The organism is Paenibacillus campinasensis (assembly GCF_002272015.1).
In the GTDB taxonomy this organism is placed as follows: Bacteria; Bacillota; Bacilli; order Paenibacillales; family Paenibacillaceae; genus Paenibacillus_AQ; species Paenibacillus_AQ campinasensis.
This window is the reverse complement of record NZ_NPBY01000059.1, coordinates 1-57,671: the sequence shown is the minus strand read 5'-3', so window position 1 is coordinate 57,671 and position 57,671 is coordinate 1. Positions and strand designations below refer to the sequence as shown.

Sequence of the window (57,671 nt, the reverse complement as noted above, 5' to 3'; positions counted from 1 at the left end):
CCCTTTATGATAAGGGCATGATAAAAAAGACCATCAGTCAAACATCACTGCACTAAAGCAGCAATATCAGTGTAACAGCCCCAATTTTCAAAGTCAAATACAAAAGCGAACAATTCCACTATCCAATTTATGATTGTTCGGAATTAGGACAAGAACAGGACACTGAATCCGTTAACTCTCAGGTAAACGACCTTGAATACTCGCAATCTTACAGCCCGCGGCACATATGAACCATCGAGAACACACAAAAAAGCCGCAAGGTTGAATCACCCTGCGGCAAATGCATCAGCATGTGTACGTTCATAGTTGACGAATTTATTGAAGTTCTTCAGGAAGACCAGCTCCACGGTGCCGACCGGACCGTTACGCTGCTTGGCGATGATGATCTCGATGATGTTCTTTTTCTCCGTTTCCTGGTTGTAATAATCATCCCGGTACAGGAACGCCACGATGTCGGCGTCCTGCTCGATCGAGCCGGATTCCCGAAGGTCACTCATCATCGGACGCTTGTCCTGACGCTGCTCCACGCCCCGGCTGAGCTGGGACAGCGCAATGACCGGCACTTCCAGTTCCCGCGCAATCTGCTTCAGTGTACGGGAAATTTCGGACACTTCCTGCTGCCGGTTCTCCCCCGGCTTGCCGCGCCCGTGAATGAGCTGCAGGTAATCGATCAGAATCATGCCAAGGCCCTTCTCTTTCTTGAGGCGGCGGCACTTCGCCCGGATGTCCGCTACCGTGACGCCCGGGGTATCGTCAATGTAAATTTCCGCTTCAGACAGGGCGGCAATGCCCATCGTCAGCTTCGACCAATCCTCGTCGCCCTTGAAATCCCCGTTCCGCATAACGCCGGCATCCAGGTTGGCCTCCGCACAGATCATCCGCTGTACGAGCTGCGGCGCAGACATCTCCAGACTGAAGATGGCAACCGTCTCCTTCGCCCGGATCGCCACATTCTGGGCGATATTCAAGGCGAAGGCCGTCTTCCCGACCGATGGACGGGCGGCTACGATGATCAAGTCACTGCGCTGGAATCCGCTGGTCATCTTGTCTAGGTCTACGAATCCCGACGGAATGCCCGTCGTGCTTCCCCGGTTCTGATGCAGCGTCTCCACCTTCTCGAACACTTCCATCAGCACATCCCGGATCGCGATAAAGCCGCTTCCCGTACGGCGGTTCGAGATTTCCAGGATGCGCCGCTCGGCTTCGCTCAACAGTGAACCGACGTCATCCCCGCCGGTATAGCCCTCGCTGACGATTTGCGTCGCTGTCCGGATCAGACGCCGCAGCATCGATTTCTCCTCGATAATCTGGGCGTAGTAGTCGACGTTCGCAGCTGTCGGTACCGCGTGGGCCAGCTTCGCCAGATAGCTGACGCCGCCCACTTCCTCCAGCTGGCCTTTATCCTGAAGCCTGGAGGTGAGAGTCACCAAATCGATCGGCTGATTCTCTTCCCCGAGCTGAACCATCACTTCGTAGATCATCTGGTGCGTCTTGTCGTAGAAGTCCTCGCTCTGCACCCGTTCCATCGCCGTGATCAGCGCTTCGCTCTGCAGCAGGATGGCGCCCAGCACCGCCTGCTCCGCCTCCAGGTTTTGCGGAGGCACCCGATCGAAATAGAGTTCTCCCCCCATGCTTATTCCTCCGTAATTTGAACCTTGAGCGTCGCTTTGACCTCAGGATGCAGTTTCACCGGCACCTGTGTTACGCCAAGCGTGCGGATCGGCTCACCCAGTTCAATTTTGCGTTTGTCGATTTTAATCTTCTGCTCAGCCAACGCTTCGGCAATCTGCTTGCTCGTAATGGCGCCGAACAATCGTCCGCCCTCGCCGGCTTTTGCTTTCAGCACAACGGTCATCTCATCCAGCTTCTTGCCGAGCTGCGCCGCTTCTTCCTTCTCTTCCGCCTTCCGCTTCTGTTCGGAGGCATTTTGCTGCTGCAAAGTCTTCATATTGCCTTCCGTCGCCGGACGAGCGATGCCGCGCGGGAACAGGAAATTCGTTGCATAGCCTTCCGAGACCTCTTTAACCTCGCCTTTCTTGCCTTGACCCTTCATATCTTTGATAAAAATGACTTTCATTCGAATAACCCCTCTTTCGCTTCAATGTCTGCCAGTACTTCCAGCAGCCTCTCCTCTGCTTCCTCCAGCGTCGTATTCAGCTGGACTGCGGCGTTCGTTAAGTGTCCGCCACCGCCCAGCCGCTCCATGATGACCTGGACATTGAGCTTTCCCATCGAGCGGGCACTGATGCCGATTCGGCCGTCAGGACGCTCGCTAATGACGAATGAAGCTTGAACATCGGTCATATTCAGCAATAAATCTGCCACCTGAGCTATAAGCAGCTGCGGAATCTTCTCCCCGCTCTTCGAGACTGCAAGTGCGATATGTTCATATACCATTCTAGCATGCTTCACGATTTCTGCCTTGGCAATGAATTCCGTCAAATCCTCCTTCATCACCCGCTGGATCATCATCGTGTCGGCACCATGCCGCCGCAGGAAACCGGCCGCCTCAAACGTGCGGGACCCGGTGTGCAGCGCATAATGCTTCGTATCAACCGTAATACCCGCCAGGATCGCCGTGGCCTCCAGCGGCGTCAGCGATACGCGGTCGTGGATATACTGCAGCACTTCGGTCACCAGCTCACAGGTTGACGACGCATAGGGCTCAAGATATATGAGCACCGCATCGTTAATAAACTCCTCGCCCCGGCGATGGTGGTCCATAACGACCACCCGGCTGGCTCGCTCCACCAGACGCGGCTCCATCGTCATCGACGCCTTATGCGTATCCACAACGACGAGCAAGGAGTGCTCGCTGAGCAGCTGCATCGCTTGTTCCGGGGAGATGAACCGGTCCATGAGCGCCTCGTCCTTGCGCACCTCGCTCATCAAACGCTGGATGGACGGGTTCAGTCCCTCCAGCACGATGAATGCCTCAACATTGTACAGCTGTGCCGCTTTCAGGACACCGATGGAAGCTCCGATCACGTCCATATCCGGCAGCTTATGCCCCATAATGATGACGCGATCGCTCTCCTGCATCAGATCGCGCAGCGCATGGGAAATGACCCGCGCCCGGACCCTGGTCCGCTTCTCCACCGCATTGGATTTGCCTCCGTAGAAGGAGAGGCGTTGCCCAGCCTTCACAGCGGCCTGATCCCCGCCCCGTCCAAGCGCCATATCGAGACTGGACTGGGCTAGCTGACCCAGCTCGGTGATATCGTCCGAGCCGAAGGCCAGCCCCACGCTCAAGGTGAGCGGCACCTTCAGCTCCGCTGTCATCTCCCGGACCTCGTCCAGAATCACGAAACGGCTGTTCTCGAGCGCATCCAGCGAACGCTTGTTCAGCATCATCAGATAGCGGTCAGACGACAGTCTGCGCAGGTATACGTTGAACTCGCGCGCCCAATCCGTAATTTCGCTGGTCACCTTGGCAATGAGTGCGGTCCGCTGCTGGTCATCCATTCCTTGCGAAGCCTCGTCCATGTTGTCCATCATAATAATCCCGAGCGCCAGCCGCTCTTCTTCGTATCGTTGACGAAGCACGGCCAGCTCGGTAATCTCGTCCAGATAGATTAGACGTTCCTCCGGAATAACTGTCGCTTCGTAATGCTTGTCCTCATGCGCGATTTCCAGCCGGAACCTCTCGGGCGCAGGCTCCTTGCCATCCTTGGCATCACGCATCGATGTGCTCAGCTGCGGAAACAGTTCGTTCAATGACTGCCCGACCAGCTTCTCGTGAGGAAACATGTTCAGCACGAACTGATTATGCCACTCCACCGTCTTGTCTTCGCTGTATAGCACAATGCCGATTGGAAGAGCGCTGATGGCTTCGCCCTCGACCCTCTGAATACGAAAGGACAGCTCGCCGATGTAATCCACCAGCTCCCGGCGGAATTTCATCTCTGCCTTCAGCATCGTGTAGCCGCCAACCACCGCCAGCAGCAATGCGATGATGCCGAGAATCGTATTATAGTAAGACAGCAGGATCACTAGCAGGAGTACCAGTGCGAACGCCCAAACGGTATGATAGCCGTGCCAGCGTTTCTGCAGAAATTTAGGCATGACTGATCACCCTATCTTTTGTTTTTACTGATCGCTTGACGAAGTGGAAACGCCAGGTCTATGATGCCGACAATGATCGCCGGTGGAAACAGGACAATCGGAATAGCCGTCAACAGCGGAATGACGGGGTGCCACTTTTTCTCATGGGCGAGGAAATAGAAGAATCCCAGCGCCTGAATCATGAAACAGATCTGCAGCAGCGGCATCGCGTTGGCTACAATCAAATGCATAAAGTTGTTGTCCGAATCTCGGATAGCCAAGCTTATGAAAAAAATAAGCAGGTAATACCAGAGCAAGGAGCGCGGCATCATCCACTCTCTAGCCGGCTTCAACCGGGGTACGGACAGCCCCATGCTGTTCAAGGTCGGACGGGCCAGCGCATGCGTAACCACCGTCATCAGGAACGCGCTGATAATCATCGCAAACGGCACCAGCTGCATCGTTCTGTCCTTTAATGCGGCGGTGTCTGCCTCTGTCCAGAACTGGCTGCCCAGACTGCTGTTCACACCCATTTCTGTCAGCGGAGCTGTGGTCATCTGTACGATCTCATCCACATACCGCGACAAACTCAACTCGAAGAAGGTTGTGCTTACCATCAGCAGGACAAGCATCTCAAGCAGCAGGACTGCGATCCCGTATTTGAGCACCTGCATCGCCGGTCTTCTTTTGCGGTACAAGTACCCGAACACAAGTCCCGGTATTAAGAAATACAGCGCCAGCAACAGGAAAAACGGTTCAATCAACATCGCAATAATCCATACTGGTGCGATGTGCACAATAAATGATCTAGTATCTAACGCCGTAAACAGAATCGCAACCGGCAGAACGAGCAAAAATGCGGTCACGATCGAAAATGGTGTTACAAGCGAAAGCAGCAGCAACAGATAGATGATGCTCCAAGCCGCTGTAGTCCAGCGAAGTTTCAATATGTTCACCTCTTACGCAAATGTTCTTCTAGCGCGGATATGTCCTGGTACCAATCCTCAAGCTGGTGACCTTCCTGCTTATGCTTTTTCAATTTCTCCAATAAGAGACTGTCTAAATCCCGATACGACATGCCCAGCCTGCGCCCTAGTATGTAGGAGCTCATCATCAGGCTTGCCAAACTGTCTGCAACCTTGGTGGTACTTCCTTCCCATAAAGCTTTGAACAACCGGGATACATTGTCAATCACTTCCGTTTTGAGCCATTCAATGACTTTGGCCCGTTTGGCTACATCCAAGTCTTTCGGCATATTTGACATCCCCATCTCTCCCCGAAAAAGCTTTATTCTCCATTATAGCACAAAAAAATCCCACTCACACAAAGCCCCCCGGCCCCGGATGCATAAGCCTCACTTCCTGCAATCCGCAAATAAATAGGACGTGCATCCCGCCATCACTCGCGGTTACACGCCCCTGCCGGTACAACTGCCGGCTTCTTACGAAGCTCCCTGCGGCTCAACCGTCTCCTTGGACACAAAACGTTCGCAATATTCAATAATCAGGCTGCGGCGGACGATGCCGATAAACCGGTTCATATCGTCCACAACCGGCACAAAGTTCTGCACCTTCGCCAGATTGATCAAATCCTCCATGTTGGCGTCGATCGACACCGGCTTAATATCCATTCGAAACGGGACATCCTTAAGCACAAACTTTGAAGCGTTCTCAAAAGTAATCTTGCCGCCGGAGTTCTTCATATGCCACAGCAGGTCCCCTTCGGTTACCGTGCCGGCATACTCCCCGTTATCATTCAGTACAGGCACAGCCGTGTACCTGTGGTATTCCATCCGCTCCAGCGTCTGCCTGAGCGTGGAATCAAGCGTTAAACAAATCACGTCTTGTTTCGGTAATAGAAAGAACGCGATATTCATTCTGTTATCCTCCTTATGACCTTTGCCAAAAGCCATTTTACCCTTATACCCATACATACGTTGCTGGAGGCAATTCCCATTCATCGGGGACACAAAATCAGCAGCCAATTCCGGACTGCTGAATCACTATTATTGGAATGACACGCGAATCCGCCGATCCGGTCCGGCCGGAGGCGGCGGAGCGCAGTCATATTTGTACATCCGCATCGCGCGGTTTCAGCAGCTGATCCGCCTTCGTATCGGGATTCATCCAGTTGTCAATCAACGCCCGGGCTTCGCGAACATCCTCCAGGTCGGGATCGTTGTAGTAAATGCCGCCAATCCGCATCCCGTCACCCATAATCGTAAAGCTGGTCATATCGACCTTGCCCCCGGTCAGCATCTGTTTGGCCAGATCAATGATAAATTTAGGCTGCATATCGGTCTGGAAGTTGTCTCCCATAATCTCGATCAATTCCGGAACCTTGCCAATCTGGTCAGGCTGTCTGAGCCGCTTGGCGGCCACATCGAGAAACACCTGCTGACGCTTGGCCCGGTTAAAATCGCTATCCTCCCGATATCTTACATAGTTCAAAGCCTCTTCCCCGTTATATATCGGTTTGTTGGCTTCTATCGTGAACTTCTCGTGATCTCTTCCCTTATTGACAATATCCTTGCCGATCGGCAGCGCCACGCCGCCCATCGCATCAACAACATCTTTCAAACCCTGGAAATTAATCGATGCGTAATAATCAATCCTCTTATCCAGGAAAGCCTCCATCGTGTCCTTGGCCATCTGGTGGCCTCCAAAGGCAAACGCATGCGTAATCTTATCCTTGCTGCCACGCCCGATAATGTCGGTGTACGTGTCGCGTGGAACCGATATGAGCAATACCTTGGATTCTTTCGGACGCACAACAGCATAGATCATCGTGTCTGAACGGGCAGGTTCATTCTCGCGCTGGTCGCTTCCCAGCAGCATGACCGAGAACGGCTTGCTCTGAAGCATCACCGGATCGGGCGCTTGACTACCTTCGAGCGGCTTATACGACCGCTGCAAGGAGTTCTCAACCTCTTCTGCCATGAACAGATCGAACGCCATCACCGCTAGCTGGGTTCGGAACATCCATGCGGTTGCACCCGCAACCAGCAGGACAGCAAGGGTAATATATATTGTTTTCCTCTTCATGAGTCAGATTCCTTCTTTATATATGAAAATATTTATTTATCCTTTTCCAAGAGCCAGGCATCGGCGGGAAGAGGGCGCTAACCTCCCTTTTACTATTAAACGGGACGCTATCTTCTGACACACTGGGTCTGGGTCATCACGCCATGTCACAGGCAGCTTCTGGCGAGCCAGGACGTCACCTAACGGTGAGTCATCGTCATCACTCCCCGGGCTCTATTGTAACCAGCGGCTTGTGAAATGTGAACCTCTCAGACGGTATTCACAACATATACCTCAGTTTCTATTACATGGAATGCTAGATTCCTATAGGCGTGAGAAAGACTCGTGAGTGACGGCCTCAGCCGCTACCGGATGCGTCATCCAGTCTCCGAGTCTTTCTTTCCAGCTTAATGTTTTGGAGAAGCCGTATTCAAACAGCTTGCGCGTTTCCTCAAACCTGGCTTCCTTCGTCGGCGTTCCCATAACGACGGCAATCAGCCGCGTCCCTTGTCTCTCCGCCGTGCCTGTAAAGCAGTAGCCAAGCTGTTCGTTGTACCCTGTTTTCAACCCGTCTGTGCCCTCATAGGAGTAGGGACCTCTCAAGGAAGGGAGCATCCAGTTCGTGTTGCTTAAGTATAAATCACGTCCCACAATCTTCAGTTGAGTCTGGCTCGAGGCAGTGAGAACATCGGGATGATGATCAATAAGATGAGCAGCCAGCAGCGCCGTATCTCTTGCTGTCATTCTAGTCCCTTCATCCTGCCCGGAACCGGCCTTCCCGCTTCCCCGGCCATCAATCGCGGATGCGCTGCTAAAGCGCGTATGGCTCGACAGTCCGATCTCCTTCGCCTTGGCGTTCATCCGCTGCACGAAAGCCTTCTCGGAGCCGGATGCATGCTGAGCCAGCGCCATAGCGGCATCATTGGCCGAGTAAACCGCTACGCTTTGAAACAGCTCGCGAACGGTTAGTACATCGCCTTCTTTAAGAGACAGCTGAACGCCTCCGATGGTGGATGCTTCCTCGCTGATGGCAACCTCGTCGTCCCAGGATATTCTTCCGGCCTTGAGATCTTCGAGAATGATCAGCTCTGTCATCAAATTGGACATGCTTGCCGGCGGCAAAGGCATCTCTCCATTGTGATTGACAAGAATCCGCCCTGTGTCAATCTCCATCAGAACGACCGCTTGCGCGTTGATGGCAGGCTTAAAACCGAGGCGTTCTGTATTTGAAAATAATACCGTACCGACAAATATCACGACTAAACCTATGCATAGGATAATAAGCCACCGTTTTTTCATCATGAAAAAGCCCTCCGTATATATAAGACGGTTGAAAACGGCGTTTGGTCTGCATTTTTTCAAAAAAAGTTAAGTGGAAATTTATGTAACGCGGTATCATTGGCCATGACAAACAGGCCTCTTCGAGTGAATCACTCGAAGAGGCCTGGCATCTAGTCTGCAAATATGAGATTTCGATGATTTGTATTAAGCGTAGTGGCAGGCAACAAAATGATTGTTGCCCACATTCCGGTACTCCGGCACCTGCTGTTTGCACAGGTCGGAAGCCAGCGGGCAGCGAGTATGGAACTTGCAGCCTGAAGGCGGGTTCGCCGGGCTCGGAATGTCCCCTGTGAGGACGATCCGTTCTCTCTTCAGCGTCGGATCCGGAACAGGCACCGCAGACAGCAGCGCTTTCGTGTACGGATGCAGCGGATTACGGAACAGCTCTTCCTTGCTCGCCATCTCCACCATCGATCCGAGGTACATAACTCCTATCCGGTCACACAGATGCTCCACCACACTAAGATCATGGGAGATGAACAGATAGGTCAGCTGTTTATCCCGCTGCAGATCGCTCAGTAGGTTAATGATTTGTGCCTGAATCGATACGTCCAGTGCGGAAACCGGCTCGTCGGCAACGATGAAATCCGGGTTCATAATCAGCGCCCGTGCAATCCCGATGCGTTGGCGCTGACCACCCGAGAACTCATGCGGGTAACGGTCATAGTGATACGCTGCAAGTCCGCAGATTTCCAGCGTTTCAATAACCCGGTCCTTCAATTCTTTTCTGCTTACTAACCGATGGTCAATAAGAGCCTCGCCAATCGCCTCACCGACCTTGATCCTTGGGTTCAGGGAGCTGAATGGGTCCTGGAAAACAATTTGCATTTTCGGACGCAACGTACGCATTTTCTCCTTAGGCAGCTCATGAATATCTTGCCCTTGGAAGATGACCTTGCCTTCCGTCTTTTCCAGCAGTCGCAGAATGGTACGCCCGATGGTGCTCTTGCCGCAGCCTGACTCACCCACAAGACCGAAGGATTCACCCTTATTGATCGTGAAGCTAACGCCATCTACCGCTCGAACATGGCCTACCGTACGCTGCAGAATGCCGCCGGTGACAGGGAAGTATTTCTTCAGGTTATTAACTTCAATCAGCGCTTGACTCATTCTACTTTCCCCTCCTCTTCATACAGCCAGCAGGCAACCTTATGGCCGTTCGGATCAGTACCAAGCGGGGGTTCTTTCTCCTTGCAAATCTGCATGCAGAATTCGCAACGATCATGGAAATGACAGTTGTCTCCAAGATCCACCGGGTTTGGAACCTGTCCCGGAATCGAATACAATCGCTCCTGCTTTTGGTTAATCACCGGCTTCGCTTTCAGCAGGCCTTTCGTATAAGGATGCTTCGGCCTTTGGAACAGCTCGATCACCGGCGCTTCCTCAATGACCTTCCCTGCATACATAACAACCACATAATCAGCCATCTCGGCCACAACACCGAGGTCATGAGTAATCAGCATGATGGCGGTGTTAAATTTCTCCTTGATATCACGCATCAAGTCGAGAATCTGGGCCTGGATAGTAACGTCCAGCGCCGTTGTCGGCTCATCCGCGATCAGAAGCTTCGGATTACAGCTAAGCGCAATCGCAATCATGATCCGCTGGCGCATACCGCCACTCAATTCATGCGGGTAAGAGTCAAAGATCTTCTCCGCACGCGGAATACCTACAAGATTGATCAGCTCAATCGCACGCTGTTTCGCTTCCTTCCGATTGACAAGCTGGTGAAGCATAATCGGTTCCACGATTTGCTCTCCAATCGTTAGAACGGGATTGAGTGAGGTCATTGGCTCCTGAAAGATCATGGCAATATCGTTGCCGCGAATCAAGCTCATATCACGCTTGCTCATCTTCAACAGATCTTTGCCTTCAAACAGGATCTCTCCTCCAACAGGAGGAACGTCAATCAAACGCATCAGCGACATCGCAGTCACGCTTTTACCGCAGCCGGACTCACCAACTACACACAGCGTTTCGCCTTCGCGAATTTTGAAACTCACATCGTCGACGGCTTTCACGGTGCCTGCTGAGGTTTGAAAATGCGTTTTTAAATTTCGAAATTCAACTAAATCTTTAGCCATATCGCATCTCCTACTTCTTCATTTTCGGGTCAAGGGCATCCCGAAGTCCGTCACCGATCAGATTAATCGCCACAACGGTAACCAGAATACATGTGCCAGGTGGAATCCATAACCATGGTCTTTTACGGAAATCAATCAGGTTGTTCGCTGCAGTAATCATATTTCCCCATGATGGCGTTGGCGGCACGACACCAATGCCGAGATAGCTCAGTGCGGATTCTGATATGATCGCACCGGCAACAAAAAGGGTTGCTGAAACAATAACAATCGGAATCGTATTGGGCAGCAGATGCCGGAAGATCTTCCGGCGGTCTCTAAGACCCAGCGCCTCGGTTGCTTGCATAAATTCCTGCTCACGGAGCGTCAATATTTGACCGCGTACGAGACGGGAGATACTACTCCACCCCAATACACCAATGATCACCATTAGAAAATAAATTCGTCTACTAGGATCAACCTTCAAATCAGACAATATGGTACCTAGAATAATCAGGATCGGAAGCGTTGGCAATGCCATGAAAATATCCGCCATACGCATGATGAGTGTGTCTACCCATCTGCGATAGAATCCGGCCAATGCGCCGAGCGTCGATCCGATGAGAACGGCAATAGCCATTGCCACAAGTCCGACTGTCAGGGAGATACGTCCTGCAAGCATCATACGCAGTAAAATATCGCGCCCCATCTTATCGGTTCCGAGCCAATACTTGGAGCTTGGCGGCAGGTTTTTATCCTGTACATTGGTATCAAGCACATTATAAGGCGAAAATAAGGGCCCAATAAAGCAAAGCATAAACATAAAAACAATGATAACCAGCCCGATGACAGCAAGGCGATTTTTGGAAAAGCGGCGAATAGCCATTCTCCACGGGGAATCCGGCTGTCTTTTCGGAGCTGTTAGATTCGTCTCTAACGGTGCAGTCTCTGCGGACAAATGAATCTCCTCCTACTTTAAGCGAATTCTTGGGTCAGCGACTCCATACAAGACATCAGACAACAAGTTGCCGACAAGTGTCAAGATAGAGATAAAGATCGTGAAGCCGAGCATAAACGGATAGTCCCGCATACTGATCGATTCCAGATACACCTGACCAACCCCTGGCCAAATGAAGATTTTCTCCAAAATGATAGCTCCGCCGAACAGTCCCGGCAATTCAAAGCCCATCAGTGTGATCGCTGGCAGCAGGGCATTACGAAGCGCATGCTTGAATATAACAGTGCGTTCCTTCAATCCTTTGGCACGCGCTGTCCGGATGTAATCCTGACGAATAACCTCCAGCATGCTGGTACGGAAATAACGAGTCAGGCTGCCTGTGCTAAGCATGGTAAGAACCGTTACTGGCAATATCATATGCCAAGCAATATCCATCAATTGTTCCCATGTACTTCCGTTCATTCCGGACGTCGTCATGCCACCCACCGGGAACCATCCCAGATCCAGTGCAAAGAACTTGATGAGCAAAAGTCCTATAAAGAAAGAAGGCAGCGACATACAGAGGAAGACAAAGAGCGTAATCAGCTTGTCTAACAAGGAGTATTGGAATTTCGCAGAGAAAACGCCGGCAAAAATCGCAATAATCCAGCTAAACATCAAAGAAAAGAACGCAATGAAAAAGGAATTCCAGACGTAATTCCCCATCACGGTTGTAACTGGCTTTTTGTGCTGAAGGGAATCTCCGAGATTACCCTTTAACATATTGCCTGCCCAGGTGAAATAACGTTCAACCGGCGGCTTATCTAAACCATAAATTTCCCGAAGCTGCGCTGCCTTCTCAGCAGACATCGTCGGGTTGTTCACTGCGGTGATGTAGTCTCCAGGCACCATTGCTGATATTGCAAATATAAGAATCGAAATTCCGATCATTGTCGGAATGATCTGCAGCAGCCTCCGGATAATGTACTGCTTCATAATATTCCTCCCGGCTTATAAGTGGATATGCCCAGCTCTTGCGAGCTGAGCATATATTTCCTGCTGTTATTGTTCAATCTCGACTTTGTACAGTTCAAGAGTGAAGTTTTTGTATGGCGTAATATCCAATCCTTTGATTCTGCTGTTGATTGCCCAGCCGTCACGTCTTTGGTAGATGAGAAGAGCCGGAACATCTTCATTCAGAATTTGGTAGGACTTAGCGTATGCCACCTTACGTTCTTCCAGGTCAAATGCTTTCAGACCTTCCTGCATAGCAGCATCGTATTCTGGATTAGAGTATCCAAGATCGTTCTGCTGACCATCTGTTTTGTATACTGTGCTATCCGGATCTGGTGTCAAGCCCCAAGCTGCGAAGAACATTTCGAAGTCGCCTCTGTCCTTCTTATCCATGATGGCGTTGAAATCCAGCATCTCAGCTTTAACCGTAATTCCGAGATCTTGGTAGTTCTTCGTCATAATAGGAATCATGGCATCAATTACAGGGTTATCTGCCGTTGCGGAGAAGTCAATTTCAAACTTCACGCCGTCCTTCTCGCGAATACCGTCAGCACCAACTACCCAACCAGCTTCATCAAGCAGCTGCTTCGCTTTTTCTTGATCAAATTCATAAGGTTCAATACCTTCGTCAGAGTAAGACCAAGACAAGTTCGACTGAGGAATATTCAATACGTTAGCATATGGACCATAGATGATTTCTACAATCTCGGAACGATTCAAGCCATACATAAGCGCTTGACGAACCTTCTTATCTTGGAATTTAGGGCTCTCATGGTTCATTGCTACATATCCATAACCGTTCGTCCGGAAGAGATTAAGGTCCATGAAGCCCATCCCCATAACCTCTGCAACACTGTCCTCATTCACACTAATCATGTCAACATCGACTTCACCGGATTGCAGCATAGCCAATCTGGTTTCTTCGGTTGTTGTTTTGTAAATCAGGTTTTTGATTTTTGGTGCGCCCAGGAAGTAATTAGGATTGGCTTCCATTACTACTTCTTGCCCTGGTTTGAAATCTTTCAAGATGTATTGACCACTGCCGATTGGTTTGTCATGCAGTTCAGTCATATAACCGAGTTCACCAAATTTATAGTCTTTGCCGTAGTAAGATTCAGGCATGAAACGTATGGTCGCCAAGTCATCCTTGGTCATAGCTGTAGCTTCTGTAACCGTAATTTCGATCGTATGATCGTCGATGATGTTAATACCGGAGATCTCATCCGCTTTGCCATCATGATAATCTTGACCGCCTACAATGTGGGTAGTGAAAATATCAGACTGACCGTCATAGCTAGGATCATGAAGAACCTTCAGCGCGAACGCAAAATCCTTAACTGTTACCGGTGAACCATCAGAGTAAGTGACACCTTTCTTCAGCTTGAAGGTATACTTCAACTTATCTTCGGATACTTCGATGCTCTCAGCCAGACGATTCGAGTAAGTGCCGTCATCGTTCAAGACGGTCCAAGCATCAAACAAAGTGTCTACAACATATCTGTCATAAGCCGTTTGCCAGTAAAGCGGGTTGAATACCCCTTTTGGCGCTGTCATACCTACAATCAGCGTGTCTGTGCGAGACAGGGCGGTTTGCGGGTTTTTAGAAGGATCCTGAGCTTCGAAATAACCTTCGCTTTCAACTCCTTCTTCAGCTGCCGGCGTTTCTGTGTTTTCGCCGTTGCCTTCAGTTTGTTCTGTTTGCTCCCCTTGACTTGGCTGTTCTGCTGTCTGACCACCGCCGGAGCATGCTGCCAGGAACGTAACCGTCATGAGCATGATCACAAGCAGTAACGACATTTTCTTTTTCATGCTAATCCTCCTTCTAAATAATGATAATGCTATAAATTATCAGGACGAATATTGAAATCATCCTTGAATAATTTCGGGAATGGGTTCATAGCTGTCGAATCTTGTTGAGAAAATAGTGAAAGACTTACAGAAAATATACCATTGGTCAATTAGTGCCAAAGTCTCTAGCAACCTGGTGCCTATAAAATTAATGTTATGATACGTGTAAAATTAGGTAACGTCAATTACTTTTTTGCAATTTTTAAAAAAAACATGTTTTTCGCGGTCCAAAAGAGGTTAATGAATTGGTTTGCTGCATCGTTAATCCTAAGTTTACTTAAAATGTATACAATATCAACCTCCATTTAACATTTTCTAACTGTACTGCAGCAATCAGCATGCAACCGATGTAAACTTATGTTACGTAAAACCCCTTAATCCGTCAATAGTAAACCTCAAATTCTAATATATGGCGATTTTAACGTTATGTTTATGTCATTTATAATTACACATATAATATTGCAAGATGCCCCTTCATTCCTAGACAACCCTAGTAAAAAGCCCACCTGTTCTTTTAACCTAGCGGAAAAATCGGAATTATTGGCCGTTGTGACCCGTGGCAGAAATTATAACCCCAATGTGCTGCGAGATTCCATCCAACATAAAAAATCCGGCCCTTAGGCCGGATCGTTCTCGTTCTCTTACCCGTCTTACCCGTTTGCATGGTTCGGAGCTTCATATGTCACGGATCCACCCCTGTCGCTCGATCATGCTTGATCGCGTACTAGACGTGTTTCACCCAGGCTTGCTTCAAGTCCATTTCCTCAATGCACTGCTGATGGTCATGCTTGTCATCCGCAATGAGCGGTGTGACCGGATATACTCGCATAGGCCCATGATAAGTGCGCAGCAACGGCTCGATCGCGTATATGCCCTTTCGCTCGGGGTCAAGCCAGTGATCAATATCATCCTTCGTCAATATCGCCGGCATCCGCGTATCAAATTCCCGAATGGTCACATTCGCTTCCGCCATCAGCAGCGTACAGGTACGCATCTCATTTCCCTGCGCGTCCCGCCAGGTCTCATACAGTCCCGCAATGCCAAAAAGCTCCTGGGCACCGATGACCGTGCGAACCGCATAGCTTTTCTTGCCTACTGTCCGCCAATAATACAATCCGTTACACGGAATGATACAGCGTCTTGTGTCTATCGCTTTCCGGTAGGTCGGGTTCTGATGCACGGTGTGCAAATTCGCATTGACCGCATCTTTTCCCCAATACGGCACCAGCCCCCAGCGGTATTCGTCGAGCGTCCGCTCCTCCTGCTCCTGCAGCACTATCGGAACCGTCTGTGTCGGACTGATGTTGTAACGGCTTTTATAATAATACTTGACCCGGCTTATTCCAAAATGTTCACTGACCTCGTCGAGCCCTGCCGACAAGGAGTAACGTCTGCACATGGGGATTCCTCCTTTTTCCTTTAGCCTTTGGAATGGGCAGGAGGATTATGCATGACCATACAAGATTTATCATCTACCATCTCATGTACGTTTGTTTCCTCTGAGTGGACATCACCGTGTACTGGTCCGCATCTGCAAGCTCCCCGACGGGGACGTATGCTTCGCGTTCTCAGTGAAGACCGCTTTGTAATAGGACCGATGTTTATGTTGAAAAGACATGTCCTTGCTGGCGGAAGCGCTCCTTGCTTCCTGCCTAATTTCTTAGCCCCGTTGGCGATGTAATGAAAGTAATTTAAGATAAATAAATTTCAGTTTTCAGGAGAGCTGTAAACTCGCCTATATATAATAGAAGGAATTTTTTCGAAGGATGGCTTGATTCAACCGTTTAAGCAGGCTTTGCACGGAGATGACCCCCATTTCCCTATATTGCATATGTATTTTCTATAATAGACACTGTCCATTATAAAAAGACATTATTTCAGGGCTTTAAAACTTTCAAGCGTTACTCCAACCTTGCAATTAATATGACATATTGCTTCTTTCAGTGTACGCGCTCAGGAGACAATGTCCTGACAGCGGACACAGTGTAACCTCTTCTTATCTTGAAACCGTTCCGCTCCAGCGCAGCTGCTCGATCTGCAATCGTAAACGCAGTCTTACACCTATCTGGAAGGAACAAAACAGTACATAAAAAAGCGGCCCCGCCTTGTTCGGCTGGACCGCTTATTCCCTCAACAGATTATTCTGTTGTGTATGGAAGCAATGCAATTTGACGGGAGCGTTTGATCGCAATCGTCAGCGCGCGTTGATACTTCGCGCTTGTGCCCGTTACACGGCGAGGCAGGATTTTACCGCGCTCGCTGATGAATTTCTTGAGCAGATCTGTATCTTTATAGTCAATGTGAGTAATTTTGTTCACAGTGAAGAAACATACTTTACGACGTTTGTTGCGGCCGCCACGGCGAGCCGGTCTTTTGTCGTTGTCTCCGCCTTCTCTTTGTTTAAAAGCCATGCTTTGTCAGTCCTTTCCGTATTAAAATGGCAAATCATCATCCGATATGTCAATCGGTTTTCCTTCGTCGGAGAAAGGATCCTGATTGTTGCGCGAATAACCGCTGCTATTGCCGCGGTTTCCACCGCCGCTTCCGCCGCCGAATGGTGATTCCTCACGAGGTGCAGCACCTCCGTTGTTGTCACGGTTGGACTCCAAGAAACGAACATTGTCCGCAATAACTTCAGTAACGTATACACGCTTACCTTCGTTGTTCTCGTAGTTCCGCACCTGAATGCGCCCTTCCACAGCTGTTAGACGGCCTTTGCGCAAGTAGTTCGCGCAAGTCTCCGCCAGCTGCCTCCAGGTCACGATTGGAATAAAATCCGCCTCACGCTCTCCGCCTTGTGCGGTGAACGGACGATCTACAGCCAGTGTGAATTGTGTGACAGCAACACCTGAAGGAGTATATCTCAGCTCGGGATCCCGAGTCAGTCGGCCAATTAAAATGACGCGGTTCAACAATCCAATCCCCTCCCTAGAACGAATCAATTACAAAGTCTGGTCGTTTCACGTATTAAGCAACGTCGTTCGTGATGAGATAACGAATAACTTCGTCAGAAATTTTCATCAGGCGCTCAAGTTCGGCTACAACTTCTGGAGTTGCACTGAAGTTAACCAGAACATAAACACCATCACGGAATTTCTTGATCTCATACGCAAGACGGCGTTTACCCATTACATCATGCTTTGTAATTTCTCCGCCGTTGGAGATGATGCCTTGGAATTTTTCGACTGCAGCTTGAACAGCTTCTTGTTCAATGTCAGGACGAATAATGTACATCACTTCATATTTGCGCATATCTTTCACCTCCTTATGGACTTCGGCCCTCAATCCCATGTTGAGAGCAAGGAGCGAGCCTAACTCGCACCAATATACTATAGCAGAACGGATGATCGGATGCAAGTGCTGGCGCTCTTTCCCTGCCATGAAGCGATTGATTTTGGAGAACGATAATTAATGCACTACAACTATATAGAAGGATGGTGACGGATATGGGAGAACAAAGCGAGTTCCATGCCGGGGATACAGCTCCCAATGACGGCGTATACATCGAATCCGGCGTACGTGACCGCGTGATGGGGATCGAGGATCCACAGCAGATCAAGCTCAAACGCGGAGACACCTTTCCCGAGAACACCAATGATGATCGGGTATGGGTCAACAAGAGGCGGGTCCAGCCAAAATAAACCTGTTCCATGACCACGCATAAAAAGCCAGCGATTGCACATGATAACATCAGGCGGTGCATGAGAGAGGTGTGGTTCCGTTGAACGTAACAGCTGAACGACGCATAGGATATCTGATTTTGCACTTCATGCAAGCGCAAGGGAACTAGCAGCAGCTTCTCCGTTAGGTAAAGCCAGGCAGTTGCCGTAGTTTGCTACTCCGTGTAGAATGCCAGAATTCCAATTCACAAGCACCGCCTAACCAGTGGAAGGACCTAGAAGGGTCCTTCCTTTTTTTTGATCTGCAGCAACCGAATATGAGCATAGAGAAGAATTCCTGCCCTCTCCTGCTCAGGTACAGAGGTCGAGACCTTCGCGGAGGAAGACGCTCCAACCCCAAATTATGTGCTCTACAATATCAAAAAATACCCTTCACTTGATCGTGAAGAGTATCTAATCTCTAAGATGTTAGCTGCTGATTATCATTCAAAAGCACGCTAACTATGTATGAGGTTGTACATAAACCGCTTCAGCGAATATGTTAACGGGAATGCGGAAAGGGTGGGATTCGAACCCACGCACGCCTTGCGACGCCTAGCTGATTTCGAGTCAGCCCCCTTGGACCTCTTGGGTACCTTTCCACAGCAAGATTTATTATACCATGAGGACTTGATTAGGTCAATAGGCTTGTCTCGAATTGTGGTGTAAACTTATCCTGATTTTGTGCTAATTTTAAATTTATACTTTCCTTTATGCATAGTCCTATTATGCGTCAGGCGTAGCTCTCACTGCTCCCCTTCCCCCTCAGCGCTGGCGGCAGAGCGAATGACCTTCTTCATATTCTTCTCAAATTTGGCGCGCGGGATCAGCACACTGTGCTGGCATTTCGTGCATTTGATACGAATGTCCATTCCCATCCTAATAATTTCCATTTCATTATTGCCGCAAGGATGCGGCTTTTTCATCTGAACGATATCCCCCAATTGAAATACCTTGCGCTCCATAGCTCCAAGCTCCTTTATATTCTACTTCTATGATCTCTATCTATCTCTATTATATAACATACAGCCGCGGTGACGCCCAACTTATGCATCAGAGGCAGACTCTTCTCGCTGTTGATCCTCCAATGCCTGTTTAAGCTCCATATAGATTTGGCGCTCGACGAGATCCCGGGCATTCGGGCTGCATTCGGCCACAATCCGGATCGTATACTCTGCGGTACCGAGCGCTTGAATGCCGAGGATGTCCGGTTCCTTATGCAGTTCAGGGCAGCGTTCCTGAAGCCCTTGCAGCGCCTCCTGAATCATCGAGATGGTGTCTTTCACCTGCTGCTCATTCTTCATCGGCAGATCCACAACAGCCAGTGAATTGGAGAGGGAATAGTTCGTAACACTTGTAATCATTCCATTGGGGATGATATAGGTCTCTCCATTCAAGCCCTTCACCCGTGTTGTCCGCAGTCCGATCATCTCTACCGTGCCTCGATACTCCCCGATTTTGATCACGTCACCGACTGCAAATTGATCCTCGAATATAATGAAGAATCCGGTGATCACGTCCTTCACCAGGCTCTGTGCGCCAAACCCGATAGCCAGGCCAAGCACACCCGCTCCAGCCAGCAGCGGCCCCAGCTTGAAATTGAACTCTGCCAGGATGATCAGAATCATTATAAAATTGCAGACGATCGCCGTTCCATTCTTGAGCAGTTCCCCAACAGTGACAAAACGTCTGGCATTGACATGTATCCGGCTTCTCTCCTGCCGCACCATAAAGTTGTCTATCATCCTGCACACAATTCGAATTACAACGCGCGTGAGCAGAAAGATGAGGACCACCCGGATGACAGATAACAGGACGTCCATCCACATCGCCTCATTCGTGAACCAATTCCACACCATGGTTTTCCACTTGTCGGTCTCATCCCGAAGGTCGCTCTCGAGGCTAGCCAACATATATAAATCGATACCCTGGCGCATGTCTACTCCTCCTACTCGTCGATACCGACATATAACTGATCTTCATTCAGTTTGAAAATGCCGCGTATCTCCACCTGTTCATGAACAATGATGTCCTGTACATCATTTAACGCCTCTGGCGGAAATTGAATCGACAATGCGCAGCCTGCTGTAATCTCTTTCGGTGTAGGAAACAGGTCAATCTCTATGTCTGCATACTCCAGCAGCATCTCTGCTCGCAGCGCCTGCTGAGTGGAATCAAAAGCGATCAGCATCGCACCTTCCACTATGTCATCCCTCCATGTTTCCATCCTCTTCACTATGCCCTAATCATGCCATCGCTACCCGAAGCAATCAGCCTGATTATACAGGATGAGAATGCCTTATGTATGTCTCTCCTTCCGTCTTATGATCAGGAAGAATCGACTTTTCATTTCATTTTAATTCCCAAAGTATAAAAACAATCTTTCATCCATATACTGATACTACCAAAAGCAGATGAAAGGAAGATTCTATGAACCGGTTATCCAAGATAACGTCTCGCGCGGAGACTTCAAGTTTAAAATTACCACATACCGATCCGGAAATCCATTCAGCCCTTATTCATCGTTTGCTGCTTCATTTATCCGCAGCCGGCGTTCAGCATCGCCCTCTGGTCATTGTGTGCATCGGGACGGACCGGTCAACAGGAGATTGTCTTGGCCCCCTGGTTGGAACCTCTCTCGCCCGCTATCAAACTTCCATGTTCCATCTTTACGGCACACTGGATGAACCGGTCCATGCCATGAATCTTGAGGACACCTTGAACTCTATTTATACCAGATTTGATAATCCGTTTATCATCGGCATTGACGCATGTCTTGGACAATCCTCCAGCGTAGGCTCCATTCAAATCTCTGACGGCCCGCTGAAGCCAGGAGCAGGTGTACATAAAGAATTACCGCCTGTCGGCGACATCCATGTTACGGGAATTGTCAACGTAGGCGGCTTTATGGAATACTTCGTGCTGCAGAACACACGGTTAAGTTTGGTCATGCGTCTGTCGGAAATCATTTCCGATTGTGTCTTTACAGGGATTAAGGAGTGGAGCCGCTCTATCCGTCTTGCCGCGCAAGATTGACAGCCTCTTTCTCCTCCGGAGACAACGGATACTTGGACTCCCCTTTTTCCACAGGCTTCGCGTACACATAAGAGCTCTCCCGGTTATGCAAACCGGTTAAGACAACGCCATCCTCATGCTCACTGAGTATAGCCAGGGAGAAGCTCATATCGTTGCCACGCTCGCCAAAAGCATTATAGCGAATGATGCCAACCTTCGATTTCATCCCTTTCAATTCTTTGGTGATAGATTCCAGCATGGTCTGATGCCGATTCTGACTCTCTTCAGCCTGATCAACCTGGATCTTCAAGTTAACAAGCAGCGACTCCAGGTCTTCCACACCGCTGCCGGCCATCATGGCCTCATACCGACGTCTCATTTTCCTCAGCTTAAAGCCTTGAACCATCACTGTAATCCATAAGATCAAGATGATCATGACCATTACGACGACAAACCAATGCAGCTGCTCCATGATCAATTCATTCAACTCTGCCATGCTTTCTTCCTTTCTCTTCTTCATCTTGACCTGTCTCTTCAGCCATGAATTTCCGACATCGCCATGATCAGGCGATCCACATCCTCTTTCGTCGTTGAGTAGCCCACACTTGCTCTTACCGCTCCGGTCTGTTCTGTACCAGCGGCCATATGTCCGAGCGGAGTACAGTGGTAACCGGAACGCACGGCGATACCATACTCCCGGTCCAGACGGAACGCAAGTTCCGACGCCCCTAGCCTGTCCGATGTCAAAGCAACGATGCCTGTTCGTGCCTCTCCTAACCGGGGACCGAGCACACGAACGCCGCGAAGATGAAGCATCGCCTCCATCGCATACTGCGTAAGCTCCCACTCATGATGATATATCGCAGACGGCGTCAACTCCAGCACTTTTTTTATCCCGGCCTGTAATCCGGCATATCCTATCGTATTCGGCGTACCCGCTTCATAACGATCCGGCCGAACTGAAGGTTGGTCTATCGATTCCGACTGACTTCCGGTGCCGCCATGCAGCAAAGGCTCAAGCTCCACATCCGGAGCGATGTATAGCCCCCCTGTCCCCTGCGGGCCAAGCAATCCTTTATGCCCCGGGAAGGCCAGCAGGCTAATATTCATCTCCTGCACCCGGATATCCAGCATGCCTGCACTTTGCGCTGCATCTACAAGCAATACAGCGCCATGACGTTTGGCGAGTTCCCCAATCTCAGCCACTGGAAGGATGGAGCCAAGCAGATTGGAGCTGTGACTGCACACGACCATTCTCGTATTACGGCGAAAAGCTTCCTTCATCCGGTTCATGTCCAGGTGACCCTCTTCATCCACCGGAATATAATCAACCTCGACTCCCCTCGTCCTTCTCAAGTATTCAAGCGGACGCCGGACCGAGTTATGCTCGATCATCGTCGCGATCACATGATCTCCTTGCCGTAAATAGCCTTTAAGCGCCAAATTCAACGCTTCGGTTGTATTGGAAGTCAGTGCAATGTCATTCGGGTTGTTCACACCGAACAACTGGGCCAACGACTTTCGTGTCTCATATAGAACCCTGGAGGCCTTCACAGCCATTCGGTGACTGCCTCGCCCCGGATTGGCTGCCGCCTCCTCCATCGCAAGCCTCATCGCCTCCATCACCTCAGGCGGCTTGGGCCACGAGGTAGCTGCATGATCCAGATAAACGATAGTATCCATATCGTCTCTCCCTCAGTTTAAGAAAGACATCCCTTACCCTTCCCGCAGGAATTACCGACATGTCTTTGATTTTATAATGATAAAACAGCACTATAGCTGATGAATATTCACAGTGACGCAACAGTGACTCCATCGATATCATCATTTCATTTTGCCTTCGAGCTTATTCGACCCACTTATATCACCACAATAGGTCGTTATAGTTCCACACCTATGAACACGAACTCGACATCCAACATACGAACCCGGACTCGATATCCGAGCTCGCCTCATACTCAACCTACTGCAGCAATTCCAACAACCGTTCTAAATCCTGCTTGCTGTAGTAGTTCAATTCAATTTTTCCTTTATCCTTGTTGTGCTTGATTTTGACCGTGGTTTTGAATCGTTCCCGCAGGCTTTCCTCCAGGTGGTCAATGTACGGATCTTTTTTCTTCGTTTTGACCTTCGTCTTCTCTTCCGGCTTGCGATCCAGATTCTTCACCGCTTCTTCAAGCTCGCGAACGCTCCACTCCTGTTCCACACATTGCTTCGCCAATTGTTTCACAAGTGCCGGGTCCTTCAAGCCAACAATTGCCCGGGCATGTCCCATGGACAATGTTCCACGTGAAACATTTTCTTTGACTTCCTCCGGCAATGACAGCAACCTTAAAAAGTTAGCGATATGTGAACGCGACTTCCCTACCTTCAGCGACAGCTCTTCCTGGGTCAAGGAAAATTGTTCCATCAGTCCTTGATACGCAACAGCGATTTCAATGGCATTCAGATTTTCACGCTGCAAGTTTTCGATCAGAGCGATTTCCATGACTTGCTGGTCGCTGAAAGAACGAACAACCGCTGGAATCGTAGCTTTACCGCAATATTGAGATGCTCTGAAACGACGTTCCCCGGCAATAATCTCATAGCCCTTCAGAACGCTGCGCACGATAATCGGCTGAATGACACCATGCTGACGAATGGACTCCGCTAACTCCTGAATGGCTTCCTCGTTAAAATTTTTACGAGGCTGATACGGGTTCGCACGCAATTGACTTAGCGGAATTTCCACGACCTTGTCATCCTCGTTAATCGACAAAGAAGGAATAAGTGCATCCAATCCTTTTCCCAATCGTTTACTCATAAGAGATCACTTCCTTTGCCAGCTCCAAGTATACTTCCGCACCCTTAGAACGCGGATCATAGGTGATGATCGACTGTCCGTGGGACGGTGCTTCACTTAACCGAACATTTCTAGGGATGATGGTCTTATATACTTTCTCCTGAAAATACTTCTTCACTTCTTCGATTACTTGAATGCCAAGATTCGTTCTTGCATCCAGCATTGTGAGCAGAACACCTTCAATCTTAAGCGAAGTGTTCAGGTGCTTCTGAACCAGGCGGACCGTATTCAGCAGCTGACTGAGTCCCTCCAGCGCGTAATATTCACACTGGATTGGAATGATGACCGAATCTGCAGCCGTCAAGGAATTAATCGTTAGGATTCCAAGTGAAGGCGGGCAATCAATCAAAATGTAATCATAGGATGACTTAATGAGCTGGAGTGATTTCTTCAAGCGAACTTCGCGAGAGATGGTTGGTACAAGTTCAATCTCCGCCCCTGCCAGCTGAATCGTAGCCGGAATGATGTCCAGGCCTTCAACGACGGTTCCACAAATTGCATCCTTCGGATGCACTTCATTGATAATGACATCATATATACAGTTCGAGACATCGGCTTTATTGATCCCTACCCCGCTCGTTGTATTGCCCTGAGGATCGATATCCACGAGCAGCACCCGTTTGCCTAGCGAAGCCAGTCCAGCCCCCAGATTGACGGACGTCGTCGTTTTGCCGACACCGCCTTTTTGATTTGCTATGGCAATAATTTTTGACACTCATTTCACCTCAATGTAGGTAGACTCTAGTAAGTATGACGCAATGATGTTCATTCAGTCAGTCTGAATATAAATAAAAGAAAACCTCTATCGAGGTAGATTATGCTAACAAATCCACAGTCAGCCGCTGGGGCCTCACAAATATAAATGTTCCGTTCACCGTTATGGCTACCCTACCTTGGTATGAGGCGCAGCGTTCTTGAATCCGCCTAAACACATGGCCATAAGTCCCCTCTGCCCCAATAGATACCCGTCAGTAAGCAGCCTCGACCGATCCAGGAACAATCCCGTATTCCTGATCAAAAGAAAAAGCGGCACGAAGAATACCGCTTTCACGCTTAATCTTATCGTTTAGGTATTTTAATCACAATCTCGTAATGATCCTCATGGTCGTTCTCGGTTGTCTTGATAGCCATCCCCGAGCCCGATACCATGTCAATGGATTGACGGATCGTATTCAGTGCAAGACGAACGTCCTTACTGTAAGAGATGCGTTTAGATTTTTTCACGGTGGAGACTTCTTTATAGAAGGCAATCCGCGCTTCCGTCTGCTTCACATTTAGTTCCTTGGCAATAATCTCATCCAGCACTTTGAGCTGGGTCTCCTCATTATCCAGGGACAGCAATGCACGAGCATGACGCTCCGTAATTTTCCGTTCCATGAGCGCTGTCTTCACTTGTTCCGGCAGCTGCAGCAACCGGATCTTGTTCGCAATCGTGGACTGGCTCTTGCCAAGCCGCTGTGCCAGACTCTCCTGAGTCAATTGATGCAGATCAATTAACTTCTGATAAGCGACAGCCTCTTCAATCGATGTCAGTCCTTCACGCTGCAAGTTCTCAATGAGTGCAATCGAAGCCGCCTGCGAATCATTAAACTCACGAATGATAGCCGGAATCGTATCGAGTCCCAGCTTCTTGACAGCTCGCCAGCGGCGCTCCCCGGCGATAATCTCGTAGCCGCCATTGCGAACCCTGACCACAATCGGCTGAATCACACCATGTGTCTTGATCGTTTGCAGCAGCTCATCGATTTTGTCATCATCAAATATGGTCCGTGGTTGATAAGGGCTGCTGACGACCTCATGTACCGGAATATGCTTTACTTCATCTCCCTGATTTCGTTCCGCCGCCAATCCAAACAACTTCGAAAATTGTTCTTTCATTCCGTATATTACCACCTAATTTCATGATAGCATGGATCATGTCCCGGCTTGGGTTCCCGATCTGAGAACACTCAGATCAGCATGGATGCTGTCGCCCGCCCACTCTCTCTCTTGAACGGCAGAATACAGAATCCACCGTATTCAGGGCAGCTTGTATGTACAACGAAAGCAGCCAGGCATATCCCTGCAAAAACTAACTCCTTCACATTAACCCTGCGTTCATCTGTCATCGTCGCTGTCGACACGATAGAGAATAGGATCAATCATGATGTGGATGGTCTTATAACCTGATCGAGATATCAGAAAATGAATGCATACAGCTGGATCACGATCTGATACCACAAGAAAAACAACCTTCACATGCAGTTTGTCTACTGTGCAAATACATGACAAGGCGTTGTTCTCTAAAAAGCCGGTAAATAAACCGGACTCTTACAGTATGCTTGTCTCTATTCTACCACTTTTTGTTCTATAACTCTATTCTTCAAATTAACCTTTTTTGCTCGATTTTCGTGTCCCTACTCTTCATAACAAGTACAGAATATAATTGCCTCAAGTTTCCATAGAAAAGGAGAGGGAATGTTCCACGTGAAACATCCCCTCTCCACCGTATCGAATCATCTGGTAAGTTCTATCGATCACATTGTTGCTCTTACCACCTATATAATAGAAGAAAAATGAACCAGGTCGCATTTTCACCCAACAAATAATGATGTTAGCATGCCACCCACCTTGCCCATTTCACTCCACCGGCATCCTATTGCTGCACCAATGTGTTCTACACCAGAGGCGACTTAGCCGCCATCCCCGGCTTGCGTGGATATTTGCCTGGCGTACTTCCCACCTTGTCGACTACGACGATATGACGATCAGACTGCTCAATCGGCAATGAGAACGAATGAACCTGATCAAGTCTCCCCCGCAGCTCTTTCAAGCTGCGCTTCGACTCTTCAATTTCCTCAGCCGGATTGCTCCCTTTCATGGCAGCGAATTGGCCGCCTACCTTCGTGAATGGAAGACAAAATTCATTCAGCAGCGCCATCCGGGCAACCGCTCTTGCCGTCACCAGATCGAAATGATCACGGTATTCGCGCTTGCGGGCAACTTCCTCCGCCCGGCCATGAATTAGCTCCACATCCGATAGGCCAAGCGTATCCACCACAAACTTGAGGAAATTAATCCGCTTGTTCAGCGAATCTACAATCGTCAGCTTGATATGTGGAAAGCAGATCTTAAGCGGAATGCCCGGGAAGCCAGCGCCGGAGCCAATATCAGCCAAGGTGCCGACCTGCGACATATCTACATAAAACGCAAGTGTCACTGAATCATAAAAATGCTTCGTATACACCTGATCCCGCTCGGTAATACCTGTCAGGTTCATTTTTTCATTCCACTCTACCAGCGTCTCGTAATACGTCTCAAACTGATCCAGCTGCTTCTGATCGACATGAATACCATGCTCCTGCAGCCGTTCTGCAAAATCCTTCTGAATCACGTCCATACCTTATCCTTTCGCCGCGGTCACCCGGTTGTAATGCTCCAGGTACACCAGAAGTATCGAAATGTCAGCTGGTGTAACGCCGCTGATCCGAGACGCCTGCCCGATGGAAATCGGACGGATTCTGTTCAGCTTCTGCCGTGCTTCCATCGCCAGACCATGAACATCATCATAGTTGATATCCTCCGGAATCCGTTTCTTCTCCATTTTTTGCAGACGTTCCACATGCCCAAGCTGTTTCTCAATATAACCGGCATATTTGATTTGGATCTCCACTTGCTCCTTCATTTCTTCATCCAGATCAAACGGAGATGGCGACAATTGCTCAATCATGGCAAACGTCACTTCCGGACGGCGCAGAATCGTCAGCAGCGTGCTTCCATCCTGGATAGGGGCCGAACCGGCAGCCTCCAGCATCGGGTTCACCTCAACCGGCTTCACCTTCGCTTGACGCAGACGTTCGATCTCTTGCTCGACCAGCTCTTTCTTACGAAGGAACTGCGCATAGCGCTCTTCCGAGATCAGGCCGATCTCATGACCGATTTCGGTCAGGCGCAGATCGGCATTGTCATGGCGAAGCAACAGGCGATATTCCGCACGCGAGGTCAGCAAGCGATAAGGCTCATTCGTGCCCTTTGTAACCAGATCATCAATCAATACGCCGATATAGCCCTGCGAACGATCCAGAATGACCGGCTCTTTGCCTTGCACTTTGCGTGCCGCATTAATGCCAGCCATGATCCCTTGCCCTGCTGCTTCCTCATAACCGGAGGTTCCGTTAATTTGCCCCGCCGTGAACAGGCCAGGCAATTTCTTGGTCTCCAGCGAAGGCCACAGCTGGGTTGGAACAATTGCATCATACTCAATGGCATAGCCGTTGCGCATCATTTCCACTTTCTCCATTCCAGGAATGGAGCGCAGCACCGCCAGCTGCACATCCTCTGGCAGACTGGTGGAAAGGCCTTGCACATAATATTCCTTTGTATTTTTGCCTTCTGGCTCCAGGAATATTTGATGTTTTGGCTTATCTGCGAAACGAACAATTTTATCCTCAATCGACGGGCAATAGCGAGGACCGGTGCCTTCAATTACCCCCGAGAACATCGGTGCGCGATGGAGATTATCGTTAATAATTTGATGTGTATCCACAGACGTATACGTCAGCCAGCATGGCAGCTGTTCATTATCCGAGGACTTCGTCTCATACGAGAAGAATTTCGGCTTTTCATCCCCAGGCTGAATTTCCGTCTTCGAAAAATCAATCGTGTCCTTATGCACACGCGGAGGTGTGCCGGTTTTGAAGCGGACGAGATCAAATCCAAGCTCACGCAGATTCTCCGCCAGCTTCACCGACGGCTGCTGATTGTTCGGTCCGCTCTCGTACATCAGCTCGCCCATGATCACTTTTCCACGCAGATAGGTGCCTGTTGTGAGCACAACCGCTTTCGCCCGGTATTCCGTGCCCGTCTGCGTCACAACCCCAACACAGACGCCGTCCTCGACGATCAACTGATCGACCATGCCTTGACGCAGCGTCAGCTTCTCTTCCTTCTCCAGCGTTTCCTTCATCGTGTGCTGATACTGGAATTTGTCAGCTTGGGCACGCAGCGCGTGAACCGCAGGCCCCTTCCCTGTATTCAGCATCCGCATTTGAATGAAGGTTTTATCGATATTGCGGCCCATTTCCCCGCCCAGTGCATCAATTTCGCGCACCACATGACCTTTGGCAGGTCCTCCGATGGACGGGTTACAAGGCATAAAAGCAACCATATCCAGGTTAATCGTAATCATCAATGTCTCCGACCCCATCCGAGCTGCTGCAAGTGCAGCCTCACAGCCGGCATGACCCGCACCAACAACGATCACGTCATAGGTGCCTCCCATGTAACTCATGGCAAACCCTCCTTGTTGTTCATATTTGTGAATATATAGAGACGAACGATCTATATCCTGAAGGCAAACACTCCAAGGCAGACCCGCTTCTCAGGCGAGCCTGCCGGGAAGTGCCGCCTAATTGACAACCTTAGCTACGAATCGACAACAACGGCAAGTACAGATATTATGCACGCCTTATTTGCCCAGGCAGAATTGTGAGAAAATCTGGTCAATGAGCGAATCGCCGACCGCCTCGCCCAGAATCTCACCCAGCTGCTCCCAAGCCAGACGAACATCGATCTGGATCATATCAATCGGTATAAGCTGCTCTGCAGCTTCATAAGCATCTTCAAGCGACGCCTTCGCTTTCTTCAAAAGAGCAATATGCCGCACATTGCTGACATAGGTCAAATCTCCGCCCTCAATCCGTCCGCTGAAGAACAGATTCGAGATGGCCTCCTCCAACTTATCAATGCCTTCCTGTGCTATAACAGACATCGGAACGATCAGTTCAGGTGGATAATATCGATGCAGAATCTCCATATCCAATTGTGTCGGTAAGTCCATTTTATTCATAATCACAATGCATTGTCTACCGCGTATTTGTTCCATCAATTCCAGTTCATCCGGATGCAGCGGCTCACTGGCGTTCAGCACCAGCAGAATCAGATCCGCTTCATTGACCGCATGCTTCGAGCGCTCTACCCCAATCTGCTCAACTACGTCCATCGTTTCCCGGATTCCGGCCGTGTCGAGCAGCTTCAACGGGATATTGTTAATTGTGACAAATTCCTCAATAACATCCCGGGTTGTCCCTGGAATATCGGTCACAATCGCCTTGTTATCATGGGCAAGCGTGTTGAGCAGCGACGATTTGCCGACGTTCGGACGCCCGACAATCGCGGTGGTGATCCCTTCGCGCAGAATTTTGCCTTCCTCCGCCGTCTTCAGCAGCTTGTCGATTTCATCCATAACCAGCCGGCTTTTTTCCTTAATAAAGTCAGCAGTCAGGGACTCCACATCATGTTCCGGATAATCGATGTTAACCTCTATGTGGGCCAGTGTCTCCACCAGTGTATGGCGGAGATCTTTAATTTTGCGGGACAGGGTGCCTTCGACCTGCTTCAATGCCACCGAGAACGCTCGGTCCGATTTCGAACGAATGAGGTCAATGACAGCCTCAGCCTGCGACAGGTCAATCCGCCCATTCAAGAAGGCCCGTTTGGTGAACTCCCCAGGCTCTGCAAGCCGCACTTGCTGCTGAAGCAGAATGTCCATTACCCGCTTAACCGAAATGACCCCGCCATGGGCGCTGATTTCGACTACATCCTCTGTTGTAAAAGAACGCGGTGCCCGCATCACCGTCACCAGCACTTCCTCCAGGTTTTCCTTCGTTCTCGGGTCGATGATATGTCCGTAATGCACCGTATGGGAAGCCGCTTCGCTTAAGCGGATCTTGCTCTTGAATATGTTCTCAACTTCCTTGATCGAATCCGGTCCGCTAACCCGAATGATCGCGATTCCACCCTCACCTACCGCTGTGGAAATCGCAGCAATTGTATCACTATACACAACCTGTCACCTCTTTCTGTCCTTCACTAAGCAAGCAAGCTTGAAACTTATACGTTTCTCTATATTCACAGGATCATCCAAAATCCCATCTCTAAAAAACAATGACTCCCTGTCATCCTAAGGAGTCATTGTACGATATACGGCTCTGTTCAACTCTAATGCTACATCTTCGGTGTAATGACAACGCGCCGGTTCGGTTCATCGCCCTTGCTGTACGTCTTCACGCCGCCCTTGGCCTGAAGCCTGGCGTGAATGACCTTGCGCTCCGGCGCCGACATCGGCTCGAGCACGATCTCCTTGCGCGTCTTCAGCACGCGTGCGGCCAGACGGTCGGCAAGATCCTCCAGCGTCTTCTTGCGCCGTTCGCGGAAATTCTCCGCGTCCAGCACAATGCGCAAATAGCTGTCGGAATACCGGTTCGCCACAATGTTGGCTAAATATTGAAGCGCATCAAGCGTCTGCCCCCGGCGTCCAATCATCAAGCCCAGGCCTGAACCTGATATATGAAGGGTGGTGTAATCCTTACCCTTCTCCATTTCAATCGTTACTTCAATCCCCATAGCACGGCCGGTTTCCTGTAGAAAGGAAATCGCTTCGTGATATGGGTCTTTGCCTTCATGGCCAGTGGAATTCACGTCCGCAGGCGTCGATTCGACAGCTTCTTCAGCCGGCATGGATACGGTCGCTGCCGTTTCCGTCTGGTTTGCTTTGATCGATACCTCCTGCTTCGCGAGCGGAGTCTCAGATTGCAATTCGCCGCCAGCTCGTTCAGGCAGGAGCTCAAGTTCCACTTTCGCTTCCTTGACCCCGAACAGGCCCAGGAATCCTCTTGACGGCTGACTCAATACTTGAACCGACACGCGGTCCCGACTTACGCCCCACTTGGCAAGCCCTTGTGCGACAGCATCTTCAATGGTTTTTCCTGTTGCGACGATCTTGCTCATTTCGACTTCTTGGCTCCTTTCGAACCTTTTTTCCTACTTTTGTTTCCTTTTCTCTGACCTTGACTCGCGCTAGTGCTAGCGGCTACGTTAGCCTGAACAGCGGCCGTGTCATTGTTGCGGTACAAGAAGTAGTTCTGCACGATCGTATACAGGTTGCTGTAGAACCAGTACAGCGGAAGTGCTGAAGGAAATTGAAAGGACATGACAAAGATCAGAATCGGGTACACAAACAGCATGAACTGCATCATGCCCATCTGCGGCGAAGGATTCATCTTCATCATCATCTTGGTCTGAAGATACGTCGTTATTGCAGCGAGCAGCGGAAGGATGAACAGCTTGTCCGGCTGTCCGAGCTGCATCCACAAAAATTCATGGCCGCGCAATTCTCCGTTATAGTAAATCGAATGATAGAGTGCGATAAATATCGGCATTTGTAGCAGCAGCGGGAAACAGCCAGCCATCGGGTTGACTTTGTGCTCTTGGAACAGCTTCATCGTTTCCATCTGCATCTTTTCCGGATTATCCTTATACTTCTCACGAACCTTCTGAATTTCAGGTTGAATCGCCTGCATTGCCTTGGAGCTTCGAACCTGCTTCAGCGTTAACGGCAATATTAACGTACGGACGATCAACACCATCACCAGTACGGATAATCCATATTCACCGTCAAACCATTGAGCAAATGTATCAAGCGCCAGTGTGAAGTAATAAACTACGTTACTTTGCCAAAAGCCCCCGTTCTTCAGGTCTTCAATCGTACGCATCTGCTCTTCGCCAGTCGCACAGCCTGAAATCACGGCCACTGCAAGTAATACAGCGGTGAGGAGGAACCATTTTCCTCGTCTTGTCATCATTTGCGACACTTCATAACCCCTCTCTTCGCCATTGCCATTCCACGGTAAATCATAACATATTTATATGAACAAATAAACACAACCCACTAGCCCTTCTTCGCCTTCAAAAGAGATGATTTGCGCAGCACATGCAGCACGCTTTTCTCCAGTTCCCGGTAGGACTTGTCCAGTGCGCCTTTGCGCACAATAAAGATCAGATCCGTATGCTCAGCAATCTCATCCTTGTGCCGCCGGACGATCTCCTTGACGAGACGACGCATCCGGTTGCGCACAACGGCATTGCCGATCTTTTTGCTGCACGACACGCCTACCCGAAACTGCTCTACCTCTTTTTTGCGTGACCAATACACTACAAACTGATGATTGGCGAAAGACTTTCCGTGGCGATATACCCGGCTAAAGTCAGCGCGGTTTCGTAATCGAAGTTTTCTATGCACGAGTATCTCCCTGCCTGCCGTTAATCCATGTCTTTACACTCATTGCATCCGGCATCTCTTCCTATATTAATATAGTATAGTCATGCCCAAGCAAGTTAAACGCAAGATGTCACACGAATGCGGTCCATTTATAGCTTATGCTGCCGACAGCTCCGGGCACATGACCTGCTGGACACACATAATCGGAGCCTATTACGAAAAAAAGACCACCTCGGTGGTCTTCGTGGCGACAGTATTAAGCGCTCAATACTTTTCTTCCTTTAAGACGGCGTCTGGCCAATACCTTACGTCCGTTCTTTGTGCTCATTCTTTGACGGAAGCCGTGTACTTTCTTGCGCTTGCTCACGTTCGGTTTAAAAGTCGGTCTCATGATTTAATGCACCCCCTTACAGAAATCTTTGACTTGCCATATTCAAAAAATAAACGCCGGTTTGCGACGCATTTTGATAGACAGATTCAAGTACTGTCCTATCTTCAATGTTCGAACATCATTTACATCTTCACAGAAAATGCCTTTATACATTTAATCACGTCCTGGCCCAAAAGTCAAACCAAACTTCCACGTTTGCCCCCGTATAAGTTTTCCACAACTACTCTTTTTTACTTGGAGTGCATTTATCCACATGGGGATAACCTAATGAAACGACACGGACGGAACGACCCTTATTTACAGATGACTTATTTAAGAGTAGTATGATAATTGGTATTATACTTGTATACAAGTATACATTGTTAAAAGGAGCTGTACTTATATGAAAATAGGGATGATCGGCCTCGGCAAAATGGGGCTTAATCTGGTGCAAAATTTACGGCATCATCAACATCAAGTGGTCGCTTATGACCTGAACGCCGATTCAGTCCAATTGGCAGCGGGCTTTGGTGCTGAAGGGGTGCACGCTTTGGAAGAAATGACAGTCAGACTGGAGAGCCCGCGCATCATATGGATGATGGTGCCTGCCGGCGCCGTTGTGGACTCGGTTATTGATTCCCTCTCCCCGCTTCTTCAGCCAGGAGATATGCTCATCGACGGCGGAAACTCGCACTATAAAGATTCGATTGCACGCGCAGCACGGCTGGCCGAGCAAGACATCCATTACTTTGATGTAGGCACCTCCGGCGGGATGGAAGGCGCCCAGCATGGCGGCTGCTTCATGATCGGCGGCAATCGCGAAGTATTCGCCAGCATTGAGCCTCTATTTCAAGACATGGCTGTGGAGAACGGATACCTGTACGCCGGAGATATCGGCAGCGGACATTTTCTGAAGATGGTTCATAACGGTATTGAATACGGCATGATGCAATCGATTGCTGAGGGTTTCGAAGTGCTGGAGAAAAGCGCGTTCAATTATAGCTATGAGGATGTGGCCCGCGTCTGGTCCAATGGTTCCGTTATTCGCGGCTGGCTGATGGAGCTGATGCAAAATGCTTTCTCCAAGGATCCGAAGCTGGACAGCATCAAAGGGGTCATGAAATCGTCCGGCGAAGGAAAATGGACCGTCGAAACGGCGCTTGATCTGCAGGCCAATGCCCCAGTCATCGCGATGTCGCTGTTCATGCGCTACCGCTCTCTGGAAGACGATACGTTCCATGGTAAGGTAGTTGCGGCGCTCCGCAACGAATTCGGCGGCCATGCTGTGGAAAAGTCGGAGTAAATTCTCCCTGGCATGACCGGCTCTGAGGCCTGACACAGCGGCACTTTGCTGATGGAACCAAGACATCCCGTATGTTACAATCATTATCAACTTAGTATCATGAGATTACATACTCGGATAGGGGAATCAGTGTATGAAATATCCTGCCTCTTGGCTTCAGGGCGCTTCCCTCGGGGAAGCGATTGCCAACGAATTGCGTCTGCAAATCATTAGCGGCGCGATCAAGAAAGGAGAAATTCTGTCGGAAAACCGGATTGCAGGTGAATTCGGAACGAGCCGGTCTCCGGTACGCGAAGCATTGAAAACGCTGTCCAGTGAAGGGTTGATCCAATTGGAGCGCATGGGCGCGGTCGTCATGGGCTTATCGCTCAAGGAAGTCGAAGAGCTGTACGATGTGCGTTACCTGATCGAAAGCTTCGTGCAAACCCATGTGTTTGCGAAGCCACAGCCTGCCTTGATCCAGCATTTGAAGCAAATCGTGGACCGGATGGAGCTGGCCGCAAAGCATGGCGATCCGGAAGAGTTCTCGCTCCAGGACTTGTCCTTTCACGAGCGCATCGTGGCCGAAGCCGACCATAAGCGCATACTTCATCTGTGGCGCAGCATCCGCCAAATCGTGATCACCGTCATTCTGATCACCACCCGGCAAGTATTCAGTGAAGGCAAATCCAGAATTGAAGCGGTGCTAAGCAAGCACCATCAGCTCATTCGCGACCTGGAATCCTCGGATCCTGTCCGGATTCAGAACGCGGCACAGCAGTATTTTGACGATTCCCGAGAGACGCTGCATCTCAGTTTCTCGGAAGGAGAGTAGATCCGTTCATCCTCCCTCTCCCCCTCCGGAGCAGCGGTGTGCGGCTCGGAGATGATAAGGATAGGGCCTGACTCGACACAGCATTCATGGGCGGGCTGCCCACCTTTGCTTCGCCTTTTATTGTCGACAAGTATACACAATTACAAATTCGGTTTATGGATTATATAAGTATAAAGGGGCCGTTAGTATGGCCTTGAACGAAAGAAGGTATGTCTTGTGAGTACGCTCCATTACATGATCGGTGTAGACATCGGAACGACCAGCACCAAGGCCGTTCTGTTCAAAGAAAACGGTGAAGTCGTGACCAAGGCCGGCGGCGAATATCCCCTGCTCACCCCCACTCCGTCAACCGCGGAGCAGGACCCGGAGCAAATATTTCAAACCGTCCTTGCTGCAGTCCAAAGCGTGATGCACCAGAGCGGCATCGACCCGGCACAGCTGCTATTCGTCTCCTTCAGTGCCGCCATGCACAGTGTCATTGCCGTCGACGACGATGGAAAGCCCCTAACGCGCTGTATCACCTGGGCGGATAATCGCAGTGCATCATGGTCGAACCGACTGAAGAAGGAAATGGGCGGCATGGAGCTCTACATGCGCACCGGCACGCCGATCCACCCGATGTCCCCTGTGACGAAGCTGATGTGGCTCCGCCATGAACATGAGGACATTTTTAAGCAGACGGCCAAATTTATATCAATTAAGGAATACGTCTATTTCAAGCTGTTCGGCCGCTACGTGGTCGATCACTCTATCGCCTCCAGCACCGGCATGATGAATTTAAGAGAGCTGGCCTGGGATCAAGAGGCGCTAAGGCTTGCGGGAATTACAGAGGAGCATCTGTCCGAGCTAGTGCCGACCACCCATGCGCTAACCGGCTTGAATGCGGATTATGCCCGTATCATGGGGCTGCTCCCCTCCACCCCGTTCGTGCTCGGTGCCGCCGACGGCGTGCTGTCGAATCTCGGCGTGAATGCGATCCAGCCGGGAGTCGTTGCCGCTACGATCGGTACGAGCGGTGCGATCCGGACCGTGGTCGACAAGCCCATGACCGACCCGAAGGGGCGGATATTCTGCTATGCGTTAACCGAGAAGCATTGGGTCATTGGCGGTGCGGTCAACAATGGCGGGATGATTTTCCGCTGGGTAAGGGACCAGTTGGCCGCTTCGGAGATTGAGACAGCGAAGCGGCTCGGCATTAATCCTTATGATGTGCTAACCCAAATTGCCGACCGTGTTCGTCCCGGCTCCGACGGCCTGCTCTTCCATCCTTACTTAACCGGAGAACGGGCTCCTCTATGGGACCCGAACGCCCGCGGTTCTTTCTTCGGGCTGACGTTGAACCATCAGAAGGAGCATATGATTCGCGCCGTGCTCGAAGGCGTTATCTTCAACATGTACACCGTGCTGCTGGCAATGGAGGAACAGATCGGCCGTCCCGCGAAGATCCACGCCACCGGCGGCTTCGCCCGATCCCCGATCTGGCGGCAGATGATGGCCGACATCTTCGATCAGCAGGTGATCGTGCCGGAAAGCTATGAGAGCTCCTGTCTCGGCGCTGCCGTCCTCGGACTGTATGCCATCGGCCGGACCGACTCGCTGGAGATTGTCTCGTCGATGGTCGGCGGAACGCATGAGCATCAGCCGAAGACAGAGCATGCCGAAATCTACCGCTCGCTCCTCCCGATCTACATACGCATCTCGCGCAAGCTGGAAGAAGATTACGAAGCAATCGCCGAGTTTCAGCGCAAATTCGAGCATAATGGACCAGACCGCGTATTGTAATCGCCTGTGAAAGTAGAAACAGCCCGTCCGGCTGCGGAAAGATTCCGCGGCGGAACGGGCTGTTTTTTCTTCCAGGCACTCTCCTATTTCCCCCATTTTACCTTTGGTAGAATCCAAACCGATGATCCGGGCAACCAGCCATGCGGTTATTCACATGGTTTTGGAAGTAAATATTGCCTCTATACGCACAACCTGTGTATATTTTTTTTCGGATCCAAGGTGATCCTGTCGAAAGTTGAACAGCTTATAAACAATATATAGTGGTGTGAATAAGATTTATGCACAACGTATTGAATTTGTGGATAAATTAGCGACATACATTGAAAATAAGCCCTTCTTTTGCTATGATGATATTACTTTTGGATGTGAATATGTGAATGAACGGATAATATTATCAACAGCCTGTGGATAAAGTTGTGAACAATTTCAATTTATCCATATTTTTTTGTTTCCACAGGGGTGGAACTCTGGGGATAATTCTACATCATTCATTTTCTTTCGACATTTTCAACTTGGCTCTGGGCCACATTTGGAAGATTTAAAGGAGTGACAGTTTTGGATAGCCATACTTCCGAATTATGGCAGGAAATTTTATCGATAATACAGACCAAGCTGAGCAAACCCAGCTTTGATACTTGGTTTAAAGCTACAAAAGCATTGACGCTGAACGATCATTCCGTTGTCATATCCGCGCCGACCACCTTTGCGGTGGAATGGCTGGAGAGCCGATATACGAAGCTGGTGAGCTCCACCGTATATGAAGTGCTCGGCAAACAGGTTGATGTTCGTTTTGTCATTGAAGAGCCTAAGCCTGCGGATCCGGTTCCCCAGCAGCCAGCCCCCGTATCGGAGGTCAGCAGCGACGAGATTCAGTCGCATATGCTGAACCCGAAGTACACCTTCGACACCTTTGTCATCGGGTCAGGCAACCGGTTTGCCCATGCGGCGTCGCTTGCCGTAGCGGAGGCGCCAGCCAAGGCGTACAATCCGCTGTTTCTGTATGGAGGCGTGGGACTAGGGAAGACGCATTTGATGCATGCGATAGGCCATTATATTTTGGAGCATAATCCGAGCAGCAAGGTCGTTTATATTTCCTCAGAAAAATTCACCAACGAGTTCATCAACTCCATTCGAGACAACCGTGCCGAAAGTTTCCGGAACAAATACCGCAATGTAGACATTCTGCTCATTGACGATATTCAGTTTTTGGCCGGCAAGGAATCAACCCAGGAGGAGTTTTTCCATACCTTCAATGCGCTGCATGAGGAACGGAAGCAGATTATCATCTCCAGTGACCGTCCGCCGAAGGAAATTCCGACGCTTGAAGAGCGGCTTCGTTCCCGCTTTGAGTGGGGCCTGATCACCGATATTCAGCCACCGGATCTGGAGACGCGGATCGCCATTCTTCGCAAGAAAGCGAAGGCTGAGAACCTGGACATACCGAACGAAGCGATGATGTATATCGCCAATCAGATCGATACGAACATTCGCGAGCTCGAAGGCGCACTGATTCGCGTTGTGGCCTACTCCTCATTAACCAATCAGGATGTAACCACCCATCTGGCAGCCGAAGCGCTGAAGGATATTATCCCTTCCAGCCGGCCACGAATGATCACGATCCAGGACATTCAGCAGAAGGTCGGAGAATACTACAATCTGAAGCTTGAGGACTTCAAGGCGCGCAAAAGAACGAAAGCCGTAGCCTTCCCAAGACAGATTGCGATGTACTTGTCCCGTGAATTGACCGACTATTCCCTGCCGAAGATCGGCGAGGCATTTGGAGGACGGGATCATACGACCGTGATCCATGCCCACGAGAAGATCAGCCAGTCGCTGAAAACCGACCAGGAGCTGTTCAAAGTGGTCAATAACATTACGGAGAAAATCAAAAATCCTACCTGAACAAGTTCAAAGCCTATGCACAATCTGTACACATGTGGATAGGCTTAATTTTATGCCCTTTCTTGGGCTTATCCACATATTCAGTGTCCCTACTACTGATACTATTAATAATTAATAAATATATTATCCATAAAGAGGGTGTCTTAACCGGCTTCGCCTGCAGCAGAACATCCTCCCCTATCTATCCGCAAGGAGTGAAAATATGAAAATCAGCATATTGAAAAACGCATTAAACGAATCCATCCAGCATGTTTCCAAAGCGATATCGAGCCGGACGACCATTCCGATTCTGAGCGGGATCAAACTGGACGTGACGTATTCCGGCGTGACGCTGACCGCAAGCGATACCGATATTTCAATTCAATCGTTTATTCCTGCCGAGGATGATAAACAGACGATCGTGGAGGTGGAACAACCGGGCAGCGTCGTGCTTCCTGCGAAGTTTTTTGTCGAGATTATCAAGAAGCTTCCTTCCCAGGATGTCCAAATGGAGGTGAAGGAGAACTTCCACACCTTTATCTCCGCCGGCGCTACCGAAATTCAGATGGTCGGGCTTGATCCCGAGGAATTCCCTGTCCTGCCAAGCATTGAAGGCAACCAGACGATATCCCTTCCGGGCGACCTGCTGAAGAATATGATCAAACAAACGGTATTCTCCATCTCCAGCAACGAAACGACGCCGATTCTGACCGGGGTGCTGTGGACGCTGTCTGACAATGAGCTGAAATTTACGGCGACCGACCGCCACCGTCTGGCCACGCGCTCCATTCACCTGGAAGGCACGGATGATATCAGTTTCAACAACGTGGTGATTGCAGGTAAAACGCTCAACGAGCTGAGCAAAATCATTCCGGACCAGAATACGCTGGTGGACATCGTCGTATCGGACAATCAGGTGCTGTTCAAGATCGACCGGGTTCTTTTCTATTCCCGCATTTTGGACGGTATTTATCCTGATACTTCTAGAATTATTCCGGACACGCATAAAACAGAACTCATTTTGGATACAAAGAAACTAACCGAGTCGATCGACCGCGCTTATCTGCTCTCCCGAGAGGAGAAAACGAATATTGTGCTGCTGCAGACGATGGAAAATGGCGGCATTGAGATTTCCTCCAGCTCCTCCGAGCTTGGCAAGGTCCGCGAGGAACTGGACCTGGTCGAGTTCAAGGGAGAGCCGCTGCGCATCTCGTTCAACTCGAAATATATGCTCGATGTGCTGAAGGTGGTAGAGAGCGAGCAGCTCATGATCGCGTTTGTCGGCGTGATGAGCCCGATTATTTTGAAGCCGCTGGATGACAGCAAGAGCCAGTACATCATCCTGCCATACCGGACGGCGAACTAAGAAGAGCCTGTTCCCAGGAACACGCCATTGCCATTAAAGTTATCCCCAATCCACAGGGGCGAAAGGAAGTCACATGAAACAAATTTTTATCCACAGTGAATATATCAAGCTGGATCAGTTTCTGAAGCTGGCCGATTGCGTATCCACAGGCGGCATGGCCAAGGCGCTGCTTGCGGAGGATGCGGTTTTGGTCAATGATGAGAAGGAAGACCGGCGCGGGCGCAAGTTGTATCCAGGCGACATCATCAAGGTGGAAGGCTGCGGGACCTTTCAGGTCGCCGCGCAATAGACAGCCTCCCGCAGCCGCTTGCTTAAGGAGCGGAAGACGAGGGAGAGGATATCATGTTTGTCAAAAATGTCAGTCTGCAGCATTACCGCAACTATGAGGCTCTGCAGCTCGAAGCCTTCGGCGATGTCAACCTGATTATCGGGCGCAACGCCCAGGGCAAGACCAATCTGATGGAGGCGCTCTTCGTGCTCGCCTTAACGAAGAGCCACCGCACCTCCAAGGATCGGGAGCTCATCGCCTTCGAGCAGCCAAGCGCGCATATCTCGGCTGAGGTAGAGAAGAAGTACGGAGCTGTCAGGCTGGAGCTGTCCTTGTCGCAGCAGGGGAAAAAAGCCAAAATCAACGGGCTGGAGCAGCGGAAGCTGAGCGATTTTATCGGTACGCTGAATGTGGTCATGTTCGCACCTGAGGATCTGGAAATTGTCAAAGGAACGCCGGGGGTACGCCGCCGGTTTCTTGACATGGAGATCGGCCAGGTGGCGCCGAGCTACCTGTTCCACCTCCAGCAGTACCAGAAGGTGCTCGTTCAGCGCAACAATCTGCTCAAGCAGCTGTGGGGGAAAGATGCGGCGCAGCAGGCGATGCTGGACATCTGGGATACCCAATTGGTGGAGCATGGTGTTAAAATCGTCAAGAAGAGGAAACAATTTATAAAAAAATTGCAAAAATGGGCTGAAACGATCCATCAGGGGATTACAAACGGCCTTGAGGAGCTGTCTCTACACTACCTTCCGTCCTTTGCGGACGCGGAGGAAGAAGATGAAGCTGTCTTATTTGACCGATTTATGATAAAATTATCACAAATGAAAGAACAAGAAATACGGCGTGGTATGACATTGGCAGGTCCTCATCGAGATGATCTGGCTTTTTATATTAACGGCAAAGAGGTCCAAACGTACGGATCGCAGGGCCAGCAGCGGACGACGGCATTATCGCTGAAGCTCGCGGAGATCGAACTCATCCAGGAGGAGATCGGGGAATATCCGGTCCTGCTTCTGGACGATGTGCTGTCCGAACTGGACCCGTACCGTCAGACACAGCTGATTGAGACATTCCAGAGCAAAGTGCAGACATTCATCACGGCAACGGGAATCGAAAGTTTGAATACCGACAAATTGAAGGGTGCCAGCATTTTTCATGTCCATGACGGGCAGGTGGGCTCTTAAGGGAGTGGTTGCCATATGTATATTCATTTGGGCGGTGAGAAGATCATTCGTTCGTCCGAGCTGGTTGGGATCTTTGACATCTCGATTGAGAAGTCCTCGAAGATTTCCAAGCAGTTCGTCACGCATGCCCAGCAGCATAAGGTGGTGGAGCGGATTGGCGAAGAAGACCCCAAGTCGATTGTGGTCACGAAGCAGATCGTTTATTACTCTCCGATCTCCTCTGCGACACTTAAGAAGCGAGCTAGCCAGTTTGTAGCTCAGGCATAACAGAATCTGTAGAAGTAGGTGAAGGCATGTCTATGAATCAACCAACTTATGATGAGAATCAGATTCAGGTGCTGGAAGGACTCGAAGCCGTCCGGAAACGGCCGGGGATGTATATCGGCTCCACCAGCGCCAAGGGTCTGCATCATTTGGTATGGGAAGTAGTGGACAATAGTATCGACGAAGCGATGGCTGGCGTATGCGATACGATCGAGATTATTGTGCACGAGGATAACAGTGTCACGGTGATTGACAATGGTCGCGGCATCCCGGTCGGCGAGAACGCCAAGCTCAAGAAATCGACGCTTGAAGTCGTCATGACCGTGCTTCATGCCGGCGGTAAATTCGGCGGCGGCGGATACAAAGTGTCCGGCGGTCTGCACGGGGTTGGCGTATCGGTTGTGAATGCTTTGTCGACCCAGGTTGTCGTTCAGGTTAAACGCGACGGCCATATTTATCAACAGGAATATCGCCGCGGTGTTCCGCAATACGATATCAAAGTCATCGGCGACACGGAGGAGCATGGCACAACCGTGACGTTCCTGCCGGATCCGGAGATTTTTACGGAAACGACCGTTTTTGATTACAATACGCTGCTGACGCGCATCCGGGAGCTGGCCTTCCTCAACAAGGGCATCAAGCTGACCTTGAAGGATGAGCGCACCGGTGCCTTCGATTCGTTTAAATACGACGGCGGAATTATCGAGTACGTCCGATTTTTGAACGACAAGAAGGAGGCTCTGCATGAGGAGCCGATCTATGTGGAAGGCGCGCGTGACAATATTCAGGTTGAAATTGCGCTGCAATACAACGACAGCTACACCGAGAATATTTACTCGTTTGCCAACAACATTAACACGCACGAGGGCGGTACGCATGAATCCGGCTTCAAGAGTGCGTTGACGCGGATCATTAACGATTACGCCCGCAAGACCGGCGCGATCAAGGACAACAACGGCAACCTGTCCGGGGACGATGTGCGTGAAGGATTGACGGCGATCATCTCGGTGAAGGTGCCGGAGCCGCAATTCGAAGGTCAGACGAAGACCAAGCTCGGCAACAGCGAGGTGCGCGGGATCGTTGAATCCTTGTTCGCCGAGAAGCTGCAGGAGTTCCTGCAGGAGAACCCGTCGGTGTCCCGCCGCATTCTTGACAAGGCGCTTCAGGCCTCCCGCGCCCGGGAAGCCGCCCGTAAAGCGCGCGAGATGACGCGGCGTAAGAGCGCCCTCGAAGTGAGCGCCCTGCCGGGCAAGCTGGCAGACTGCTCCTCGAAGGATGCCTCGATCAGTGAGCTGTACATCGTCGAAGGGGACTCCGCCGGCGGATCTGCGAAGCAGGGCCGGGATCGGCATTTCCAGGCGATCCTGCCGCTGCGGGGGAAAATCCTGAACGTCGAGAAGGCGCGTCTGGACCGCATTTTGTCCAATGCGGAGATCCGGGCGATCATCACCGCGCTTGGCACCGGCATTGCCGATGATTTCGATCTGTCCAAGGCCCGTTATCACAAAATCATCATCATGACCGATGCCGACGTGGACGGTGCCCATATCCGCACGCTGCTGCTGACGTTCTTCTACCGCTACATGCGCAAGCTGCTGGAAGCGGGATACGTGTATATTGCCCAGCCGCCGCTCTTCAAGATCGAACGCAACAAAGTGGTGCGGTATGCAGGCAGCGAGAAAGAGCGGGATGAGATCATTAAGGAGTTCGGCGAGAATGTGAAGCTGAATATCCAGCGTTACAAAGGTTTGGGTGAGATGAACGCCACGCAGCTGTGGGAAACGACGATGGACCCTGAGAGCCGGACGATGCTCCAGGTTACCATCGAGGACGCGATGCTCGCAGATACGTTGTTCGACACGCTGATGGGTGACAACGTGGAACCACGGCGTGACTTTATCCAGGAGCATGCCAAGTCGGTGCGCAATCTGGACGTGTAAATATGCCCTGTCCCTTACTGCCCTCAAGCAGTAAGGGATTTTTTTGTGCTAGCGGGCCTTTTTGGCGTCAGGCAGCTTGCGGCCGTAGGCCTGCGCATATTTTCTGACCGTGTTGTAGATGCTGGGGTCTTTGAAGAATTTCTTGAACGGAAACAGAGCCGGTCTAGTATTTACCTCGAGAATCCAAATGTTCCAGCGGCTGTCAATCGCCACGTCGAGTCCGATCTCCTTGAGACGGGGATATGATTTTTGCAGCTGGGCTGCGACATTCACCCCCAGTATTTTCAGCTCCTGACGGATGTTCTCAATCTCCTCCGCGTTCATATGCTCCGACATCAGCGTTTTGAAATGCTTGACGATGCCGCCGCTGTGATGGTTAGTCACAATTTTGTTCTTGGCTGCGACGCGGCCGATGATGCCCGTGGTTGCCCATTGCCCCGTCGGCGTTTTCTGCGTCAGCACCCGGAGGTCGAATGGCCGGCCCTCGAACCTCAGCAGGTCTATGCCCTGCTGAGCAAGATATTCGCGCTTGTTGATCAGCGACTTTAGCGTTTTGTGCAAGGCTTCGATGGAGGAGAAGGTCTCCTTCTTCTGTTCGTAACGAAGCCTGTAGGAAGGGGAAGCGGATTCCGCGATGCTCTGGCTGTCCTGAAGATCACTGTTCTCGGAGGATTTCTCCGGCGGAACGATCTCAACGGACATAACGCCAATCCCGTAGGTTCCACGGTCGGGCTTGATGTATACCACCGTATGTGCGGCGAGCAGTTCTCTAAGGGCCTCTATGGAATAGCGGCGGGTTGTAGGAATGTAAGCGGCAATCCCTTTGTTCTGGAGAAGTATTTTCGTTTTCGCCCACTTGCTTGCTACGCGCTGTATAGCCAATGATCTTCATCCTTTCCGTTGATTTCGTGCTCCAGCTGTTCCGATGCTCAAACGAACCTAAGTGTATACTCGTGACAGGAAGTACTCCCGGGCGCGGCTTCCATCAGCCGATATAAGGTCTTATCGCGCCTCCGGCAAGTCCTGCCGCGTGAAAACATAGGACAAGAAAAACAAATAGTGGTATAATATACAGATGTGATGATTCGAAATACTTTGCACTGCATTGTATGTGAAAGGAAGCACGGAGGACAGGGCGTATATCCCGACTTCCGGTACAAAAACATACATTCACACAGCCAAGCGCTGGGTTTAATTGTGAACGGTTTGTGAAAGTAATATAATAGAAAATGGTGCATTTATAGTTTTCTGATCATTATTCTGCTTTTTTCATATAGAGCAAGGCTTGGTTGATTGAAAATGAAGGAGGTCCAGCATGGCGGAAGAAAATTTCTCCCAAATCAAAGATCGGGACATTGGTGAGGAGATGCGCGAATCCTTTATGGATTATGCGATGAGCATCATTGTCAGCCGGGCTTTGCCAGATGTGCGGGACGGAATGAAGCCGGTTCACCGTCGTATTCTTTATGCGATGTCGGAACTCGGCATGGCCCCGGACAAACCGTACAAGAAATCGGCAAGGATCGTTGGCGAGGTTATCGGTAAGTACCATCCGCACGGTGATTCCGCGGTGTATGAATCCATGGTCCGGATGGCGCAGGACTTCTCCATGCGTTACATGCTCGTTGACGGTCATGGTAACTTCGGTTCCATTGACGGAGATATGGCAGCGGCAATGCGGTACACGGAAGCCCGTTTATCAAAAATTGCGATGGAAATGCTGCGTGATATTAATAAAGAGACGATTGATTTTGCACCCAACTATGACGGTGAGGAGCATGAGCCTGTCGTTCTGCCTGCCCGCTTCCCGAACCTGCTTGTTAACGGGGTCTCAGGGATCGCGGTCGGGATGGCCACCAATATCCCGCCGCATAACCTCGGTGAGGTTATCGATGGCGTTCAGGCGATGATTCGTAATCCGGATATTACACCGATGGAGCTCATGGAATACATTCAGGGCCCGGACTTCCCGACTGCGGGTTACATTCTGGGACGCGAAGGCATCCGTCAAGCTTATCGTACGGGCCGCGGCTCTGTCACGATGCGCGCCAAGGCAACCATCGAAGAGAACAACAACAAAGCGCGTATCGTTGTGCACGAGATTCCGTATCAAGTGAACAAGGCGCGCTTGGTGGAGAAAATCGCTGAGCTCGTTCGGGAGAAGCGCATAGACGGCATTACCGATCTGCGTGATGAATCTGACCGTAACGGCATGCGGATTGTCATCGAGCTGCGCCGGGACGTCAATCCGAACGTTGTGCTGAATAACCTGTATAAGCATACGGCGATGCAGTCCAACTTCGGGATCAACATGCTGGCGATCGTGAACAACGAGCCTAAAATCCTGAATTTGCGCGATGTTCTGCATTATTATTTGGAGCATCAGGTATCGGTTATTCGCCGCCGTACTGAATTCGAGCTGAAAAAAGCCGAGGCCCGCGCGCACATTCTGGAAGGTTTGCGGATCGCGCTGGATCATCTGGACGAAGTCATCGCCCTGATCCGCGGATCGCAGACGACGGAAGCCGCACGCGATGGCCTGATGGAACGATTCGGCCTTAGCCAAGAGCAGGCCCAGGCCATCCTGGATATGCGCCTGCAGCGTCTGACCGGACTCGAACGCGAGAAGATCGAGAGCGAATATCAGGAGCTGCTGCTGCGCATCGCAGAGCTGCGTGAGATTCTGTCGAACGAACAGCTTGTTCTCCAGATTATCAACGACGAGCTGCAGGAGATCAAGGAGCGTTTCGCTGACGAGCGCCGCACTGAAATTACGGTGGGTGAGGACAGCATTCTGGACGAGGACCTGATTCCTCGCGAGGAAGTGGTCATTACGATTACGCATACCGGTTATGTGAAACGTCTGCCGGTCAATACGTATCGAAGCCAGAAGCGGGGCGGCCGCGGGGTTGTCGGGATGGAAACGAAGAGCGAGGATTTCGTTGAGCATCTCTTCGTCACGAACTCCCATCATTACCTGATGTTCTTCACGGACAAGGGTAAGGCTTATCGCCTGAAGGCCTACGAGATTCCAGAGCTAAGCCGGACCGCTCGCGGCACGCCGATCATCAACCTGATCCAGATTGAGCAGGGAGAAACGGTCAATGCCGTCATTCCGGTGGAAAGCTTCGATATGGATAAGTTCCTGTTCTTCGCTACCCGTCAGGGTGTCGTGAAGAAAACGCCGCTTGAGGATTACGTCAATATCCGCAAGGGCGGTCTGATCGCGATTAATCTGCGCGAAGACGATTCCTTGATCGATGTGAAGCTGACCGACGGCCAGCAGGAGATCATCATGGGTACAGCCCACGGCATGTCGATCCGCTTCGAGGAGAGCGATGTGCGTTCTATGGGACGCAGCGCGACCGGTGTGAAGGGGATCACCCTGGACGAGGGCGACAGCGTCATCGGCATGGACGTTGTCGATCCGGAGCTGGATATCCTGATCGTCACGACCAAGGGCTACGGCAAACGGACACCAGCAGGTGATTATCGTGTGCAGACCCGCGGTGGTAAAGGGATCAAAACGATCAGCATCACCGAGAAGAACGGCCCTGTCGTTGCTCTGAAGGTGGTAAAATCGGAGCAGGATCTGATGATCATTACAGCGACGGGCACCCTGATCCGGACCAGCATCGAGGGCATCTCCTCCATGGGCCGGTATGCTCAGGGCGTCAAGCTGATTAATATCCGTGAGGACGACTCGGTCGGCACGGTATGTCATGCAGATAAGAGTGATGAACCGGATCACGAAGATGAGGATGGCGGAGACCATCATGACGAGATGGAAACGCCAGAGTCTGAATAAGCCTTCGTTTTATCTAGAGCATAGAGAGCATGGATGCGCCCAGCATCTGTGCTCTTTTATTTTTATATTGAATGACAATGGTTTGTCTTGATAGGCTTTACTTATGGTATATTGATAGCGTTTACTTTCTCTTGGAGAGATTATGACGAAATCGGGGTTTATGGCATGAAGAAGATGATGCACTTTATACGTAATTTTGTTCTGGAAAAAACGATTTACCGGACCTTCCTGATCTATTATCTGCTTGGCAACATGCTGCTGCTTCTGCTGCTCGGCATTCTGTCGATTCGCGATTCCACCCGTATGATTACCGAAGAGGTCATACGTTCAAGCAATAAGGTGATGGAGCAGGCGGCCCAGGGAATCAGCTTCTATCTGGAGGAGACCAAGCGGTCGCTGCTTGTTCTGGCAAGCAATCAGTCGGTGGGAGCCATTCTCAGGCAGGACGAGATTCCCGACATGGCTTATCTGCTTCAACATGAACGGAACATCTCGGAGATCATGCAGAGTATCAACACCTACCAGTCGCTCATCAGCGATGTGCTGATTCTGGGCAAGAACGGCTATGTGAATAATTTGAATGCGCGCAGCTCACTCTGGTGGGATTATCCCTTTACCGAACAGACTTGGGCCCTGGAGTCGTTCGAGTCCCGGCAGGGGGACTATTTCTTCAGCCTCGGGATTCATAACCAGGACTACTACATGAACTCGGACATTTCCCGTTACGGAAAGCCCACGTTATCTGTGGCGATGCAGGTGAAAGGATACCGCCGGGAGGTACTTGGCTCGGTTATCGCGAATCTGGACTTGCAGAAAGTGAACAGCATGTTTGAACGCAGCATGTACCAGAGTCAGGCGAACATCTTTATGATCGACGAGCACCGGCGGATTATCGTACATCAGGATAGTGCAGAAATTGGCCAAACGATGCATTTTGCAGGCATCGATAACATCTATCTTGAGAAATCAGGCAATTTCCGCGAACAGCTATTTGGGGAGGAACATCTGATCATTTACCAGCCTACTGTGATTGAAGGATGGATGATGATCTCTGCGATCCCCATGACGGAAATTACGAGCCAGTCGGCTCCGCTCAAATCCAATCTGAACCGCATTTTATATCTGTGCCTTGTGCTGAACGTGCTGATCAGTCTGGCGGTAACCTTCCGGATATCCCGTCCGCTGCAGGGACTGCTGCGGACGCTGAACAAAATCGGAACCGATGACATGCTGTACATCCGAAACAAAAACTATCAGTACCGGGAGATCAACATCATTGGCACCAAATTCAAAGAATTAATGGACCGGATCGACCTTCTGATCCAGCAGAACTATTTAACACAAATTGCTTTGAAGGAAGAAGAGCTGAAGGCGCTGCAGGCACAGATCAACCCGCACTTTCTGTTTAATACGCTACAGCTTCTGCAAACCGAGATTGTATGCGGTAACATTGAGTCCTCCAACCGGATTGTGCTGTCGCTCAGCAACCTGTTCCGGTATTCGCTGCGGCAGACCGGCGAACTGGTAACGCTTCATACCGAACTGAAGCAGTTGAATGACTATTTATACATCATGAACAAGAAATACGATGACCGTATAACCGTGAAGCAGCATATTCCGGATGAGGACGTGCTGCAGGTGAACATTCCGAAGCTCCTGCTCCAGCCAATTGTAGAGAACTGCATCCGGCATGGATTTGGCGAAGATCGCAGAGAGGGGACGATATGCATCAGCGCTGTCAAGGTGAAGAAGGGGCTCCTGATTGCCATTGGCGACACGGGCGAGGGGATGGACAGACAGGAGCTGAGAGCCCTCAGGCAGCAGATTGAGAAGCCTGATCAAGACGTTGGAAACATTGGCTTGTACAATGTCAATCACCGCATCAAGCTGAACTATGGCAGCGATTATGGTCTTCGGATTCGCAGCCGCAGGCAAGCCGGCACCTGGGTATATCTCGTCGTGCCTGCCCGAAGCAGAGAAGGGGGGAGAACGGAATGAAATTACTGATTGCGGATGATCAGAAGTCTTTGCATACTTTTTTGGACAAAACGATGGACTGGACTGCGCTTGGCATTACCGAGAAGAAGCATGCTTATGACGGTCGGGAAACCTTACAGCTACTAGAGGAATTTCTGCCGGACGTGGTCATTCTTGATATTCAGATGCCCTATATGACCGGGATCGAGACGTTGCGGCAGCTGGATGAGACGGTTAAGAAGCCTAAAACGATTATTCTGAGCGCTCATGACGAATTCAGTTATGCACGGGACGCTCTGAGGCTCGAAGTGTATCAATATTTGCTTAAGCCGGTAGATATCGTGTCACTGACAGCCACCATTCAAGAGCTGCTGAGCACCATTCGAGAAGAAGAGATATCTAAGCTGTCCCGGGAGTTCGGGAAGCTTGTGCATACCAGAACGCTGGAACCGGCAAGCATCGCTAAGGTCAATCGGGCCTTAAATCTGCTGCAAATTCAGTATATCGCTGTCCTTGATATGTTGAATGCCGCGGATGTAAGCGAATCTCAGCTCCGGGAACAGTTGCTTTGGACGAGCTCAGTAATTCCACCGATCATCTATCGGAGAAGCCAGGATTATTACAGTGTTCTGGTCGGACTGGACAGCATGATGGACATGGATCAACTGAAGGAGCTCTCCCGGCTGGTTGGTGCTAGCACACGGGGTCAGACACAGGAATTATCGCAGTTCCTACAAGATATCCCGGTTATGATCGGCGTCAGCCCGCTGATGGCAGTTACCGGTGATTCCGCTCACAGATTGCTAGAGCTGGTGAAGAGAAGTGAAGAAGCGCTTATGGCAGGCTTCTATACCGATGATCCGGTCAACGTATACGGAGAGGTGGTTGTTTCGCAAGAATGGCGGATGGCGGACTTCCAGCCAGTCGAACAGGCTTTCCGGGAGATGGTCGTCCATGATTTCAATCTTGAAGCGGCCAAGAAGCTGAGTGCAGATCTGTTCCGTCAAATCCGCAGTTTGCAGATCCACCCGGAAGGCGTATATTCCATCGTGCTGCATATGCTCTACGCGATCGCCCAATCCAGCCCCCGCATGGCGGGAACGACAAGCGGACGGCATACGATGGCTATGGAGGATCTGAGGCAATGCCGCCATGTGACACAACTGGAGCAGCTGTTCAACGAGTTTCTTACCAGCATTGCGGACAGCATCAAGGGTGTGAATCCGGCGGTAGACTTAATGATGCGGATCAAGCAGTATATCGATCTGAATTATGGCGAGGATCTGTCCTTGCAGGTCATCGCCGACCGGTTCGGGATTGACAAGTTCCAGCTCAGCCGCTTATTTAAACAGGAGATGGACATCAATTATTGGAACTATGTCCTTCAGGTCAGAGTAGAGAAGGCTGCTGACTTGCTGATACGCACGGATGAGAAGAACAGCCTGATCGCTTCCGTTACCGGTTTTGTGGACGAGAGTCATTTCAGCCGAACGTTTAAGAAGTACTACGGGATGTCCCCCAAACAGTACCGCCAGTCCCGTCAGAATGATCATTAAGCTGCGCAACGAAATACAAGAAATTGCGCAACAATATGAATTCAACCAGTCACGGAATAGAGGTAAGCTTGTAATCGATGAAAGTGCTTACAACAATCCAAAGAGGGGGACGTTACAAGTGAAAAGAAAGTCACTGCTGTTCGTGGTGGTTATGCTGGTATCGGTCATTTTGGGGGCGTGCGGGAGTAATAATGACTCGGCTACGGGCAATAACGGAAGCGCTTCCGAACCCAATCAAGTGAAATTGAGTATTCTGGCCTGGAACAATGAGTCAGAGATGAAGCCTGTTCTGCAAGGCTTCCAGGAGAAGTATCCGCATATTACCTTTGACTTCCAGTTCGCTCCTCCAGTAAGAGACTATATATCCAAGCTGCAGACGATGCTGCTGTCAGATTCGGCTACCGATATTTTTATGATTGCGGCAGAGAATCGGAATGAGATTATCGATGGAGGGCATGCGCTTGATCTGACGGATTATCCGTTTATGGAGGTAATGCTCGACAGCAACAAACCGATGTTGAGCAAGGACGGAAGAACGTACGCCTTCACCCAAAACGGCTGGGTAGGCGGATGGTTCTATAACAAGGCGCTGTTTGAGCAAGCGGGCATTACAGAACTCCCGCAGACCTGGGATGAGTTCGTGGAAGTATGCCTCAAGCTGAAAGAGGCGGGTATTATTCCGCTGTACGACAATATGCAGGATTTAACGCAAGTGCACTCTGCTTTGTACGGAAATATGGTATTGTCCCAGGATCCTGAATTCGATGACAAAATCTTCGCCGGAGAGAAAACATTCGCCGACGGATGGACGGAAGTGTTCAACGTATGGAAGCGGGACCTTATTGATACAGGGATCCTGACGCCGGATATGATCGGTCTGACGGGTGAGCAGGTCGAAAGTGAATTTGCCCTCGGCAATGTGGCGATGTTCTTCAGCGGACCTTGGGTGCTTGATAAGCTGGATCAAACGCCGGACCTCGACTATGGTGTCATGGGGCTGCCAGGATTCGAAGAGGGTCAGCGCTATTATGTAGGTGCGCCGGGTGTCGGCTTCGCAGTAAACAGCAAAACACCGCGCCAAGAGGAAGCTCTGTTATTCCTGGAATACTTGAGCAGTGAAGAGGGGCTGCAGCTGTTCTATGAAGGAACCGGATTGATTATGACGGCCGAAGGATTTGAAGCGGAAGTTCATCCTGCGCTGCAGCAGGCTTATGAAGAAGGATTGATCGAAGGCAATATCTATCTTCCGATGGTGACATGGCCAAGATATCAGGAAGCGTTAAGAAACCAGTTCGTGGTCTCCACGCAAGATGTGGCTGTAGGCAAGATTTCAGTGGATGAAGCCATTCAAGCCATAGATAGAAAATTTGAAGAAATGGAGAACTACTAAGGGGTAACGCGCCTGAAAGGAAGATGAACATGGGTAAATTTATGCGTCAGCTGCAATACCAGGTGTTTCTGATTCCGATTCTGGTAATCTACACATTGTTCACGATCTATCCGCTCATCCGTTCATTTACACTGAGCCTGACGAATTTCAACGGGTATTCGAACAATTACGATTTTATCGGATTAAGAAATTATGCCAGACTGTTTGCCGATCCGGCGATTATGTCCGGGATTTCCTTCACCGTACTGTTTGCGGTAGCAACGACAGTGCTGGTAACGCTGCTGGCGATTCCGCTGGCGCTCATCCTGGACCAGAAATTTCTGAGTAAAAATGTGCTCAGAGCCGTATTCTTCTTCCCGTCGATACCGAGCGGATTGCTGTTGGCCTTCGTCTGGGGCTTTATCTTTGCCCCGGTTCCTTCGGGAATCTTGAATACCATCCTGCGCGAGCTGTTCGGCAGCGGACCGCAGCCTTGGTTATCGGATCCTGTATTGGCCAAAATATCGACGATTGTGGTTGCTGTATGGGCGGTGACGGGTTGGCATGCCATCATTTATCTGGCCTTTCTGCAGTCCATTCCTCGTGATTTCTATGAGGCGGCATCCATTGACGGGGCCAGCAGATGGCAGCAAATCCGGTATCTGACGATACCACTGCTTGCCCCAGCCATGACGGTCAGCATTCTGCTGCTGATTACGAACGGACTGAAGGTATACGAAATTCCGTTTGCTTTGACGAATGGAGGTCCTGGATTCGAAACGCACACCATTACACACGTTATTGTGCTGCGAGGGATCTCGGAAGCCCAGTTTGGTCTGGCTTCGGCCATCTCCGTCGTCTTCTTCCTGATCGTGCTTGTGATAGGCTTCCTTCAGTTCAATCTGATGCAACGAAGGGAGGAACGCATGCAATGAGACAATCAAACCGGAACCATTGGCTGCTTGACGTCCTCATGCTGCCGATCGGGTTGCTGATGTTCTTCCCCTTCTACATCATTATTGTCAACACCTTCAAGACAGAGATGGAGACACTGAGAAGTCCGCTAAGCTTGCCTACGGAGTGGGTGTTCTCGAATTATGCCAGAGTGTTTGAGGAGACGCCAATCCTGCGCAGCTTCGGCAACAGCTTGTTCCTCACTGTAACCTCCGTCGTCCTGATGGTTCTGATCGGAGCAATGGCGGCATACCCCATGGTATACAACCGCACCCGCTTGAACCGGATGATTATGGTATACCTGCTGCTCGGGTTCATGGTTCCTTTTCAAACTCTGCTGGTGCCATTATTCCAGCTCATGACCCAGTTTCGGCTGATCGACAGATTGTATGGGCTTGTCACGTTGTATCTGGGAGGCTCGGTATTCGTCTTCTTCCTGATACTTGGTTACATGAGGACGATTCCGAAGGATCTGTCGGAGGCAGCGACGATCGACGGATGCTCCATTCAGGGCATCTTCTGGCGAATTATTCTGCCGCTGCTTAAACCGATCACGGTAACCAGTGCCGTATTTCAAACCATGTGGATCTGGAACGACTTCTTGTCCCCGATGCTGTTTCTCAGCACTCGGGAGAATACAACGCTTGTTCTGGAAATTTACAGAGCCAAGGGAGAGTTTACCGTTAACTGGCCGATGTTCATGACAATGACGGTCATTACGCTGATCCCGGTATTCATCTTCTTCATCTTCATGCAGAAGCAGATCGTGAAAGGTATCGTTGGCGGAGCGGTCAAAGGATAAGTGACTGTTAGGCCATGCCCGTCTCCACAAGGCTGGTGGAGACGGGCATCTGTGCAGGTATCCATATTAGGAGGTTGTTGATAGAATGGCCCATCAAGCAATAATTAATGTAGATATGCCTAAAGGCATCATTAATCGAAATATATATGGTCATTTTGCCGAACATCTTGGCAGATGCATTTATGAAGGAATATGGGTAGGGGAGGATTCACCAATCTCCAATACGAAGGGAATAAGGAACGATGTCCTGGCTGCTCTGAAACAGCTTCAGATTCCGGTATTGCGGTGGCCGGGCGGCTGTTTCGCTGATGAATATCACTGGAAGGACGGCATCGGTCCAAGAGATGAGCGCAAACGGATGGTGAACACCAACTGGGGCGGCGTGATCGAGAACAATCACTTCGGTACGCATGAGTTCATGCTGCTGTGTGAGCTGCTGGAATGTGAACCTTACATCTGCGGCAATGTCGGCAGTGGGACCGTGCAGGAAATGTCCGAGTGGGTTGAGTATATGACGTTTGACGGCGAGTCTCCGATGGCGGACTGGCGGCGCGATAACGGCAGAGCAGAGCCGTGGAAGCTGAAATATTTCGGGGTAGGCAACGAGAACTGGGGCTGCGGCGGCAATATGCGGCCGGAATATTATGCAGATCTGTACCGTCAATATCAGACATACGTAAGGAACTACGGGGACAACAAGGTGTACAAAATCGCCGGTGGAGCCAATACCGACGATTACAACTGGACGGAAGTGCTGATGAGCAATGCCGGTGCGTATATGGACGGACTCAGCTTGCATTATTACACGGTTCCGGGCGATTTTTTCCTCGGCAAAGGCTCTGCGTTAGGGTTTCCGGAGGACGAATGGTTCATGACGATGAAGAAAGCGCTGTATATGGATGAGCTGATTACGAAGCACAGCGCGATTATGGACAAGTATGATCCGGAGAAGCGGGTCGGTCTCATTATCGATGAATGGGGAACCTGGTATGATGTGGAGCCAGGCACCAATCCGGGCTTCCTGTATCAGCAGAATACGATCCGCGATGCGCTGGTGGCCGGCCTGCATCTGAACATCTTCCATCACCACGCGGATCGTGTACAGATGACCAATATCGCGCAGACCGTCAATGTGCTGCAGGCAATGATCCTGACGGAAGGGCAGGATATGCTGCTGACGCCTACCTATCATGTGTTCAATATGTTTAAAGTGCATCAGGATGCAGAACTGCTGCCAGTCGCATCTTCCTTCGGCACCTATGAATATGAGGGGCACCGTCTGCCACAGGTCACCGTATCCGCATCACGAAATTCCGCAGGTGCTATTCATATCAGCTTGTGCAATATTGATCATCAACAGAAGGCGGACCTGAAGCTGGAGCTCCGCGGCATGGATGCCCTGCATTCAGCGGTAGTGTCGGGCAGCATCATTACCGCAGACCGGATGGATGCGCATAATACGTTCGAGCATCCGAATGCTGTGCAACCGGCGCCGTTCACCGGCGTTGCAGTTGAACAAGGAGCGCTTGCGGTCCAGCTTCCGCCGATGTCGGTTGTCACCATCTCCGTTCAGCCATAAGGATGTGGGGCTGAACCTGTTCAGTGAAACGACAGCTTCTTCTCGACGCTTAACGATGATAGAAGCCGAAGCGATTGTAGGGTGGCTCAGAAGAGAATAGAGGAAGTTACAATCAGTCATAAGACAGCATCCCGGTCATGTGCCAAGGCAGATATGACCGGGATGCTGCTGCATTTTGCAGGATTCTCGTACTGGATGGATTTCGCTCAAGAGCAGCTCGGGAATTGTGATATCGAGATACTATCTTGGAAACCGATATTGTGCAGGCCGAGGGACAAGAACTATAATATGGAATAGGAATAAGGTGATGAAGGCTGCGCGGCAGTCCGAAGAAGATGGAGAGGGCAATGAATCATGACGATCAAAACCGTTAGTGATTTACAGATCGGTATCAAGCTGGCTGAAGACGTATACACGCCTTTGGGCGGCCTTTTAATGCAAAAAGGAAAGGTTCTTCTTCCCCGTGATATTGAGGTGCTTAAAGCTTTTATGGTGGAGCAAGTGACGGTGGAATCTGTCGAAGGGGACAGCACGAGAGTGCCTACTGTGAAATCAGCGGGACAGAAGCCGTCCTTGCTGTTCAGTGAGCAGCCTCAAGCGAGTGCCGAGGAAGAGTCGTCAGCCCGGAAGGAACAATCTCTGCATGAGGAATATGACAAGATGCTGGCCCTCATTAAACGATGCTATCAGTCTGCCATTACCGGCGAGCTTCATATGTATGAAGTACGGCGACAAATGCAGCAGCTTCTTGAGCATCAGAAGGACTATTATGCGCTCAAGTTCATTCCCCGCGTGACGAACAGGCACGATTACCGGTATCACCATGCCGTTCTATGTGCGCTCTCCTCGTACAAGCTGGCGCAGTGGGTTGGTCTTCCGGAGAAGGAATGGATGCAGGTTGCATTTGCAGGACTGCTGCATGACATCGGGAACGTGAGGATTGACCCGATTATCCTGAACAAGCCATCCAAGCTGACACAGGAGGAGCAGGAAGAGGTGCGCAGGCATACGACGTACGGTTATCAGATTTTGAAAAATGTAGCGGCTGTAAATGAAGGAGTTCGGCTTGCAGCGCTGCAGCATCATGAGAAAGTCGACGGAACAGGCTATCCCCTTAAACTGGAGGGAAGCCGAATTCATATGTATGCCAAAATCGTCGCCGTAACCGATGTGTTCCATGCGATGACTCTCGATAAGTTCCACCGCAACGCACAGTCATCTTACGCCGTGCTCGAGCAGCTCCATCTTGAATCCTTCGGCAAGCTTGATCCGATGCTGGTGCAGACCTTTATTCAAAGACTGACCTCGTTCCATCACGGCATGAGGGTACGCCTCAGCAATGGAAGCCTGGGCGAGATCGTATTTACGGATAGCAAGCATCCAACAAGACCGATGGTTTCCGTACACGGGGAGATCGTGAATCTGGCTCAGCAGCGTCATCTTTTCATACAGGAAGTTATTTACTAGTGTTTATGAATTGACCTGAAGGAAATGCTATGTTATATTATTTCTTGCCGCTTTAAACGGCAGCAATCATCGCCAGAATAAATATTCAAAAAAAGCTTGCAATGTGAATCTGGTTATGATATATTATAAGAGTTGCACGAGATTCGCCGGTAACGAAGCAGTTG

The 57,671-nt window shown here is 50.3% G+C and carries 52 protein-coding genes and 1 tRNA gene; 19 read left to right on the top strand and 34 right to left on the bottom strand.

Annotated features, from left to right (window positions below; all coding sequences use genetic code 11):
• Nucleotides 1-266: 266 nt before the first annotated feature.
• The 17 genes from dnaB to rpsF form a co-directional block, all read right to left on the bottom strand.
• The gene (dnaB, locus tag CHH67_RS18475; RefSeq protein WP_095266679.1) at nt 267-1,631 is read right to left on the bottom strand and encodes a replicative DNA helicase; all 1,365 of its coding nucleotides are present in this window, start codon (nt 1,629-1,631) and stop codon (nt 267-269) included.
• Between the two features lie 2 nt (nt 1,632-1,633).
• Nucleotides 1,634-2,077: a 50S ribosomal protein L9 gene (gene rplI / locus CHH67_RS18470; RefSeq protein ID WP_095266678.1), complete on the bottom strand. Its 444-nt coding sequence runs from the start codon at nt 2,075-2,077 to the stop codon at nt 1,634-1,636.
• On the bottom strand, nt 2,074-4,065 hold the full coding sequence (locus CHH67_RS18465; protein ID WP_095266677.1) for a DHH family phosphoesterase: 1,992 nt from the start codon (nt 4,063-4,065) through the stop codon (nt 2,074-2,076). Before CHH67_RS18465 ends, rplI begins: the two co-directional genes overlap by 4 nt.
• 11 nt (nt 4,066-4,076) lie before the next feature.
• Nucleotides 4,077-5,000, bottom strand: coding sequence for a DUF2232 domain-containing protein (locus CHH67_RS18460; protein WP_244908248.1), 924 nt, complete (start codon nt 4,998-5,000; stop codon nt 4,077-4,079).
• The gene (locus CHH67_RS18455; RefSeq protein ID WP_176475605.1) at nt 4,997-5,299 is read right to left on the bottom strand and encodes a MazG-like family protein; all 303 of its coding nucleotides are present in this window, start codon (nt 5,297-5,299) and stop codon (nt 4,997-4,999) included. The genes CHH67_RS18460 and CHH67_RS18455 overlap by 4 nt, the downstream gene beginning before the upstream one ends.
• A gap of 186 nt (nt 5,300-5,485) precedes the next feature.
• Nucleotides 5,486-5,920, bottom strand: a complete 435-nt coding sequence (locus CHH67_RS18450) for a CBS domain-containing protein (protein WP_095266674.1) — start codon at nt 5,918-5,920, stop codon at nt 5,486-5,488.
• A gap of 187 nt (nt 5,921-6,107) precedes the next feature.
• Entirely contained in the window at nt 6,108-7,088 is a 981-nt protein-coding gene (locus CHH67_RS18445) for an LCP family protein (RefSeq protein ID WP_095266673.1), read from the bottom strand.
• A 303-nt stretch (nt 7,089-7,391) separates the two neighbouring features.
• Nucleotides 7,392-8,369, bottom strand: coding sequence for a D-alanyl-D-alanine carboxypeptidase family protein (locus tag CHH67_RS18440; RefSeq protein WP_179292163.1), 978 nt, complete (start codon nt 8,367-8,369; stop codon nt 7,392-7,394).
• A gap of 183 nt (nt 8,370-8,552) precedes the next feature.
• Nucleotides 8,553-9,518 carry an ABC transporter ATP-binding protein gene (locus tag CHH67_RS18435; RefSeq protein WP_095266672.1) on the bottom strand — a complete coding sequence of 322 codons (966 nt, stop codon included), beginning with the start codon at nt 9,516-9,518 and terminating at the stop codon, nt 8,553-8,555.
• Entirely contained in the window at nt 9,515-10,492 is a 978-nt protein-coding gene (locus CHH67_RS18430) for an ABC transporter ATP-binding protein (RefSeq protein WP_095266671.1), read from the bottom strand. Before CHH67_RS18430 ends, CHH67_RS18435 begins: the two co-directional genes overlap by 4 nt.
• Before the next feature lie 10 nt (nt 10,493-10,502).
• Nucleotides 10,503-11,426 (bottom strand): oligopeptide ABC transporter permease, encoded by a 924-nt coding sequence (gene opp4C / locus CHH67_RS18425; protein ID WP_095266670.1) that lies wholly within the window; start codon nt 11,424-11,426, stop codon nt 10,503-10,505.
• Nucleotides 11,427-11,438: 12 nt separating this feature from the next.
• Complete coding sequence (locus CHH67_RS18420) at nt 11,439-12,401, bottom strand: ABC transporter permease (protein ID WP_095266669.1); 963 nt, start codon at nt 12,399-12,401, stop codon at nt 11,439-11,441.
• Between the two features lie 66 nt (nt 12,402-12,467).
• Entirely contained in the window at nt 12,468-14,228 is a 1,761-nt protein-coding gene (locus CHH67_RS18415; RefSeq protein ID WP_095266668.1) for an ABC transporter substrate-binding protein, read from the bottom strand.
• Between the two features lie 763 nt (nt 14,229-14,991).
• Nucleotides 14,992-15,666: an SOS response-associated peptidase gene (locus CHH67_RS18410; protein WP_095266667.1), complete on the bottom strand. Its 675-nt coding sequence runs from the start codon at nt 15,664-15,666 to the stop codon at nt 14,992-14,994.
• Between the two features lie 739 nt (nt 15,667-16,405).
• A complete protein-coding gene (gene rpsR, locus CHH67_RS18405) occupies nt 16,406-16,678 on the bottom strand; it encodes a 30S ribosomal protein S18 (RefSeq protein ID WP_006207333.1) in 273 nt (90 codons plus the stop codon).
• Between the two features lie 21 nt (nt 16,679-16,699).
• Nucleotides 16,700-17,182, bottom strand: a complete 483-nt coding sequence (gene ssb / locus CHH67_RS18400) for a single-stranded DNA-binding protein (protein WP_095266666.1) — start codon at nt 17,180-17,182, stop codon at nt 16,700-16,702.
• Nucleotides 17,183-17,234: 52 nt separating this feature from the next.
• On the bottom strand, nt 17,235-17,519 hold the full coding sequence (gene rpsF / locus CHH67_RS18395) for a 30S ribosomal protein S6 (RefSeq protein WP_095266665.1): 285 nt from the start codon (nt 17,517-17,519) through the stop codon (nt 17,235-17,237).
• A gap of 194 nt (nt 17,520-17,713) precedes the next feature.
• On the opposite strand from rpsF, the gene CHH67_RS18390 reads away from it, so the two are divergent.
• Nucleotides 17,714-17,908: a YjzC family protein gene (locus tag CHH67_RS18390; RefSeq protein WP_095266664.1), complete on the top strand. Its 195-nt coding sequence runs from the start codon at nt 17,714-17,716 to the stop codon at nt 17,906-17,908.
• Nucleotides 17,909-18,440: 532 nt separating this feature from the next.
• Here the strand turns inward: CHH67_RS18390 and CHH67_RS18385 are convergent.
• The 4 genes from CHH67_RS18385 to CHH67_RS18370 all read right to left on the bottom strand — a co-directional run bounded on the left by CHH67_RS18385 (nt 18,441) and on the right by CHH67_RS18370 (nt 20,117).
• A tRNA-Ser gene (locus CHH67_RS18385) sits at nt 18,441-18,528 on the bottom strand.
• A gap of 144 nt (nt 18,529-18,672) precedes the next feature.
• Nucleotides 18,673-18,891 carry a DUF951 domain-containing protein gene (locus tag CHH67_RS18380; protein WP_095266663.1) on the bottom strand — a complete coding sequence of 73 codons (219 nt, stop codon included), beginning with the start codon at nt 18,889-18,891 and terminating at the stop codon, nt 18,673-18,675.
• 81 nt (nt 18,892-18,972) lie between these two features.
• Nucleotides 18,973-19,863 (bottom strand): mechanosensitive ion channel family protein, encoded by an 891-nt coding sequence (locus CHH67_RS18375; RefSeq protein WP_413773639.1) that lies wholly within the window; start codon nt 19,861-19,863, stop codon nt 18,973-18,975.
• A gap of 11 nt (nt 19,864-19,874) precedes the next feature.
• Nucleotides 19,875-20,117, bottom strand: a complete 243-nt coding sequence (locus tag CHH67_RS18370; RefSeq protein ID WP_155618994.1) for a putative Se/S carrier protein — start codon at nt 20,115-20,117, stop codon at nt 19,875-19,877.
• Nucleotides 20,118-20,356: 239 nt separating this feature from the next.
• On the opposite strand from CHH67_RS18370, the gene yyaC reads away from it, so the two are divergent.
• Nucleotides 20,357-20,962 carry a spore protease YyaC gene (gene yyaC / locus CHH67_RS18365; protein WP_095266661.1) on the top strand — a complete coding sequence of 202 codons (606 nt, stop codon included), beginning with the start codon at nt 20,357-20,359 and terminating at the stop codon, nt 20,960-20,962.
• On the opposite strand, the gene CHH67_RS18360 is transcribed toward yyaC, so the two are convergent.
• The 12 genes from CHH67_RS18360 to rpmH form a co-directional block, all read right to left on the bottom strand.
• Nucleotides 20,937-21,437, bottom strand: a complete 501-nt coding sequence (locus CHH67_RS18360) for a DUF4446 family protein (protein WP_095266740.1) — start codon at nt 21,435-21,437, stop codon at nt 20,937-20,939. The two genes, yyaC and CHH67_RS18360, sit on opposite strands and share 26 nt — an antisense overlap.
• A 38-nt stretch (nt 21,438-21,475) precedes the next feature.
• Nucleotides 21,476-22,624 (bottom strand): aminotransferase class V-fold PLP-dependent enzyme, encoded by a 1,149-nt coding sequence (locus CHH67_RS18355; RefSeq protein WP_095266660.1) that lies wholly within the window; start codon nt 22,622-22,624, stop codon nt 21,476-21,478.
• Nucleotides 22,625-22,904: 280 nt separating this feature from the next.
• Entirely contained in the window at nt 22,905-23,744 is an 840-nt protein-coding gene (locus CHH67_RS18350; protein ID WP_095266659.1) for a ParB/RepB/Spo0J family partition protein, read from the bottom strand.
• Nucleotides 23,737-24,498 (bottom strand): ParA family protein, encoded by a 762-nt coding sequence (locus CHH67_RS18345; RefSeq protein WP_095266658.1) that lies wholly within the window; start codon nt 24,496-24,498, stop codon nt 23,737-23,739. Before CHH67_RS18345 ends, CHH67_RS18350 begins: the two co-directional genes overlap by 8 nt.
• Before the next feature lie 344 nt (nt 24,499-24,842).
• Complete coding sequence (gene noc / locus CHH67_RS18340; protein ID WP_095266657.1) at nt 24,843-25,661, bottom strand: nucleoid occlusion protein; 819 nt, start codon at nt 25,659-25,661, stop codon at nt 24,843-24,845.
• Nucleotides 25,662-26,439: 778 nt separating this feature from the next.
• The gene (gene rsmG, locus CHH67_RS18335; RefSeq protein WP_095266656.1) at nt 26,440-27,162 is read right to left on the bottom strand and encodes a 16S rRNA (guanine(527)-N(7))-methyltransferase RsmG; all 723 of its coding nucleotides are present in this window, start codon (nt 27,160-27,162) and stop codon (nt 26,440-26,442) included.
• Nucleotides 27,163-27,165: 3 nt separating this feature from the next.
• Nucleotides 27,166-29,052, bottom strand: coding sequence for a tRNA uridine-5-carboxymethylaminomethyl(34) synthesis enzyme MnmG (mnmG, locus tag CHH67_RS18330; RefSeq protein WP_095266655.1), 1,887 nt, complete (start codon nt 29,050-29,052; stop codon nt 27,166-27,168).
• A gap of 177 nt (nt 29,053-29,229) precedes the next feature.
• Nucleotides 29,230-30,606 carry a tRNA uridine-5-carboxymethylaminomethyl(34) synthesis GTPase MnmE gene (gene mnmE / locus CHH67_RS18325; RefSeq protein WP_095266654.1) on the bottom strand — a complete coding sequence of 459 codons (1,377 nt, stop codon included), beginning with the start codon at nt 30,604-30,606 and terminating at the stop codon, nt 29,230-29,232.
• Between the two features lie 161 nt (nt 30,607-30,767).
• Entirely contained in the window at nt 30,768-31,550 is a 783-nt protein-coding gene (gene jag / locus CHH67_RS18320; RefSeq protein ID WP_095266653.1) for an RNA-binding cell elongation regulator Jag/EloR, read from the bottom strand.
• Complete coding sequence (locus CHH67_RS18315; RefSeq protein ID WP_095266652.1) at nt 31,547-32,413, bottom strand: YidC/Oxa1 family membrane protein insertase; 867 nt, start codon at nt 32,411-32,413, stop codon at nt 31,547-31,549. The genes jag and CHH67_RS18315 overlap by 4 nt, the downstream gene beginning before the upstream one ends.
• Before the next feature lie 77 nt (nt 32,414-32,490).
• Nucleotides 32,491-32,841, bottom strand: coding sequence for a ribonuclease P protein component (rnpA, locus tag CHH67_RS18310; RefSeq protein ID WP_095266651.1), 351 nt, complete (start codon nt 32,839-32,841; stop codon nt 32,491-32,493).
• A gap of 235 nt (nt 32,842-33,076) precedes the next feature.
• Complete coding sequence (rpmH, locus tag CHH67_RS18305) at nt 33,077-33,211, bottom strand: 50S ribosomal protein L34 (protein WP_095266650.1); 135 nt, start codon at nt 33,209-33,211, stop codon at nt 33,077-33,079.
• 382 nt (nt 33,212-33,593) lie between these two features.
• Here rpmH and gnd point away from each other — a divergent pair, with 382 nt between their 5' ends.
• The 9 genes from gnd (at nt 33,594) to gyrB (ending at nt 43,995) form a co-directional block, all read left to right on the top strand.
• Nucleotides 33,594-34,493: a phosphogluconate dehydrogenase (NAD(+)-dependent, decarboxylating) gene (gene gnd, locus CHH67_RS18300; protein WP_095266649.1), complete on the top strand. Its 900-nt coding sequence runs from the start codon at nt 33,594-33,596 to the stop codon at nt 34,491-34,493.
• A 133-nt stretch (nt 34,494-34,626) separates the two neighbouring features.
• Nucleotides 34,627-35,307 (top strand): GntR family transcriptional regulator, encoded by a 681-nt coding sequence (locus CHH67_RS18295; protein ID WP_095266648.1) that lies wholly within the window; start codon nt 34,627-34,629, stop codon nt 35,305-35,307.
• Nucleotides 35,308-35,541: 234 nt separating this feature from the next.
• Nucleotides 35,542-37,089, top strand: coding sequence for a gluconokinase (gene gntK / locus CHH67_RS18290; protein WP_095266738.1), 1,548 nt, complete (start codon nt 35,542-35,544; stop codon nt 37,087-37,089).
• Nucleotides 37,090-37,644: 555 nt separating this feature from the next.
• Entirely contained in the window at nt 37,645-38,991 is a 1,347-nt protein-coding gene (gene dnaA / locus CHH67_RS18285; RefSeq protein WP_095266647.1) for a chromosomal replication initiator protein DnaA, read from the top strand.
• A gap of 202 nt (nt 38,992-39,193) precedes the next feature.
• Nucleotides 39,194-40,336, top strand: coding sequence for a DNA polymerase III subunit beta (dnaN, locus tag CHH67_RS18280; RefSeq protein ID WP_095266646.1), 1,143 nt, complete (start codon nt 39,194-39,196; stop codon nt 40,334-40,336).
• A gap of 73 nt (nt 40,337-40,409) precedes the next feature.
• Complete coding sequence (yaaA, locus tag CHH67_RS18275; RefSeq protein WP_095266645.1) at nt 40,410-40,625, top strand: S4 domain-containing protein YaaA; 216 nt, start codon at nt 40,410-40,412, stop codon at nt 40,623-40,625.
• 53 nt (nt 40,626-40,678) lie between these two features.
• Nucleotides 40,679-41,791 carry a DNA replication/repair protein RecF gene (gene recF, locus CHH67_RS18270; protein ID WP_095266644.1) on the top strand — a complete coding sequence of 371 codons (1,113 nt, stop codon included), beginning with the start codon at nt 40,679-40,681 and terminating at the stop codon, nt 41,789-41,791.
• A gap of 15 nt (nt 41,792-41,806) precedes the next feature.
• Nucleotides 41,807-42,058, top strand: coding sequence for an extracellular matrix regulator RemB (gene remB, locus CHH67_RS18265; RefSeq protein WP_095266643.1), 252 nt, complete (start codon nt 41,807-41,809; stop codon nt 42,056-42,058).
• A gap of 26 nt (nt 42,059-42,084) precedes the next feature.
• Nucleotides 42,085-43,995, top strand: a complete 1,911-nt coding sequence (gene gyrB / locus CHH67_RS18260) for a DNA topoisomerase (ATP-hydrolyzing) subunit B (RefSeq protein ID WP_095266642.1) — start codon at nt 42,085-42,087, stop codon at nt 43,993-43,995.
• Between the two features lie 48 nt (nt 43,996-44,043).
• Here the strand turns inward: gyrB and CHH67_RS18255 are convergent, their stop codons facing one another.
• The gene (locus CHH67_RS18255) at nt 44,044-44,877 is read right to left on the bottom strand and encodes a YheC/YheD family protein (protein ID WP_095266641.1); all 834 of its coding nucleotides are present in this window, start codon (nt 44,875-44,877) and stop codon (nt 44,044-44,046) included.
• Between the two features lie 433 nt (nt 44,878-45,310).
• On the opposite strand from CHH67_RS18255, the gene gyrA reads away from it, so the two are divergent.
• The 8 genes from gyrA (at nt 45,311) to CHH67_RS18215 (ending at nt 57,507) form a co-directional block, all read left to right on the top strand.
• Complete coding sequence (gene gyrA / locus CHH67_RS18250) at nt 45,311-47,803, top strand: DNA gyrase subunit A (RefSeq protein WP_095266640.1); 2,493 nt, start codon at nt 45,311-45,313, stop codon at nt 47,801-47,803.
• A 165-nt stretch (nt 47,804-47,968) separates the two neighbouring features.
• Nucleotides 47,969-49,801: a cache domain-containing sensor histidine kinase gene (locus CHH67_RS18245; RefSeq protein WP_095266639.1), complete on the top strand. Its 1,833-nt coding sequence runs from the start codon at nt 47,969-47,971 to the stop codon at nt 49,799-49,801.
• Nucleotides 49,798-51,336, top strand: coding sequence for a helix-turn-helix domain-containing protein (locus tag CHH67_RS18240; RefSeq protein WP_095266638.1), 1,539 nt, complete (start codon nt 49,798-49,800; stop codon nt 51,334-51,336). The genes CHH67_RS18245 and CHH67_RS18240 overlap by 4 nt, the downstream gene beginning before the upstream one ends.
• A gap of 118 nt (nt 51,337-51,454) precedes the next feature.
• A complete protein-coding gene (locus CHH67_RS18235) occupies nt 51,455-52,726 on the top strand; it encodes an ABC transporter substrate-binding protein (RefSeq protein ID WP_095266637.1) in 1,272 nt (423 codons plus the stop codon).
• Between the two features lie 29 nt (nt 52,727-52,755).
• Nucleotides 52,756-53,640, top strand: a complete 885-nt coding sequence (locus CHH67_RS18230; protein WP_095266636.1) for a carbohydrate ABC transporter permease — start codon at nt 52,756-52,758, stop codon at nt 53,638-53,640.
• Nucleotides 53,637-54,461 carry a carbohydrate ABC transporter permease gene (locus CHH67_RS18225; protein ID WP_095266635.1) on the top strand — a complete coding sequence of 275 codons (825 nt, stop codon included), beginning with the start codon at nt 53,637-53,639 and terminating at the stop codon, nt 54,459-54,461. Before CHH67_RS18230 ends, CHH67_RS18225 begins: the two co-directional genes overlap by 4 nt.
• A gap of 85 nt (nt 54,462-54,546) precedes the next feature.
• Nucleotides 54,547-56,040, top strand: a complete 1,494-nt coding sequence (locus tag CHH67_RS18220) for an alpha-N-arabinofuranosidase (protein ID WP_095266634.1) — start codon at nt 54,547-54,549, stop codon at nt 56,038-56,040.
• Between the two features lie 354 nt (nt 56,041-56,394).
• Nucleotides 56,395-57,507: an HD-GYP domain-containing protein gene (locus tag CHH67_RS18215; RefSeq protein ID WP_095266633.1), complete on the top strand. Its 1,113-nt coding sequence runs from the start codon at nt 56,395-56,397 to the stop codon at nt 57,505-57,507.
• Nucleotides 57,508-57,671 lie beyond the last annotated feature (164 nt).

Bases quoted from the DNA above. Each gene is read 5' to 3' on its own strand.
- dnaB (WP_095266679.1), bottom strand. From the start codon at position 1,631: ATGGGGGGAGAACTCTATTTCGATCGGGTGCCTCCGCAAAACCTGGAG.
- rplI (WP_095266678.1), bottom strand. From the start codon at position 2,077: ATGAAAGTCATTTTTATCAAAGATATGAAGGGTCAAGGCAAGAAAGGC.
- CHH67_RS18465 (WP_095266677.1), bottom strand. From the start codon at position 4,065: ATGCCTAAATTTCTGCAGAAACGCTGGCACGGCTATCATACCGTTTGG.
- CHH67_RS18455 (WP_176475605.1), bottom strand. From the start codon at position 5,299: ATGCCGAAAGACTTGGATGTAGCCAAACGGGCCAAAGTCATTGAATGG.
- CHH67_RS18450 (WP_095266674.1), bottom strand. From the start codon at position 5,920: ATGAATATCGCGTTCTTTCTATTACCGAAACAAGACGTGATTTGTTTA.
- CHH67_RS18445 (WP_095266673.1), bottom strand. From the start codon at position 7,088: ATGAAGAGGAAAACAATATATATTACCCTTGCTGTCCTGCTGGTTGCG.
- CHH67_RS18440 (WP_179292163.1), bottom strand. From the start codon at position 8,369: ATGATGAAAAAACGGTGGCTTATTATCCTATGCATAGGTTTAGTCGTG.
- CHH67_RS18435 (WP_095266672.1), bottom strand. From the start codon at position 9,518: ATGAGTCAAGCGCTGATTGAAGTTAATAACCTGAAGAAATACTTCCCT.
- CHH67_RS18430 (WP_095266671.1), bottom strand. From the start codon at position 10,492: ATGGCTAAAGATTTAGTTGAATTTCGAAATTTAAAAACGCATTTTCAA.
- CHH67_RS18420 (WP_095266669.1), bottom strand. From the start codon at position 12,401: ATGAAGCAGTACATTATCCGGAGGCTGCTGCAGATCATTCCGACAATG.
- CHH67_RS18415 (WP_095266668.1), bottom strand. From the start codon at position 14,228: ATGAAAAAGAAAATGTCGTTACTGCTTGTGATCATGCTCATGACGGTT.
- CHH67_RS18410 (WP_095266667.1), bottom strand. From the start codon at position 15,666: ATGTGCAGACGTTACTCCTTGTCGGCAGGGCTCGACGAGGTCAGTGAA.
- rpsR (WP_006207333.1), bottom strand. From the start codon at position 16,678: ATGGCTTTTAAACAAAGAGAAGGCGGAGACAACGACAAAAGACCGGCT.
- rpsF (WP_095266665.1), bottom strand. From the start codon at position 17,519: ATGCGCAAATATGAAGTGATGTACATTATTCGTCCTGACATTGAACAA.
- CHH67_RS18390 (WP_095266664.1), top strand. From the start codon at position 17,714: ATGGGAGAACAAAGCGAGTTCCATGCCGGGGATACAGCTCCCAATGAC.
- CHH67_RS18380 (WP_095266663.1), bottom strand. From the start codon at position 18,891: ATGGAGCGCAAGGTATTTCAATTGGGGGATATCGTTCAGATGAAAAAG.
- CHH67_RS18375 (WP_413773639.1), bottom strand. From the start codon at position 19,863: ATGCGCCAGGGTATCGATTTATATATGTTGGCTAGCCTCGAGAGCGAC.
- CHH67_RS18370 (WP_155618994.1), bottom strand. From the start codon at position 20,117: ATGCTGATCGCTTTTGATTCCACTCAGCAGGCGCTGCGAGCAGAGATG.
- yyaC (WP_095266661.1), top strand. From the start codon at position 20,357: ATGAACCGGTTATCCAAGATAACGTCTCGCGCGGAGACTTCAAGTTTA.
- CHH67_RS18360 (WP_095266740.1), bottom strand. From the start codon at position 21,437: ATGGCAGAGTTGAATGAATTGATCATGGAGCAGCTGCATTGGTTTGTC.
- CHH67_RS18355 (WP_095266660.1), bottom strand. From the start codon at position 22,624: ATGGATACTATCGTTTATCTGGATCATGCAGCTACCTCGTGGCCCAAG.
- CHH67_RS18350 (WP_095266659.1), bottom strand. From the start codon at position 23,744: ATGAGTAAACGATTGGGAAAAGGATTGGATGCACTTATTCCTTCTTTG.
- noc (WP_095266657.1), bottom strand. From the start codon at position 25,661: ATGAAAGAACAATTTTCGAAGTTGTTTGGATTGGCGGCGGAACGAAAT.
- rsmG (WP_095266656.1), bottom strand. From the start codon at position 27,162: ATGGACGTGATTCAGAAGGATTTTGCAGAACGGCTGCAGGAGCATGGT.
- mnmG (WP_095266655.1), bottom strand. From the start codon at position 29,052: ATGAGTTACATGGGAGGCACCTATGACGTGATCGTTGTTGGTGCGGGT.
- jag (WP_095266653.1), bottom strand. From the start codon at position 31,550: ATGAGCAAGATCGTCGCAACAGGAAAAACCATTGAAGATGCTGTCGCA.
- rpmH (WP_095266650.1), bottom strand. From the start codon at position 33,211: ATGAGACCGACTTTTAAACCGAACGTGAGCAAGCGCAAGAAAGTACAC.
- gnd (WP_095266649.1), top strand. From the start codon at position 33,594: ATGAAAATAGGGATGATCGGCCTCGGCAAAATGGGGCTTAATCTGGTG.
- CHH67_RS18295 (WP_095266648.1), top strand. From the start codon at position 34,627: ATGAAATATCCTGCCTCTTGGCTTCAGGGCGCTTCCCTCGGGGAAGCG.
- gntK (WP_095266738.1), top strand. From the start codon at position 35,542: ATGATCGGTGTAGACATCGGAACGACCAGCACCAAGGCCGTTCTGTTC.
- dnaN (WP_095266646.1), top strand. From the start codon at position 39,194: ATGAAAATCAGCATATTGAAAAACGCATTAAACGAATCCATCCAGCAT.
- yaaA (WP_095266645.1), top strand. From the start codon at position 40,410: ATGAAACAAATTTTTATCCACAGTGAATATATCAAGCTGGATCAGTTT.
- recF (WP_095266644.1), top strand. From the start codon at position 40,679: ATGTTTGTCAAAAATGTCAGTCTGCAGCATTACCGCAACTATGAGGCT.
- remB (WP_095266643.1), top strand. From the start codon at position 41,807: ATGTATATTCATTTGGGCGGTGAGAAGATCATTCGTTCGTCCGAGCTG.
- gyrB (WP_095266642.1), top strand. From the start codon at position 42,085: ATGTCTATGAATCAACCAACTTATGATGAGAATCAGATTCAGGTGCTG.
- gyrA (WP_095266640.1), top strand. From the start codon at position 45,311: ATGGCGGAAGAAAATTTCTCCCAAATCAAAGATCGGGACATTGGTGAG.
- CHH67_RS18245 (WP_095266639.1), top strand. From the start codon at position 47,969: ATGAAGAAGATGATGCACTTTATACGTAATTTTGTTCTGGAAAAAACG.
- CHH67_RS18240 (WP_095266638.1), top strand. From the start codon at position 49,798: ATGAAATTACTGATTGCGGATGATCAGAAGTCTTTGCATACTTTTTTG.
- CHH67_RS18230 (WP_095266636.1), top strand. From the start codon at position 52,756: ATGGGTAAATTTATGCGTCAGCTGCAATACCAGGTGTTTCTGATTCCG.
- CHH67_RS18225 (WP_095266635.1), top strand. From the start codon at position 53,637: ATGAGACAATCAAACCGGAACCATTGGCTGCTTGACGTCCTCATGCTG.
- CHH67_RS18220 (WP_095266634.1), top strand. From the start codon at position 54,547: ATGGCCCATCAAGCAATAATTAATGTAGATATGCCTAAAGGCATCATT.
- CHH67_RS18215 (WP_095266633.1), top strand. From the start codon at position 56,395: ATGACGATCAAAACCGTTAGTGATTTACAGATCGGTATCAAGCTGGCT.